General features: G+C 41.7%; 48 protein-coding genes, 1 tRNA gene and 3 pseudogenes. 30 read left to right on the top strand and 22 right to left on the bottom strand.

Going from position 1 to position 50,174, the window contains the following annotated elements:
* Positions 1-602: 602 nt before the first annotated feature.
* Both FQ083_RS09490 and FQ083_RS09485 read right to left on the bottom strand, forming a co-directional pair.
* On the bottom strand, positions 603-1,955 hold the full coding sequence (locus FQ083_RS09490; protein WP_149409669.1) for an 8-oxoguanine deaminase: 1,353 nt from the start codon (positions 1,953-1,955) through the stop codon (positions 603-605).
* Positions 1,956-2,260: 305 nt separating this feature from the next.
* Positions 2,261-3,031 carry an IclR family transcriptional regulator gene (locus FQ083_RS09485; protein ID WP_149409668.1) on the bottom strand — a complete coding sequence of 257 codons (771 nt, stop codon included), beginning with the start codon at positions 3,029-3,031 and terminating at the stop codon, positions 2,261-2,263.
* Positions 3,032-3,288: 257 nt separating this feature from the next.
* Between FQ083_RS09485 and FQ083_RS09480 the strand changes: the two genes are divergently transcribed.
* The 11 genes from FQ083_RS09480 (at position 3,289) to ampC (ending at position 16,655) form a co-directional block, all read left to right on the top strand.
* On the top strand, positions 3,289-4,275 hold the full coding sequence (locus tag FQ083_RS09480) for a YhdH/YhfP family quinone oxidoreductase (protein WP_316623603.1): 987 nt from the start codon (positions 3,289-3,291) through the stop codon (positions 4,273-4,275).
* Between the two features lie 178 nt (positions 4,276-4,453).
* Complete coding sequence (gene benE, locus FQ083_RS09475) at positions 4,454-5,650, top strand: benzoate/H(+) symporter BenE (protein WP_149409666.1); 1,197 nt, start codon at positions 4,454-4,456, stop codon at positions 5,648-5,650.
* A 248-nt stretch (positions 5,651-5,898) separates the two neighbouring features.
* Positions 5,899-6,513: a YceI family protein gene (locus FQ083_RS09470; protein WP_149409665.1), complete on the top strand. Its 615-nt coding sequence runs from the start codon at positions 5,899-5,901 to the stop codon at positions 6,511-6,513.
* Positions 6,514-6,602: 89 nt separating this feature from the next.
* Positions 6,603-7,958, top strand: a complete 1,356-nt coding sequence (locus tag FQ083_RS09465; protein WP_149409664.1) for a cytochrome c — start codon at positions 6,603-6,605, stop codon at positions 7,956-7,958.
* Positions 7,959-8,047: 89 nt separating this feature from the next.
* A complete protein-coding gene (locus FQ083_RS09460) occupies positions 8,048-9,661 on the top strand; it encodes a flavin monoamine oxidase family protein (protein WP_149409663.1) in 1,614 nt (537 codons plus the stop codon).
* A gap of 49 nt (positions 9,662-9,710) precedes the next feature.
* Complete coding sequence (locus tag FQ083_RS09455; RefSeq protein ID WP_149409662.1) at positions 9,711-10,355, top strand: c-type cytochrome; 645 nt, start codon at positions 9,711-9,713, stop codon at positions 10,353-10,355.
* Positions 10,356-10,791: 436 nt separating this feature from the next.
* Positions 10,792-11,541 carry an MBL fold metallo-hydrolase gene (locus tag FQ083_RS09450; protein ID WP_149409661.1) on the top strand — a complete coding sequence of 250 codons (750 nt, stop codon included), beginning with the start codon at positions 10,792-10,794 and terminating at the stop codon, positions 11,539-11,541.
* A gap of 152 nt (positions 11,542-11,693) precedes the next feature.
* Positions 11,694-11,852: a hypothetical protein gene (locus FQ083_RS12690; protein WP_188004096.1), complete on the top strand. Its 159-nt coding sequence runs from the start codon at positions 11,694-11,696 to the stop codon at positions 11,850-11,852.
* A 348-nt stretch (positions 11,853-12,200) separates the two neighbouring features.
* On the top strand, positions 12,201-14,870 hold the full coding sequence (locus tag FQ083_RS09445) for a copper-transporting P-type ATPase (RefSeq protein WP_223145228.1): 2,670 nt from the start codon (positions 12,201-12,203) through the stop codon (positions 14,868-14,870).
* 79 nt (positions 14,871-14,949) lie between these two features.
* Positions 14,950-15,234 carry a Sec-independent protein translocase subunit TatA gene (gene tatA / locus FQ083_RS09440; protein ID WP_133104392.1) on the top strand — a complete coding sequence of 95 codons (285 nt, stop codon included), beginning with the start codon at positions 14,950-14,952 and terminating at the stop codon, positions 15,232-15,234.
* Positions 15,235-15,479: 245 nt separating this feature from the next.
* Positions 15,480-16,655 (top strand): class C beta-lactamase, encoded by a 1,176-nt coding sequence (ampC, locus tag FQ083_RS09435; protein WP_133104393.1) that lies wholly within the window; start codon positions 15,480-15,482, stop codon positions 16,653-16,655.
* Between the two features lie 84 nt (positions 16,656-16,739).
* Here ampC and FQ083_RS09430 read toward each other — a convergent pair whose 3' ends face one another.
* A complete protein-coding gene (locus FQ083_RS09430) occupies positions 16,740-17,621 on the bottom strand; it encodes a hypothetical protein (RefSeq protein WP_149409660.1) in 882 nt (293 codons plus the stop codon).
* Between the two features lie 560 nt (positions 17,622-18,181).
* Here FQ083_RS09430 and FQ083_RS09425 point away from each other — a divergent pair.
* The gene (locus FQ083_RS09425; protein ID WP_410477365.1) at positions 18,182-18,760 is read left to right on the top strand and encodes a Fic family protein; all 579 of its coding nucleotides are present in this window, start codon (positions 18,182-18,184) and stop codon (positions 18,758-18,760) included.
* Between the two features lie 279 nt (positions 18,761-19,039).
* A complete protein-coding gene (locus FQ083_RS09420; RefSeq protein WP_020443911.1) occupies positions 19,040-19,429 on the top strand; it encodes a DUF6122 family protein in 390 nt (129 codons plus the stop codon).
* Between the two features lie 218 nt (positions 19,430-19,647).
* On the opposite strand, the gene FQ083_RS09415 is transcribed toward FQ083_RS09420, so the two are convergent.
* Both FQ083_RS09415 and FQ083_RS09410 read right to left on the bottom strand, forming a co-directional pair.
* Positions 19,648-20,181 (bottom strand): transmembrane anchor protein, encoded by a 534-nt coding sequence (locus FQ083_RS09415; RefSeq protein ID WP_262881095.1) that lies wholly within the window; start codon positions 20,179-20,181, stop codon positions 19,648-19,650.
* A 121-nt stretch (positions 20,182-20,302) separates the two neighbouring features.
* The gene (locus FQ083_RS09410; RefSeq protein ID WP_133104397.1) at positions 20,303-21,043 is read right to left on the bottom strand and encodes a HupE/UreJ family protein; all 741 of its coding nucleotides are present in this window, start codon (positions 21,041-21,043) and stop codon (positions 20,303-20,305) included.
* 272 nt (positions 21,044-21,315) lie between these two features.
* On the opposite strand from FQ083_RS09410, the gene FQ083_RS09405 reads away from it, so the two are divergent.
* The 5 genes and pseudogenes from FQ083_RS09405 to FQ083_RS09385 all read left to right on the top strand — a co-directional run bounded on the left by FQ083_RS09405 (position 21,316) and on the right by FQ083_RS09385 (position 27,160).
* On the top strand, positions 21,316-21,594 hold the full coding sequence (locus tag FQ083_RS09405) for a metal-sensing transcriptional repressor (RefSeq protein WP_011514090.1): 279 nt from the start codon (positions 21,316-21,318) through the stop codon (positions 21,592-21,594).
* Between the two features lie 29 nt (positions 21,595-21,623).
* Complete coding sequence (locus tag FQ083_RS09400; RefSeq protein ID WP_149409659.1) at positions 21,624-22,946, top strand: MFS transporter; 1,323 nt, start codon at positions 21,624-21,626, stop codon at positions 22,944-22,946.
* A gap of 333 nt (positions 22,947-23,279) precedes the next feature.
* Positions 23,280-23,402: pseudogene (locus tag FQ083_RS12955) on the top strand (transposase); the annotation flags it as partial.
* 437 nt (positions 23,403-23,839) lie between these two features.
* The gene (locus FQ083_RS09390) at positions 23,840-26,197 is read left to right on the top strand and encodes an ATP-binding protein (protein ID WP_149409658.1); all 2,358 of its coding nucleotides are present in this window, start codon (positions 23,840-23,842) and stop codon (positions 26,195-26,197) included.
* A gap of 33 nt (positions 26,198-26,230) precedes the next feature.
* Entirely contained in the window at positions 26,231-27,160 is a 930-nt protein-coding gene (locus tag FQ083_RS09385) for a response regulator (RefSeq protein ID WP_149409657.1), read from the top strand.
* A gap of 82 nt (positions 27,161-27,242) precedes the next feature.
* On the opposite strand, the gene FQ083_RS09380 is transcribed toward FQ083_RS09385, so the two are convergent.
* On the bottom strand, positions 27,243-27,422 hold the full coding sequence (locus FQ083_RS09380; RefSeq protein ID WP_149409656.1) for a DDE-type integrase/transposase/recombinase: 180 nt from the start codon (positions 27,420-27,422) through the stop codon (positions 27,243-27,245).
* Positions 27,423-27,594: 172 nt separating this feature from the next.
* Here FQ083_RS09380 and FQ083_RS09375 point away from each other — a divergent pair, with 172 nt between their 5' ends.
* Entirely contained in the window at positions 27,595-27,927 is a 333-nt protein-coding gene (locus tag FQ083_RS09375; protein WP_020443904.1) for a hypothetical protein, read from the top strand.
* Positions 27,928-28,312: 385 nt separating this feature from the next.
* Here the strand turns inward: FQ083_RS09375 and FQ083_RS12740 are convergent.
* Positions 28,313-28,580 (bottom strand): annotated as a pseudogene (locus FQ083_RS12740) (transposase); the annotation flags it as partial.
* Between the two features lie 146 nt (positions 28,581-28,726).
* On the opposite strand from FQ083_RS12740, the gene FQ083_RS09365 reads away from it, so the two are divergent.
* Complete coding sequence (locus FQ083_RS09365) at positions 28,727-29,311, top strand: O-methyltransferase (protein WP_149409654.1); 585 nt, start codon at positions 28,727-28,729, stop codon at positions 29,309-29,311.
* A 192-nt stretch (positions 29,312-29,503) separates the two neighbouring features.
* Here FQ083_RS09365 and FQ083_RS09360 read toward each other — a convergent pair whose 3' ends face one another.
* Entirely contained in the window at positions 29,504-30,022 is a 519-nt protein-coding gene (locus tag FQ083_RS09360; protein ID WP_149409653.1) for an HPP family protein, read from the bottom strand.
* Between the two features lie 137 nt (positions 30,023-30,159).
* Here FQ083_RS09360 and FQ083_RS09355 point away from each other — a divergent pair, with 137 nt between their 5' ends.
* From FQ083_RS09355 to FQ083_RS09335, 5 genes are all read left to right on the top strand, one after another.
* On the top strand, positions 30,160-30,696 hold the full coding sequence (locus FQ083_RS09355; RefSeq protein ID WP_149409652.1) for a TetR/AcrR family transcriptional regulator: 537 nt from the start codon (positions 30,160-30,162) through the stop codon (positions 30,694-30,696).
* Positions 30,697-31,707: an AbrB family transcriptional regulator gene (locus FQ083_RS09350; protein ID WP_149409651.1), complete on the top strand. Its 1,011-nt coding sequence runs from the start codon at positions 30,697-30,699 to the stop codon at positions 31,705-31,707. It abuts the gene before it with no gap.
* 51 nt (positions 31,708-31,758) lie between these two features.
* Positions 31,759-31,959: a hypothetical protein gene (locus FQ083_RS09345; protein ID WP_020443890.1), complete on the top strand. Its 201-nt coding sequence runs from the start codon at positions 31,759-31,761 to the stop codon at positions 31,957-31,959.
* A 379-nt stretch (positions 31,960-32,338) separates the two neighbouring features.
* On the top strand, positions 32,339-32,632 hold the full coding sequence (locus FQ083_RS09340) for a hypothetical protein (RefSeq protein WP_149409650.1): 294 nt from the start codon (positions 32,339-32,341) through the stop codon (positions 32,630-32,632).
* Positions 32,633-32,899: 267 nt separating this feature from the next.
* The gene (locus tag FQ083_RS09335) at positions 32,900-33,136 is read left to right on the top strand and encodes a hypothetical protein (protein WP_149409649.1); all 237 of its coding nucleotides are present in this window, start codon (positions 32,900-32,902) and stop codon (positions 33,134-33,136) included.
* Between the two features lie 60 nt (positions 33,137-33,196).
* Here the strand turns inward: FQ083_RS09335 and FQ083_RS09330 are convergent, their stop codons facing one another.
* Positions 33,197-33,829 (bottom strand): recombinase family protein, encoded by a 633-nt coding sequence (locus tag FQ083_RS09330; protein ID WP_149409648.1) that lies wholly within the window; start codon positions 33,827-33,829, stop codon positions 33,197-33,199.
* Positions 33,830-33,969: 140 nt separating this feature from the next.
* Between FQ083_RS09330 and FQ083_RS09325 the strand changes: the two genes are divergently transcribed.
* A complete protein-coding gene (locus FQ083_RS09325) occupies positions 33,970-34,266 on the top strand; it encodes an IS630 transposase-related protein (protein WP_316623584.1) in 297 nt (98 codons plus the stop codon).
* The gene (locus FQ083_RS09320; RefSeq protein WP_149409646.1) at positions 34,196-34,666 is read left to right on the top strand and encodes an IS630 family transposase; all 471 of its coding nucleotides are present in this window, start codon (positions 34,196-34,198) and stop codon (positions 34,664-34,666) included. Before FQ083_RS09325 ends, FQ083_RS09320 begins: the two co-directional genes overlap by 71 nt.
* A gap of 250 nt (positions 34,667-34,916) precedes the next feature.
* Here FQ083_RS09320 and FQ083_RS09315 read toward each other — a convergent pair whose 3' ends face one another.
* The 3 genes from FQ083_RS09315 to FQ083_RS12855 all read right to left on the bottom strand — a co-directional run bounded on the left by FQ083_RS09315 (position 34,917) and on the right by FQ083_RS12855 (position 36,670).
* The gene (locus FQ083_RS09315) at positions 34,917-35,846 is read right to left on the bottom strand and encodes a hypothetical protein (protein WP_149409645.1); all 930 of its coding nucleotides are present in this window, start codon (positions 35,844-35,846) and stop codon (positions 34,917-34,919) included.
* Positions 35,847-36,117: 271 nt separating this feature from the next.
* A complete protein-coding gene (locus FQ083_RS12860) occupies positions 36,118-36,372 on the bottom strand; it encodes a hypothetical protein (protein ID WP_262881094.1) in 255 nt (84 codons plus the stop codon).
* 7 nt (positions 36,373-36,379) lie between these two features.
* Positions 36,380-36,670, bottom strand: coding sequence for an HpaA family protein (locus FQ083_RS12855; protein WP_262881093.1), 291 nt, complete (start codon positions 36,668-36,670; stop codon positions 36,380-36,382).
* 172 nt (positions 36,671-36,842) lie between these two features.
* On the opposite strand from FQ083_RS12855, the gene FQ083_RS12950 reads away from it, so the two are divergent.
* The gene (locus FQ083_RS12950; RefSeq protein WP_410477363.1) at positions 36,843-37,100 is read left to right on the top strand and encodes a hypothetical protein; all 258 of its coding nucleotides are present in this window, start codon (positions 36,843-36,845) and stop codon (positions 37,098-37,100) included.
* Between the two features lie 78 nt (positions 37,101-37,178).
* Here FQ083_RS12950 and FQ083_RS12735 read toward each other — a convergent pair.
* From FQ083_RS12735 to FQ083_RS09290, 4 genes and pseudogenes are all read right to left on the bottom strand, one after another.
* Positions 37,179-37,298, bottom strand: a pseudogene (locus tag FQ083_RS12735) (subtype I-F CRISPR-associated endonuclease Cas1); the annotation flags it as partial.
* Between the two features lie 174 nt (positions 37,299-37,472).
* Positions 37,473-37,799 (bottom strand): hypothetical protein, encoded by a 327-nt coding sequence (locus FQ083_RS09300; protein ID WP_149409644.1) that lies wholly within the window; start codon positions 37,797-37,799, stop codon positions 37,473-37,475.
* A 41-nt stretch (positions 37,800-37,840) separates the two neighbouring features.
* A complete protein-coding gene (locus FQ083_RS09295) occupies positions 37,841-38,131 on the bottom strand; it encodes an Arm DNA-binding domain-containing protein (RefSeq protein ID WP_262881092.1) in 291 nt (96 codons plus the stop codon).
* A gap of 8 nt (positions 38,132-38,139) precedes the next feature.
* On the bottom strand, positions 38,140-38,355 hold the full coding sequence (locus tag FQ083_RS09290) for a hypothetical protein (protein ID WP_045447035.1): 216 nt from the start codon (positions 38,353-38,355) through the stop codon (positions 38,140-38,142).
* Between the two features lie 117 nt (positions 38,356-38,472).
* Here FQ083_RS09290 and FQ083_RS09285 point away from each other — a divergent pair, with 117 nt between their 5' ends.
* Complete coding sequence (locus FQ083_RS09285) at positions 38,473-38,700, top strand: helix-turn-helix domain-containing protein (protein WP_149409643.1); 228 nt, start codon at positions 38,473-38,475, stop codon at positions 38,698-38,700.
* Positions 38,701-38,918: 218 nt separating this feature from the next.
* On the opposite strand, the gene FQ083_RS09280 is transcribed toward FQ083_RS09285, so the two are convergent.
* A tRNA-Val gene (locus FQ083_RS09280) sits at positions 38,919-38,995 on the bottom strand.
* 296 nt (positions 38,996-39,291) lie between these two features.
* Here FQ083_RS09280 and FQ083_RS09275 point away from each other — a divergent pair.
* A complete protein-coding gene (locus FQ083_RS09275) occupies positions 39,292-40,284 on the top strand; it encodes a glutathione S-transferase family protein (protein WP_020443848.1) in 993 nt (330 codons plus the stop codon).
* Positions 40,285-40,525: 241 nt separating this feature from the next.
* Here the strand turns inward: FQ083_RS09275 and hemB are convergent, their stop codons facing one another.
* The 5 genes from hemB to FQ083_RS09250 form a co-directional block, all read right to left on the bottom strand.
* Positions 40,526-41,533 carry a porphobilinogen synthase gene (gene hemB / locus FQ083_RS09270; RefSeq protein ID WP_133104399.1) on the bottom strand — a complete coding sequence of 336 codons (1,008 nt, stop codon included), beginning with the start codon at positions 41,531-41,533 and terminating at the stop codon, positions 40,526-40,528.
* Between the two features lie 255 nt (positions 41,534-41,788).
* Positions 41,789-43,576, bottom strand: coding sequence for an efflux transporter outer membrane subunit (locus tag FQ083_RS09265; RefSeq protein WP_149409642.1), 1,788 nt, complete (start codon positions 43,574-43,576; stop codon positions 41,789-41,791).
* A complete protein-coding gene (locus FQ083_RS09260; protein WP_149409641.1) occupies positions 43,573-46,875 on the bottom strand; it encodes an efflux RND transporter permease subunit in 3,303 nt (1,100 codons plus the stop codon). The genes FQ083_RS09265 and FQ083_RS09260 overlap by 4 nt, the downstream gene beginning before the upstream one ends.
* Positions 46,876-46,910: 35 nt before the next feature.
* Positions 46,911-48,257, bottom strand: coding sequence for an efflux RND transporter periplasmic adaptor subunit (locus FQ083_RS09255; RefSeq protein ID WP_149409640.1), 1,347 nt, complete (start codon positions 48,255-48,257; stop codon positions 46,911-46,913).
* 544 nt (positions 48,258-48,801) lie between these two features.
* The gene (locus FQ083_RS09250; protein ID WP_223145235.1) at positions 48,802-49,731 is read right to left on the bottom strand and encodes a polyprenyl synthetase family protein; all 930 of its coding nucleotides are present in this window, start codon (positions 49,729-49,731) and stop codon (positions 48,802-48,804) included.
* Positions 49,732-50,174: the final 443 nt, after the last annotated feature.

Raw genomic sequence — 50,174 nt, 5'->3', positions numbered from 1 at the left:
TCAATGCGATAGCTGTGAAGATGAAGTCTAAATAAAAATGTCTCATGACACATCCTGTCTGGTTGCGTAAAGCTAAGGTTGTCTATTATAGACGCAGCATAAAAAAAGTGGCTATCGCTAGCCACTTTTTTCCATGTGTGATTTTTAATGAAATACAAAGTATTCTTAAAGAATCTTCTATATAAAATTGTGAACGTGTTTGTTATATATAACATTTTATGGTTTGGCGTCAAAAAATATCTTGTACGTTATCTAAAATTATTATGCCAATAAAAGATGACTTCATTAGAAAAGCACTAAAATTTGATCATCTCAAGGGCTTGAAATACTTCTATAGTCAGTCTTAAATAAAATAAGTACAAATATTATAACGTGCTACTGGGATAAATTTTTCTTGCTTACTGTGCCTGCGCAGACAGAGGCGGCGCAAAACTTATCCCAGTAGCACTTTGTTCGATTTATAGTGGATTGACTATAGTAATATTAGGTTCTCTATATTTTAGTGAATCTAATATTATTATCTATAGCGCATACCCGAATGTTTGAATCATAATTAGGGAGCCACTATCATTTCCATCAATATAGTTTACATTCACATATTTTTAAGTACGGGCTAAATTCGCTGCTAGCGTAATTTGTTTCGCCATCAATTGATTCATATCGATACCGACTATTTGACCCTCTAATACACGCCATTTACCGGCAACCATTACCTTATCGGCTTTGGTTGCACCACAAAGTAGTATTGCTGCAACAGGAGAACCTGCGCCCGCAAAGCGTATTTCATCAAGTTTAAATAGGGCTATATCAGCTTGTTTACCGACCGCTATTTCGCCAATATCATCACGACCTAAACATCCTGCTGAGCCTATAGTTGCCCATTTAAACGCTTTTTGATGGGTTATTTCTTCAGCACCATAGCGCAAGCGTTGTAGTAATAATGCTTGGCGTACTTCGCCAATCATGTTCGAGCCGTCATTTGAGGCTGAGCCATCAACACCAAGACCGACAGGGCAACCCGCCTCTTGTAGAGCAATGGTAGGGCACTGCCCTGACGCTAATAACATATTTGATGAAGGGCAGTGGGCAATACCCACAGTTGCTTTACCCAATCGTGCTATTTCTTCATCGTTAAAGTGAATACCGTGTGCAAGCCACGTACGATGATTTAACCAACCAACGCGCTCAAGATAGTCAACGGGACGCACGCCAAACATTTTTATACAAAAGTCTGTTTCATCATGGGTTTCGGCCAAATGGGTATGTAATCTGACATCAAGCTCTTGGGCTAAATCAGCCGTTGCTCGCATTAATTCTTCACTAACAGAAAATGGGGAGCATGGGGCTAGTGCTATGCGGGTCATCGCGCCATCTTCATATTGGTGATAGGCTTTAATCAATCGCTGGCTATCATCTAAGATTTCGCGATCTGTTTGAATGGTGGTTCGAGGAGGCAGGCCGCCCTGATCTTCACCTAAGCTCATTGAGCCACGGGTAAGATGCACGCGGATACCCAGTTTGGTTGCCTGCTCTACTTGAATATCAATAGCATGCTCTAAACCATTAGGAAATAAATAATGATGATCACTGGCTGTAGTACAACCAGAGAGTAGTAATTCGCAAAGCGCTATTTGGGTAGATGTTGCTATCATTTCAGGGGTTAGTCTGGCCCAAACGGGATAAAGACTTTGTAACCAAGGGAAGAGATTTTTGTTTAACGCGGCAGGAAAAGCACGGGTCAATGTCTGATAAAAGTGATGGTGGCTATTGATTAAGCCGGGTATAAGAACGTGTTCATGAGCATCTACTACCTCATCAACCGCTTGCAAGGGTTGTTCAGCAGCCCTTATTAATTCGACAATAAGATCATTTTGAATAACGATACCGCCAGCATAAGCGGGGTCTAAACAGTCGAGGGGATTTTTGATCCAAATTCTTTGAGAGTTAACCTGCATAGTGACTCCTATTAGTCATCAGGTTTAGGAAAGATTAAGAAAAATCTTAATCGCTTAAACCCGGATGTAGGAGCTACTAACACACAAACCGGAAAGGTATGAATAGTAGTTGATTTAAAATCACGGCTATTTAATGATCGCCTCCAAATCATTGTTCATAAATATCTTGGCAAAAAACAACCGTGTTGTCAATTATTAAGTAACCTGTGTTCTGCTTGACCTATGTGACTTATGATCTATACCCTATTAATCAAGAAGAAAAAAACGGCTATGGTGTTTTGCTAGTGACCCAATTGGACAAATGACTATAGAGAGTCTTGATTAAAAACAACAGACAGCTCATTTGCAGCTTCCTGTAAAAGAGGTACATGGCTTAATAACGTTTCTAAAGACTTTTTGACAGTGGGACCATGAGTAAATACGGTAGCAAATGCTTGTTGGTCACCATTTGGAATGAGTACCGCACAGGCGACCATACCTGGAATAAACTCTTCGTTATCTATCCCTATCTGAGTATCACGCGTTTTAGCGATTGTCTTCAGTAGCTGGTTTTTATCGGTCTGTGTATTGGTGGTCAAGGCATGTATCGACATTTTATCAATAATACGTTCGCACTTATCTGTAGGTAGCTGTGCTAGAAGTAGCTTACCACTGGCACTTGCCCAAACTGGAACATGAGAACCCGCAGGTAAGTATATTTGCAGTGGCCAATCAGACAATACACGATCGACGTAAACCACATCTAAATCTTGCATAATCGCAATGCCTACCGTTTCGCCTATTTGTGCCGAAAGCTGTTGCAAGATTGCCAGCCTTTCAGTTTTGAAATGATTGTTTTGCCATAAATCTATGGCTAGCTGATAAGTTCGTTTTCCGCATGTTACTTTTCCAGGTAGATCTAATTGGATGAATCCCAGATTCTGTAGCTGTTCTAGCAATCGATACATACTTGGTATCGGTATGTCTAACGCTTCTGCTAGGTCACTGACACTCATAGGTCTTTGAGACTTGGCTAACATTTCAACTATCCGCAACACACGCTCAACGCTTGAGCCTTTTTTTTTAGCATTATTCATAGCTTAATTCATATCCTTAGCGACACAACGCCGCATAGCTACGTCCATTATAACGAGAAGGCTTGAGCGTTTACATCTTGTTATGATAAATCAATTATGTTATTTTACATAACGATAATTTATCTATCGATATATGAAAACTAATACAGCATAAAAAATATATTGGTGACATGCTAACTTCTAATTTAAGTGATTAAAGGCGAACAATCCTCTCGTTACAAATATTGAGGTTTTGTAGTCCTAAGAATATATAAGGAATGAATATGAAAGCCTTTGTAGTAGAGAAAGTAGCGGACAGAGCGTTTTCTTGCGCAATACAAGAAGTTCCTGTACCAGAATGTAATAAAGATGAAGTGGTCATAAAGACAACTTATTCATCATTAAATTATAAGGATGCTTTAAGTTCCGTAGGCAATCCTGGAGTGACTAGAAAGTTCCCGCATATTACCGGTATCGATGTGGCCGGAGTGGTACACCAAACGACATCTGATGCCTTTGCAGTCGGAGAAAAAGTATTGGTGACTGGCTACGACTTGGGTATGAATACTGATGGTGGCCATGCAGAGTTTGTTAAAGTCCCAGCGTCATGGGTCGCCCGTATTCCTGACACAATAACTGATAAAGAAATCATGACTTTCGGTACGGCAGGATTAACGGCAGCTTTGAGTGTTAATGAATTACTAGATAACGGTGTCAAGCCAGAAGATGGTGAGGTTTTAGTCACTGGTGCTACTGGTGGCGTGGGTTCTTTAGCGGTTTCTATCCTGAATAAAATTGGCTTTACTGTCGTTGCCGTATCAGGAAAAGAGGAACAAATTGATTATCTCAAACAAATTGGCGCGTCAGAAGTCATCCTTAGAGATACTTTCAATGAGGATGCTAAAAAACCTATTATGGCTGAAAGATATGCAGGGGTTGTCGATACGGTTGGCGGTAATATTTTGGCCAATGCCCTAAAATATATAAAATACGATGGGGTTGCTACTTGTTGTGGGTTAACAGCATCACATGAACTCAATACCAATGTATTCCCATTTATTTTAAGGGGCGTCAGACTAATAGGTATCGACTCGGTTGAATGTAAGCTTGAGAAGAAGCAAGCAGCATGGGACAAATTGGCTGGTGAGTTTAAAATAGCTACTCTAGATAGTATCACTAATGAGATTGGCCTAGAAGATATCAAAGACACCTATACATTGATGCTAGAGGGAAAATCAGTGGGCAGGTATGTCGTAAAAATATAAAGGACATCTATTTTCTTGTCGATATGATATGTACTAAGAAACTCTTAATTTTTTAAAATTAAGAGTTTCTTAGTTTCTATAGATAAAGTTTTATCGAATAGTAATGACTCGTATAAGAGGTCATATTTATCCTAAAGATGATCAATTGATAAAATTATAGAGTTTTTAGGAACGTAAGATGGTAACTGTAATACAAGATTTAAAACAAGACTGGTCATTTTCAGCGTCTGTTGCTGGATTTTTAGCGGTACTCATTGCTTATGCAGGGCCCCTGGTTATTTTCTTTCAAGCGGCACAAGCAGCACAAGTGTCAGAGGCCATGATGGCGTCTTGGATTTGGGGTATATCGATAGGCACTGCGATACCTGGTATTTATCTTTCTATCAAATATAAAGCGCCGATAGTGACTGCTTGGTCTGCTCCAGGAACCGTGCTGCTCGTAACATTATTTCCACAGATGAGTATTAATGAGGCCGTTGCGGCTTACATTATCTCAGCCATTGTCATTTTTATGGTCGGTGCGACTGGCTATTTTGATAAGGTTTTACAGTGGATTCCTAATAGTATCGCCGCCGGTATGATGGCAGGTATCCTATTTCAGTTTGGCTTAGCGTTATTCGTCGCCACTGACACCATGCCATTTATTATTTTTAGTATGTTGGGCTGTTATTTATTGGCCAAGCGCTTGTCACCGCGCTATACAATGATTTGGGTATTATTATGTGGCGTCATCTTAAGTTTGCTACTTGGCAAGATGAACCCTGTTGATATCAATTTTACGATGACCATACCCGTCCTCATCTGGCCAGAATGGTCCTGGCACGCAACGTTTAACCTTGCAATTCCTCTTATTCTCGTGAGCTTAAGCGGACAGTTTTTACCCGGCATGGCTATCTTGAATTTAAGTGGCTATGACACGCCGGCGAAACCTATTGTCATGGCCACTAGCATTGCTTCATTAGCGGTTGCTTGTGTAGGAGGTATCACCATTACATTAGCAGCAATTACTGCCGCCTTATGTACGGGAAAAGATGCGCACGAGCTCAAAGAAAAGCGTTATATCGCCGGTGTCGCTAATGGTATTTTTTACTTATTGGGGGGATTGTTTGCTAGTAGTATTGTGCTGGTATTTAGCTTATTACCTAAAGAGCTGATCGCCGCTCTAGCTGGTCTGGCGCTAATAGGGGCTATCTCAGCCAATATTACTGTTGCTATGAAAGATGATAGTCAAAGAGAATCGGCATTGATTACTTTTTTAGCCACGGCATCCGGCATGCAGTTTTTGGGATTGAGTTCGGTGTTTTGGGGTATTTGTATCGGTATGATTGCTCACTACGTATTGACTAAAAAAAGCAGCAAGCTGGTTGAGGTATAACTGGTTGGTATAAGGTGATTGATTGAAAGATATTCTTAGTGACTATGGTTGGGAATTATGAGTCCAACACTCTGCTACAATTCATTTAACCGCTTGGTTATCATATTCTGATAGTTTTCGATCAATATAGTAAGGCAGTTCAATAATAAACACAGCACTAATCTTAAAAACTCATCCAAATAAAACAATACTAGTAAACGCTTAGAAATCGTGTCATAAGTAAGATCACACAACAAAGGAATGTTGTCATGAGCCAGCTTGTATTTGACAAAGTACTATTGCATTACTCCAAGCCATTAGGGACGTTATTATTGCTAGCAGGTTGTACGGTTAGTAGCTTTGCCGCCACTTATAAAATTGAGCCTGACACCTCTAACGTACGTTTCGCTATTGACCACCTCAAAACCTCTGCCACCACTGGCGGCTTCTATAATGTGACGGGAATACTCCAGTATGATCCGAGCGCAAAAACTGGCGACATCTCTCTTATTATCCCCATAAAATCCTTAAACACAGGCAACAAAAGCGTCACTCTCAAACTGATGGGCTCTGATTTTTTTAATATGGAACAGTTTCCATTGGCTCATTTTGAATCTACCAAATGGCATTTTACCTCTGACACAGAAAATCCAAAGGTCACACAAGTGGATGGTAAGCTAACCTTAAACGGTCAGACCCATCCTATTAGCTTATTGGCGACCAAATTTAATTGCTATCTGACCGCTCTAGCTAAGAAGAATATCTGCGGAGGCAATTTTACCGCCACTATTGACCGTACTCAGTGGAATATCAAAAAATATGTCTTGTTCGGTATGACCAAGAATCTGACCTTAAATATCAAAGTTGAAGCGGCTAAACAATAATCTTTTTAGCATCGATAAATAATAAACGTATCATAAAGTCATGGCTAAAATGATTAAAAATGAGTTTTTGCCAGCCTAGTGAGGATAGTATGAAACCAAGTTATATGCTGTTATCAGCACTTGCATTTAGTATGGCTTCCAGCGCTGTCATGGCTGATAGTGCAGGCTTATCTAATACGACGAGCCTATTCAATATCAGTCCCGCTACCAGCTTACCCAATGTCAGTCCTGCCAATAGTGATTTGGTTAATCGCGGCGCCTACATTGCCCGTACTGCTGATTGTATGGCGTGTCATCGCGAGGACTATAGCGGCGGCGTCGCGATTGAAACCCCTATTGGTAATATTTACTCGACCAATATCACGCCCTCCACACGTTATGGTATCGGTAACTATATTGAGACTGACTTTAAAAAAGCCCTGAAAAAAGGTCGTGCGCCTACGCATCAGCTATATCCTGCGATGCCATATCCTTCTTATCATGGTATGGCTGATGCGGATATCAGTGCATTATTTGCTTACTTTCAAACCGTACTTCCAGTAGAGGAGCCACCTGAAAATATCACTAAGCTACCATTCCCGTTAAATATCCGAACATTAATGTTGGCTTGGAATATGATTAACGTACCTTCTACCGAAAATCGTGCAGGGCTTACCCAAACCCAGCAGCGTGGTGAATACCTGGTTAATAACTTGGAACATTGCGGTACTTGTCACACACCGCGCAACCTCACGCAAGGTCTTGATAAAGACAAGTATTTATCCGGTGCGCCGCTTGGTAAGTGGTATGCGCCTAATATCACTCCAGATAATGACAGCGGCATTGGGCGCTGGAGCGAGAGTGATATCGTCACTTATCTACGTACTGGCATGCTCGACAAACGGGCTTATGCAGGTGGACCAATGGCTGAAGCCGTCGCCCACAGTACACGCTATCTAAGCGATAGCGACTTAATTGCAATGGCTGCTTATCTAAAAGTCGTCCCTATCATTAAGACAGACGATTACGTGATACCCGTGGACACGTCACGGCTACCCAGTCCAATTAGTCACTCTATTACCTATGATTTAATTGAGCAAAAAGACTATCTGGCGCAGGCAAAATCCACTACTAATGCTGGTTCTAATACTAATAACTCACCAAAAGCACTATATCTTGCTGCTTGTGCTAGCTGTCACGGAGTAGATGGTTACGCGCAGCCTGATGCTCGTTACGCCTCTATCGTAGGACTGAGTAGTATTCGTCGCGTTAAGCCAGATGCGCTCATCAATGTCATTGCTTATGGCGCGAAAGGCGCACTAAACACTGCACCCAAAATGCCCGGCTTCTCTAAAGATTTAAGTCATGCACAGATTGCCAGTATTACCAATTACGTGCGGGTAACTTTCGGTGGTCTACAAAATAGTGATGTCAGTGCTGCTGACGTCAAACGCATCTTAAAGTAAGTGCCATTAATCCCACTATCGATACAGCTATAAAAATACTTAATGCAACCTGATGACATGGATGACGGTTCAATAATAAGGATAATAAAATGAATGATATGCTTCAATCGCCCACACGTCGGCAACTGCTATCAATGATCGGTAAGACCGCAGGGGCGACAGCAATGTATCAGGCGATGACTACGTTAGGGTTTGCTTCTGAATCTAGCTTTAAACAAGAGATGAATTTAAAGGGTGCGCCTGCTGGTGCGAGCATTGTGATCCTTGGCGCAGGATTGGGCGGACTTACTGCCGCTTATGAGCTACGTAAAGCCGGCTATAAAGTCACTGTTCTTGAGTTTCAAAATCGCGGTGGTGGTCGCAGTTGGACACTAAACGCAGGTGATAAATATACCGAGCTTGGTGGCGGAGAGGTGACTTGTGACTTTAAAAAAGGCAATTACTTTAATGGTGGACCATGGCGATTGCCCGTTCATCATTATGCGGTATTCCATTATTGTAAAAAATTCGGTGTGGCACTGCAGCCTTTTATCCAAACCAATGACCGCGCCTATTTGCACCGTACCACTCATTTTAATGGTGCACCGCAGCGATTGGGTGAAGTACAAAGTGACATACGTGGCTATGTCTCAGAGCTATTATCCAAAGCAGTCAATACCGGTAGCCTTGATAAGACAGTTAACAAAGAGGATAAAGAGAAGTTATTAGAAGGATTAAAAGGTTGGGGCGTCCTTGATAATAATTATCGCTATGTCAAGAGCCATGAAACCAGCAAGCATCGTGGCTATAGCGTTTATCCAGGTGGCGGGCTCATGCCTGATGCCAAACCCTCGACACCGATACCGATGGACAAGCTCTTAAATTCAGGGATGTGGTCAGATATTTATAGCAACTATACGACATATGATCATCAACCAGCGATGTTTCAGCCTGTCGGTGGTATGGGAAAAATCGGTGATGCATTCACTCGCGAATGTCGAGACATAATTACATTCAACGCTAAAGTCACTAAGATTCATCAAGATGAGACTGGCGTCACTGTCGATTATGTCGATAGCAATAGCATCAGTAACAATCTAGATGGCGAAACTAAAACTGTACGTGCTGACTGGTGTATCTGCAACATTCCACTATCAGTATTGACCCAGATTGACATTAACGTCTCAGCGCCGATGAAGCAAGCGATGGCAGCGGTACCTTATGACACCTCTTATAAAGTAGGTTTAGAGTTCAAACGCCGCTTTTGGGAAGAAGACGAATGGATTTACGGCGGTATCACCTATACCGATATGCCTATCTCACAGATATCCTATCCTTCACACGATATGTTTACCACAGGCTCAGGGGTGCTACTCGGCGCGTATGGATTTGGAGAAGCCTCTTATCGATTTAATACGCTGAATCCAAAAGAGCGTATTGATGCGGCACTACAGTATGGTAAGTATATTCATCCGCAATACACCAAAGAGTTCCGCTCTGGAACGTCCGTCGCTTGGCACCGTATTCCATGGTCGCTCGGTTGCTATGGCATTTGGAGCGAGTCAAGCCGTGATCAGTACTACGATACGCTATGCGCGATTGACCACCGTATCGTACTAGCAGGTGAGCACTGCTCGCATATCCCAGCATGGCAAGAAGGGGCAATTTTATCTGGCATGGATGCCGCTCAGCGACTACATCAAAAGGCAAAAAAACTTGGTTAGTAGAAGTGATTATTACAGTAAATTAATCATAATAAATTCAGAGGTAATCATGGACATGATCAAACCAAACCTGCTTGCTGTGGTAATGATATTAGGTATCGGAAGCACAGTCGCGCTATCAGGCTGTAGCCAATCTACTAAAGCCAACGCTGTCACTTTCGCCAGCCAGCAACAAACCACGCAAATGGTCTTTGATAATCAAGCCAGTCGCAATAATGGTGCATGGGGTGCAGTGTATATGACTAGAGAAGCGCTTAGATCGCCAACAGCCAATATCGTCGATGTCAGCTCACTACCGAAAATGGCAGAGGATGTTAAGCTGCAAAAGTGGTTAGCAAAATTCGAAGGGAGTGCGGACGGTAAAAAGGGGTTTATTACTACCAATGGTAAAAAGCTCTATAATGATTCTTGTGCTGGCTGTCATATGCAAGATGGTAAGGGTGCAAAGGGGGCAGGTTACTATCCGCCGCTTGCTGATAACAGTAAGATACAATCAAAGTATTACATCATTAGTGTTGTGATGAATGGCTTACGCGGTATGCCATCCTTTCAAAGTATGATGAATGATGAACAAATAGCAGCGGTCACTCAATATGTGCATAGTGACCTTAATAAATTTACCGATACAGTCACTGCTGCCAACGTTGCTCAGCTCCGTCACGAATTTCCACCGGGTTCTGATCCGAGTGAATAATTTTATTTTATGATATCAAATCTTTAGCCACTAACTTGGGAGAGTTTAATCAGTCATCTCGATGATAATGAACCTTGCTGTCGATGTCATGGTCATTAAATTCATATACTGAAGATATGATGTTTAGTATTACGGAAGATTATATAAAGAAAGAAGATTATGAAATGGCGTGTAATAACCTAAGAACCAATCTTAATACTATTTTATTTAATACAGCAATTCATTGATGATACCGCCTCACTCGATTGTCGTATTGACCAGCTCAAGAGCAAATATCGAAGACCCACGAGTCCAACAGCTTTGGTCTGCTAATGTCACATAAAAACCATACAGAGTAATGCTTTATGAATACACTATATTAGAACATAATATATAAAAAATAGGTGCAATAACCAGTGTGTTGGGCATCATCCCTTACCTTATACAAGGAATAATCATGATATTTCGTCAATTGTACGAACCCCTTTCGAGCACTTATACCTATCTGTTAGGGGATGAGGATACAGGTCAGGCTATCCTGATTGATCCGGTCATCGCGACCATGGATCGTGACTTGGCTGAAATCCATAGATTGGGACTGGATTTGGTCTACACAGTTGACACGCATATCCACGCAGATCACATTACTGCAGCATTAGAAATGAAGCGAGCTGTCGGTAGCAAGATTGCAGCGCCTGCCTTTGACCGTCTGCCGTGTGTGGATGTCGGGCTGGAGGAAGGAACACCTTTGCAGGTTGCTGGTATTACCTTGTACCCATTGCATACGCCGGGACACACTGATGGTCATTTTGCGTATCTCTTTAATGAGCGGGTATTCACTGGTGATGCTTTACTTATCGATGGGTGTGGCCGGACCGACTTCCAGAATGGCGATGCCGATGCGCTGTATAAATCTGTGCGGCAGAAACTCTTTTCTTTACCAGACGACACGCTGGTCTATCCTGCGCACGACTACAAAGAGCGCTTTGTCTCTTCAATCGCTCAGGAAAAAAAGCGCAATCCACGGCTTGGCGGGGACATAACCCTCGAAGAATTCAAGGTCATCATGAGCAACCTAAATCTATCGTATCCGAAATTCATTGATTATGCTGTTCCTGGCAACCAGCAGTGTGGCGTCTGCCCAGAGGATTTACCAGAAAATTTAGCCACTTACTGTCGCCAGATGATGCAGAGCCCTCAAGGATAATGTTACTGATTTTAAGATAGTCGACATTTAACGATGATTAATTTATCGGCTCTGATATTGAAGAGATGTAATTAATGAGCATTTGATATTCCCATGCTTAGCGCGCACACTACTATTAATGCCAATACTATAATCTACGGAGAAATACTATTATGAACGGCATAATGAATGGAGAAATGATGCAGGGAACGATGATGCAAGGGATGGGCTGGAGCTGGATGATTCTCTGTCTACTGTTTGCGCTACTTCTTTTTGCTGTACTTGTGTTTATATTGATGGCAATTCTGAAATATCTGCGTAAACCAGATTAAAGCTTGTAATAAAGAACTGCGTGTAGTCGTCGAGAAATGGCGTTTGAGTAGCGATCTTGTAGAGTCTGAATCTATATTTTATATAAAACTATCCAATAGAGAGTTATTGCTTTTTAAGGTTAGGTGAAAATATATTATTGGATGACTGAGACCTTCGCTATACGCCTTTCTTCAGTAGCCTAACAATAGCCCAATTTTAAGAGCTATTGGTACATATTACCTTTCCTCTAGCATCCGTCTCTAACATCAAAATTAAGATTTTATCAAATAGTAATCATGATAACGGGCATCTCTTAACCATTGAGTTAGAGCGCAATCTTTACTCAATATAAGTGAAGGAGTTATCTGATGAATCCTAATAATAGCGATAAAAATAATGGCCTTAGTGGCCAAGATTCAAAGAATACTAACCAAGCCCATACTACCTTCAAAGAGTATAACCAAGTGCCAGCTGATTATAATGGCACCGTTTATACTTGTCCGATGCATCCAGAGGTAAGAGACGTTACAGATAGCGGCTGCCCAATATGCAACATGTCTCTTAAACCTGAAGACATTATTGCCGAAGATAATGTTGCCGAGATGGCAGCAATGAAAGATGACCATACCAACTGCCACAGCGCGTCGAATACCGATACTCATCCTACTAAAGATAGTAAGTACGACAAAGTACCAGAGTACTATAGCGGTACGGTCTATATTTGCCCGATGCATCCCGAAGTGCGAAATGTTGAAAAAAGCGATTGCCCAATATGCAACATGTCTCTTAAACCTGAAGACGAGGTTACTGATGAAGACAGTCATTCACATTGTCATGGCAAAGATACTGACCGTACTAAGGTAAAATCTGTCAAAGGCGGCAAATACGACAAAGTCCCAGCTGATTATAAGGGTGCCGTTTATATTTGTCCTATGCACCCAGAAGTAAGAGATGTGAAGAATAGTGGCTGTCCAATATGCGGAATGGCACTTGAACCAGAGACGGCTACCATTGGTGAGGAGGACACCTCAGAGCTCGACGATATGACACGCCGTTTCTGGATTTGTACGGTGTTGACCATACCGCTATTTCTGTATGCTATGAGTGACATGGTAGGTCTAAGCTTAGACAACCTTGGACAAGGTGATATCTCTGGACAGATCGCTCAGTGGATTCAGCTAGCGCTTGCAACACCAGTGGTGTTATGGGGAGGCGCACCGTTCTTCGTCCGTGGCTGGCAATCAATAAAAAGCCGAAACCTGAACATGTTCACTTTGATTGCAGTTGGCGTAGGCGCAGCTTTTGGTTTCAGTCTGGTAGCAAATTTTCTTCCGGATGTTTTTCCAGATAGCTTCAGGGACGCCACTGGCCAAGTAGGGGTGTACTACGAAGCGGCAGCGGTCATTGTGACCTTAGTGCTATTGGGTCAAGTGTTAGAGCTCAAAGCCAGAAGTCAGACCTCAGGAGCAATCCGTGCGTTACTAGAGCTAGCACCACCAACGGCAAGACGTGTGGATGAGAACGATGTCGAAACCGAAGTGTCACTTGATGAAGTGATCAGCGGCGACAGATTGCGAGTGAAGCCAGGAGAGAAGCTTCCTGTAGACGGTACGGTACTTGATGGTAGTAGTAGCATTGATGAATCGATGGTGACTGGTGAACCCATCCCAGTGTTAAAGGCACAAGGGGATACGGTCACCGGCGGCACAGTCAACGGTACTGGGACACTACTGATCAAAGCGGTCGATGTTGGCGATGATACCGTATTGTCCAAGATCGTCAAGATGGTTGCTGAAGCCCAGCGCAGTCGCGCGCCAATACAGAAACTGGTTGATAAGGTAGCTGGATGGTTCGTGCCCATCGTACTTATTTGCTCTGTCATTACCTTTATTGTCTGGGCGATATTTGGGCCTACGCCTGCAATGGCTTTTGCGCTGGTCAATGCTATCGCTGTATTAATCATTGCCTGCCCTTGTGCGTTAGGGCTCGCCACACCGATGTCGATTATGGTGGGTACTGGTAAAGGAGCACAAAATGGCGTGCTTATCAAGAATGCTGAAGCGTTAGAAAGTATGGAAAAAGTCGACACCATCGTTGTCGATAAAACCGGAACGCTGACAGCAGGCAAACCAGAGCTTACCGCTATCGAAGCGCTTGGCGGCTTAGACGAGGATGAGATGCTTATACTTGTCGCAGCGGTAGAGACTGCCAGCGAACATCCTCTGGCAGAAGCTATTGTCAAGGCTGCAAAGGCAAAATCTCTCGATATGGTTAAGGCAAGCGATTTTAGTTCAACTACCGGTGAAGGCGCGCAGGCGCTGGTCAATGGCAAGCAAGTCGCCGTAGGCAACTCAAAATTCATGCAACGCCTCAATAGTTTTGACAGTACGCTTTCAGAACGCGCCGACAAACGCAGGAAGGACGGTGAAACTGTTATGTTTGTCGCAGTAGATGGGCAAGCTGCTGGTCTCATATCGGTCGCTGATCCGATCAAGCCGAGTACCAGTGAGGCAATATCGCTATTACACAAAGCTGGACTGCGGGTAGTCATGCTGACAGGTGATAATGAGATAACGGCTAAAGCGGTTGCTAGTAAGTTAAAGATTGATGAGGTACATGCTGACGTCTCTCCAGAAGACAAAAACCGTATCATCAAAGAGTTGCAAAGTAGTGGCAAGGTTGTGGCTATGGCGGGTGACGGTATTAACGATGCTCCCGCTCTTGCCCAAGCAGATGTCGGCATCGCTATGGGCACAGGAACAGATGTGGCCATGGAGAGTGCTGGCATTACGCTAGTGAAGGGTGATCTGATGGGGATTGTAAGAGCCCATAAACTGAGCCATTCTACGATGCGCAATATCAGACAAAACCTGTTCTTTGCATTTATATACAACGCCCTTGGTGTACCGATTGCGGCAGGTGTGCTGTATCCGTTCTTCGGGATTTTACTCAGTCCAATGATAGCGGCGGCGGCTATGAGTCTCTCGTCAGTATCTGTTATTGGTAACGCGCTGCGATTGCGCCGTTTGAAGCTGTAATTTTGGTACGGTGAAGAGGGTTTTAAAGCACACTTACAAATACTGGTCTTATCAAGGCCTAAGATATAAGGATACCGTTATGGGCAGTTTTTCTATTACACATTGGCTGATTTTATTGGTGGTAGTGGTTGTCGTATTTGGCACTGCTAAGCTTAAAAATGCTGGCAAGGATTTAGGCGGTGCGGTAAAGGGTTTTAAAGAAGCGGTCAAAGATGAAGAAGCTGAGCATGCTCGCAAGAATCGTATGCTTAGCCATGAAAATAGTACGCCTGCTGCAAGTAATGATTTAAATACGCAGGTAGATACTCAGGTTGATGATATGGAAATCCGCCCTATTACCACTGATGATCAGCACAAAGTATGAAGCGCGCCTCTTGTTCCAATGAGAAATATTATGAAAGCTGGCTTTAGATAGAAGAAGCCAGCTTTCAATGATCCCTTTAAGGTACATCCTAAAAGATCCATTCTATGATACTAAATCGCCAAGATTGTCGGGGATTCAGCATTCTGAGATAATGTAAAACGGCATACCCGAACTGAAAGCAAAGCGCTATTTGCATGCTCACTAAATTATCAGTACATCTATCAGAATAAATGAGAAGCCCTATAATGAAAAAATCCGTTCAAACCATTTTAAGTGGAGTGGGACTTACCGCTTTAGTGACAGCATCATTACTATCTGGAATCGTACAAGCAGCAGATAACAATGACCATCTAAAGAGCACCGTTGATCAACAAGCCAAATTACTAATGAATGAGCACGATATTTCAGGGATGTCTTTTGGCGTCATCATCGATGGCAAATCACATTTTTATCATTATGGTTTGGCTGATAAGAAAGCCAAAATATCTGTCTCAGAAAACACTATTTTTGAGCTAGGCTCAATCAGTAAGACATTTGCTGCTACCTTAGCGAGTTATTCAGAATTAAATGGCACACTTAAATTAGAAGATACCACTGATAAATATATTCCCTACCTAAAAAACAGCACCATTGGCAACACCAAGCTTATAAACCTAGCCACCTATTCAGCTGGTGGTCTACCACTACAAGTCCCTGATGACGTTAAAAACAATAAAGAGTTGCTTCGTTATTATAAATCTTGGCAGCCTGTATTCTCTATCAACTCAAAGCGTCTGTACTCCAACGCCAGTATCGGTCTGTTTGGTTATATATCTGCATTGAGCATGGACGCTGATTACACACAGTTGATGGAAGAAAAAATACTGCCGTCACTCAATATGCCCAATACCTTTATCAATGTACCTAGTGACAAGATGGCTGATTATGCATTTGGTTATAACGCTGCTGGCGATGCTATCCGAGTCAATCCTGGCATGTTAGACGCCGAAGCCTATGGTATTAAATCCACCATCACAGATATGACGCATTTTATGGCGGCGAATATGGGGCTAGTACCGCTGGATAAAAATATTCAGCAAGCGTTAGACAATAATAGAAAAGGTTACTATCAGGCGAGCACTTTTACCCAAGGGTTAGGATGGGAGATGTACCCTTATGCTACTCAGCTAGATACCTTGCTTGAAGGCAACTCGATGGACGTGGTACTAAAGCCTCAAGCCATTAAAACGGACAATCATCCAACGGCTGTTTTAAATAACGTCTGGGTGAATAAGACAGGTGCTACTAATGGGTTTGGTGGCTATATCGCTTATATTCCTGCCAAAAAATCAGGCATTGTCATTTTGGCAAATAAAAACTATCCAAATGCAGATAGGGTCAAAGCAGCCTATACGATTTTAGAGAGTGCGATGACTCGTTAATTAATCTTGAGTCACAAAGCAACCTTATAGAAAATAGCCTTTCATAAAAAACCCAGCTAGATGCTGGGTTATTATATTCAACTTTTAAGAGCAGCCTTCCACCAAATAAATCGCTTCTGGTATACCAATATCGATGCTTTCTACCTCCCCTTTTAATAGGTTTTTATTGTCTGCTGTCCACTCAGTCGCCTTAATCATAGAATCACTCAGCTTTTGACCACCCTTGATATGATATTCAATTTGTAGCGGCAGATTATCCTGTTTATTATTAAGCTCAATATTGTCGTCTTTTAAGAATTCTCCAAGTGGGCTTTCTTTTATCACCTTAAAATTGACGTTAGCAATCAGGCTATAGTAGTCACCATCAACCGCATATTTATCAACCTCGTAGTCAAGCTCGTCATTATGTGCTTTCATAACCGCTGTGGCTGAATCACCAACGTTGATGTCTTTATAAAACGGGATGCTTGGATCCCGAATACTGATCAGAACAACTTTACTATCTATGATTTGATATAAAACAGAAGCGCGTTCACCGTACTCTTTATCGATATAACTCAGTGCTGGATTACTGACGTAATAGCACTGTTCGTTATCGCTCTTTGCTTTGGTCATTCCTAGGCTACTTAGCAGCTCAGGGGTAATAACCTGACCGAAGCTTAAATTTTGATACCCTGACGGGCTGACGGTTTGCTCATTAGCTATATCTGCTGCTTCGTTAGTTTGTGCTTTATCCATAGCACTCGTATCTGTAGGCGGTGGATTGACAGACATCTCATCATTCTTAGCCATGTCTTTATCTACAGTATTCGTTTGTGCAGTATTCGTTTGTGCAATGCCATCGTTATTCAAAGATGAGGGCTGTGAGTCACAGCCTGTCATCAGTTGCACAGTACCGATTAATAAAGTAGAAATCACTGCCGTCTTAATTATCGGCAATGATGATTTTGAATGAAAAGTTAACATGGCTTAATTCCCGAATTCGAGTCATTGATATTAATATATACCTTAATGAACCTTGTATAAACTGTCTTTTTTATGCTCGATTTCATTGATGCTAAAGTTTGATTGATACGTACACAGCGCACCGATCACGAATAGTATATGTATGGCATGTATATCGAGAAATACACCGTAGCTATTTCAAAGAATAAAAACATTGATACCATTAAGGTAGAGGTCAAAAATGCTATTTTGAAAGATATAGTCAGTCCTAAATAAAATAAGTACAAATATTATAAAGCGCTACTGGGATAAATTTTTCTTGCTTACTGTGCCTGCGCAGACAGAGGCGGCGCAAAACTTATCCCAGTAGCACTGTGGTTGATTTATAGTGGATTGACTATAGTTAAAATTGATAGAAGACACAACTTAGGCCCAATTTGGGCACATAGATTTTTTGATGTAGTTTGGCTATGGCTATAATTGGGCAAGTTTTGCTCAAGCCTAGCTTTATATTTCCGCTACAGCGCATATTGTCATAGCGAACGTTGCCGACAAGTGACCAGTCGCCAATATGATAGACAATTTTATCCTGGTTTAACACGTTACCAAATGAGCAAGAGAACATAGATCTGGTGATTAAAGCAGGTATCGCTCATTTATGGTTTGTGACGATCCATCCCTTTGATGATGGCAATGGGCGATTGACCTGTGCCATTACTGAGAGAGTACTGGCACAAAGCGAGGATAGCGCCCAACGTTTTTATAGTATGTCAGCGCAGATTCTTAAACAGCGCAATGACTACTATAAAATATTGGAACGAACACAAAAAGGCGATACTGATATCACTGATTGGCTGTGCTGGTTTCTACAAACACTAGAACAAGCACTCATTGCTGCTCAAATGACCACAGATAAAATCATTGATAAAGCGAGTTTTTGGCAGAACCATCGACAGCATGCATTGAACACCAGACAAGTCACTATGCTAAATAATTTACTCACAGACTTTTATGGCAACTTGACTACTAAAAAATGGTCAGTGATGACCAAGTGTTCTGTAGACATAGCACTGCGTGATATCAATGATCTGATAGAGAGGGGGATGCTGAAAAAATCCGAGGCTTCGGGGCGTAGTACGAGTTACGAGGTGGCTTTGTAATAAAGAACATGTGGTTCTATGATGCGTAACGCAATAGACGAGCTAGTTCAGCATTGTGATAGCAGTCTATTTTAAGTGGTCTATTAATAGGTATGAAGGGTGAAATAGCTGGTTCCACTTGGGTATGCCCTATATTAACTATTAATTTTTTGGACAGATACAATGATAAGAGAGTGAGTGTATGATGCATATATTTCACATGCACTTTAAAGAAAAAATATCTTATGTTTTATATGAAATTGATTTTCCACTACAAACTATCTTAAATCGGAAAAAGCGATGATTCAAACCGTTATCCATTATTTTCTACATTTTGGTATGCCATTGGTCATCGCCTATATATTTTTTCGTGACGACTATAAACGAGTATATTTGATTCTTTTAGCAACCATGCTAGTTGATTTAGATCATCTGCTAGCGACACCTATCTTTTCGCCCGATCGTTGCAGTATTAACTTTCATCCGCTGCATACTTACTATGCAATGGCGGCATATGCGGCTATGCTATTTCTACCAAGGCCCTATAAAATAATTGGTTTAGGGTTACTTCTACATATGCTAACCGATTTGAATGACTGCGTGATGACTTATATTAATTGTCCTCAGTGTTTGAGTCAGGCTCCTGCCCGTGAGTTGGCAGCGTGGTTAGGCAGAGCCACTAAGTTTTGATACGGCTGTGACTACATTTTTTTGTGCCTCTCTCATAGATCATATCTTCAATAACTCCTAGAAGTAGATATATCGCTATCCAATCCTAAATAAGTCCTCGCATTAGACCGCTTGTGTTCCAATTCGAGGATTGAGTTTGTCTAGCTTGTTACTCTAAGCTTAGTGAGACAGCTCTGTTTCTAATCAGGTAGTAGCGGCAAAAACTAACTGCTACTTTTTTACATCGTTTTAATAGTGCTGTAATCGCCACGGGTACGCAAAACAACTTGAACATCCGATTGTCCTCGGTTGCGCCAGAACCAGCCGTGATTACCTGTAAATGCGGCTTCTAGAACACCTTCATCAGCGGCAATTCCGCGACCTTTTTCATAGCTAATCGCTTGGCCTGGTGCGTCACCATGGGTGTCGAAGTTAACATCACCGCCTGTCACGATCCAAGAGTATTCAGACTTGCCACCTGCAGCCATTTTCATCTTAATCTCTAACCCTTCCCCTGGTGTCAAAGTAAAGGGAATTTCATCGCGCCACTGTCCGTTAGCGACAGCAGTATCAGAAAGTGTGGCACTCACTGCTTGTTCGGCCACATTATCAATATCTGGTGTTTCAGACGCCAGTGTATCAGTTGCTAATAAACCAGCAGCATCGGCGGCGGCTTCTTCTGCTAATTGCTGCTTAACCTGTCCCATTTCCGTCAAACGAAGCAGTTTACCAACCCCAGTTGGGTCAATACCATATTCAGCTGGGAGAACCACCGTAAATAAAAGAACGATTGCTGCAATTACAGCCAGAACAGTAGATTTCATAAGCTGCTTTGAAGAGGGAAGTTCAGCCTGCAAGGGGGTATCACTGTTATACATATTAGAAATCCTTAGATTATTGAGACATTAAATAGCCAGTGAGCTGCATGCCCACTAAAATAAATCCTGCGCTCATCATGGCAACGTTGGCGGTATAGGCGTTACGGATGAAACTTGACGTGCGTCGCCAGTAGCTCATACCAATCAATATGATCGCTAGAGCCAGTAGTTGCCCAATTTCCACACCCACGTTAAATGCGAGCAGGTTAGGAAGTAGACCGTCAGGTGACATCTCATATTCAAGAATTTTAGTTGATAACCCAAAGCCATGGAAAAGGCCAAATATAAGCACTGCTATTTTGGTGTTTGGTTGATACCCGAACCATGTTTGATACGCACCAATGTTATCTAAAGCTTTGTAAACAACAGAGAGGCCAATAATGGCATCAATCAGATAACTGTTCATACCGATGTTGAAGTACACGCCTAAAATCATCGTAGTGGAGTGACCTAATGCAAATAGGCTCACATAGATACCAATGTGCTTCATAAGGTAGAGAAAAAAGATGACCCCGAAGAGAAACAGTATGTGGTCATACCCCGTTATCATATGCTTAGCGCCCAAGTACATAAAGGGCAAAATATTGACCCCTGAAATCTCCTGAATATACCCTTTATCCCCTGCGGTTACAGCATGAGCAAGCGCTTCATTACTGCCAGTAAGAAGACAAATAAGAAGTACTGAGAACACTAACAGACGGGTCTGCCAAGTCGCCCATGGCGAGCTTGAAAGCCTATTTAAAACATGGCTATACATTAAGAATCCTGTGGTCTGAAAATAATGAATGCGTTGCGTTGTGTTGCGTGATGCAATGCGATAAGAACAGTTAATCCTAACCAATGGAGTAAGTATGATTTGTGTTACTAAGCATTTTTTTATGGACTAGTAAGTAAAATCGTGAATTTTTCGAACGCAAACTAAGCTATTAAGGAGTAAGATACTATCCCCTAGGGGGGGATAATGTCAACCGTAAAAACTCAAGTCTTATAGGGTATAATTGCGCTCTCTAGAGGAAGGATACTGTCATTATGAAAAAACCGCACATACACGCTTCTCATCCAGCCGTTATCACACGCCTTAAAAAAGCGAATGGTCATCTAAGCAGTACGATAGAGATGTTGGTTGAGGGTCGAACCTGCCTTGATGTAGCCCAACAGTTACAAGCGGTAGAGAATGCGATTCACCAAGCCAAGAAAATTTTAATCCAAGACCATTTAGATCATTGCCTTGAAGATTTGTTAGGTTCTGTTGATAAAGATCAGCAGAATTCTATCGAGGAGTTTAAGGAGATAACCCGTTACCTATAAGATCAATCGACTGATCTAAAGAGCCTCCCATGCTTAGTATCTTTGCAAATCAAACTTATCGTCATTTATTTGCCGCGCAAGTCATTGCCCTGATTGGTACTGGTCTGGCTACCGTGGCGCTTGGGCTTCTAGCTTTTGATTTGGCTGGCAATGATGCTGGGGTTGTTATGGGAACGGCATTGGCTATCAAAATGATTGCCTATGTTGGTATTGCACCCATTGCAGCGGCCTTTGCCGAACGGTTGCCCAAACGCACGATGTTGGTAACGCTGGATGTGATACGAGCAGGTGTAGCTCTGCTTTTGCCGTTTGTTTCCCAGATTTGGGAGGTTTACGTGCTGATCTTTGTCTTGCAATCTGCCTCAGCAGCCTTCACGCCTACTTTTCAAGCCACTATTCCTGATGTTCTACCTGATGAAGCGGATTACACCAAAGCCTTATCACTCTCACGCCTTGCGTACGATATAGAGAGTCTGGTCAGTCCTATGTTAGCGGCGGCATTGCTGACAGTAATGAGCTTTCATAATCTGTTTACGGGAACGGTGTTGGGATTTTTAGTCTCTGCCTTATTGGTCGTATCGGTCACGCTACCAGCGCATGCTATGCCAGAGCGTCGTAGCATTTATGATAGAACCACGCGCGGTATTCGAATCTACTTAGCCACACCTCGATTGCGCGGATTGCTCGCAGTCAATGTTGCTGTCTCTGCCGCTGCGTCTATGGTCTTTGTGAATACAGTGGTAATCATTCAGGGTGGCATGGGACTAAATCAGAGTGCAGTCGCATTAGCATTGGCAAGCTTTGGCGCAGGCTCTATGATTGCTGCATTGGCTTTGCCAAGCCTACTAAGTAAGCTGACAGACCGTAGGGTCATGTTAAGCGGTGTAGGGTTGTTAGTGGTGGGTATGTTTGCTGGTACATTGATGATGGGACAAAACTCGCTTATGGCCTTATGGTTCGTGCTAGGTTTGGGTTATTCTGCTGCCCAAACTCCCTCTGGACGCTTGCTATGGCGTTCTTCACATCAGGAAGATCGTCCTGCATTGTTTGCCGCTCAGTTTGCCTTATCTCATGTCAGTTGGTTGGTGTTTTATCCTTTGGCCGGTTGGTTAGGTGCTCGCTACAGTATGACCGTAGCTTTTGCGGTATTAGGCTGTGCGGCTGCGCTAGCGGTATGGGCGGCTTTTAGAGTGTGGCCGTCTATTGATTTAAAAGAGATTGAACACGAACATGCCAATCTACCAGAGGGTCATGCCCATGCCACTGGATCTCTTACACCCAATGGGGTACGCCATACACATCCATTCGTAGTTGATGACTATCATCCGCGTTGGCCAAGTTCTGGTCGTTGATGTTGAGACTGTACATGGGGGTTCGCTGTTTTACAATGAAAAGTACACTGCTATGTACACTGAGCTACTATAAATAACTTTGACTACTGATATAGATAGCCTACAGCTTAAGGTTCAAGTCCTCACTAGGGTACCGAAATCACTGAATAACATAATACTTGTTAAGGTGCTTTAATTGGGTTCAATTCCCTATATGGGAATCGAACTTCTAGTGTTGGATGTGAATTTAATGGCTATGAGGTCGATAGCATGGGTCATCATTATTAAGCTTTATTATTAAAATTTCCTAAGTTAGTTTCTACAGTATTGTCAGCATAGGTCAATAACGCAAGCTTTCATAAACGCGTGCAAAAGCTAATTAATAGGCACGGCGATCGCCTGTTATTTTTACCACCATATAGCCCTGATCTAAATCCTATCCAGAAGAAGTGGGCACAAGCTAAATTTCTACGCTAAGGATGGATAGAGAATAATCTACCTAAACTATTTCATGATATGGGCTGTATCGATTTTATATTAAACTGACTATAGTCGCTTCTCTTCTCCATGGTCCAATTAGAGTGGGCTTTCCCATAATAAGGACTGTCTCTTTAGCTATACTTTTTTCCTTATCTAAAGCAATAATGGCATTGCCAAGCCTGACGTAGGCTCGCAATAAGCGGAATGTCGTTTATGCTAAAAAAGTCGCAAAAATAAATAATGAAGAAATCATATAGCTGCTGCGTATAGACAGATAATAGCTACCATACGGTAAAACACGATTATTGTCATCGTATTGTCATAACGGCATCGTATTCTTGAGCTCACTATAAATAGCGGTTGCGTATCACTCATATCTTTAGTCATTCACTGATTTGTTGATAACAGTTAGCGCATAGATATCAGGTGTGTTTATGAAGGTTGTTGATCGGTTTGGTAGTATCTCCACCCGTATACTGATTATTTTAACATTGGCTTTTTTACTCATTATTTTGCTGGTGTACTGGGTCATCGAAACCCAAGCTAAGCCGCGCATACTGGAGATGACCTCAGAGACAGTGGTTGAAACAGGTAATGAAGCCATCAATAGCATCATGGCGAGTATCAATCATGTCGACGGATTGGCCAAAGCCACCAGTACAATGGCTGGTGGCTTACCAAAACAAGACATCCTTTATAAAGAAACCTTTGGTAATCTCATGCAACAAATGGATCAACGCATTGTAGGCGGTGGCGTATGGTTTGATCCAAATATGTACACTGAGGGTAGAGAGCGGCAGTCATTTGTGTGGGCGCGCGATAGCTCAGGCAATATGCAGCCATTAGCGCGCTATAATCAAGCGCGCCAAACTCCGAATCCCTATTATCGTGATTGGTGGTACATTCCTGCAATGTACGCGCGTCATGACCACTGTGTTTGGAGCCGTGCCTATGTCGATCCGGTGAGTAATCAGCCGATGATGACCTGTGCCAAGGCTTTATACGACAGTCGCAATCAGGCTTTTGATGGAGTGGTGAGTTTTAATCTGCTCTTGGATAACCTCGATGAGGCCATGAAAAAGTGGCAAGATAAGCTGGGTGGTTATGTCTTTTTGGTAGACTTGGACAATCGATTTTTGACCTTCCCCGATCAGTCGATGGTCATGCACGCGACTAAAGATAGCGGTCAGGGCGAGGTCGTAACGGCACGGCAGTTAGCTGAGAGCAACCCTAGCTTTGCCCCTATTGCGGACAGTCTAGATAGTATTAATCAGACACTGATAGATGAGGCAGTAGCCAAAGATGAAAGCCGCTATACGCTCGCTGCTCGTAGTATTCTAAGTACGACCAATCTGAATAAAATCAGCGAGCAAGAGTCCAAATTACTCTCAGCATTATTGCTGTTAAATATCGATCAAACGTTTAATTTGGTAGACAGTCATTTGGTCGATACCATCGCTGTGCCCAATGATTTTGTGTTGCAGCAGCCCGCCACCGCCTTCGTGTTTCGCATGCCGTTTACGTATTGGAAGATGGTCATCGTCAAGCCTGATAATGACCTGATGAGCGTGGCAAATGCGCTGTCCAATAAACTGATTCAAGCCATGCTGCTGGGTTTCATTCCTATCTTATTATTGACCGCTTGGGTGTTTCGTCGCTACTTTACGCGGCCGCTAAAGCACATGGCACAGTCAGTGGCTGATATGGGGTTGTTGATTGAACAAAAAAAATATCAACAATTAAGCGCGCATAAACTGCCTTATTCAAATGTCAGCGAGATTCAAATTATTAGTGAGCAGACTAATCAGCTGATTGATCGCGTCGTCGAGAATGAAGGCGCACTGGCTGAAATCAATGTTCATCTAGAAAAACAAGTCGCTGCCCGCACGCAAGACTTACAGCAAGCCATGGATGAATTAAAAGCCTCGCAAGTGCATCTGGTGCGTTCTGAAAAAATGGCTACCCTTGGCCAAATGGTGGCAGGTGTGGCGCATGAGGTCAACACGCCGCTAGGCTACGTGCGTAGTAACATGGAATTGGTTGGCGACAACCTTATGCGTTTTGATGAGTTGCTACAACATACTGATCAATTACTGCAGGCCTTAAAAGCGCCAACCATCAATCAACAACAAGTCGAGCAACTGATAGAGCAAACCTTACAATGCTGTGAGGAAATTAAAGAAGATGAGGTCAGTGAAGATTTGGCCGATTTGATTAAAGATGGACTTTACGGCGTCGATCAGATTGCCGAGCTGGTCGTGAGTTTGCGCGATTTTTCTCGAATTGACGAATCTAAGGTAAAAGATATCGATATCAATGAGTGTATCAATACCTCATTGATTATGGCTCGCAATAACTTAAAAACTCTAGACGTCAAAACCAACTTAGCCGAGCTGCCGCTGATTCAATGTAATCCTTCACAAATCAACCAAGTACTATTAAACCTATTTAATAATGCCGCCCAAGCCATACCGAGTGATCATAAAGGGACATTACAAGTCACGTCGTCTGTGGATAAGGCGCAGAAGTCTGTTGTGGTACGCATTATAGACAATGGATCTGGTATCAAAGAAGATGTTTTAAATCATATCTTTGAGCCGTTTTTTACCACCAAAAAAGCAGGCGATGGCACAGGGTTAGGATTGGCCATTACGGCACAAATTATGGAGCAACATGATGGACGCATTGAGGTTAGCTCAATAGTTGGGGAGGGCACGACATTTACCCTCATGCTACCGATACAGCCTATCGCTCATGAAAAGAAACCTTCGCAAGCCTTATTTGAAAGTTAAGAGACTTCCAGCCACTTATTTAAAGAGAGCGTCATGCAAAAACCAAAAATCGCTTTTATTGATGACGAGCCACGTATCTTGCGCAGCTTAAAAATGCATTTTCGCCAGTCACATGACGTATTTATTACTACCGATGCTACTGAGCTGATGGAATATGTCAGCCAGAATGAGGTACAAGTGGTCATCAGCGACCAACGTATGCCAGATAAGCAAGGTACGGAAGTATTGAGTGACATTAAAGCGGCTTCGCCAAATACTATTCGTATCTTGCTAACCGGTTATGCGGATCTAAATGCCGTGATGGATTCTGTGAATGAGGGCGAAATTTATCGCTATATCACTAAACCATGGCAAAATGATGAACTTAAAAAAATCGTTAATAAAGCCACAGAAATTGCTCAGCAAACTCAAGAAATCACCCAAAACACTATGCAAGGTAATGATACTCAACAAGTTAGTGGTGGTAGCAATCGTAATATATTGGTATTAGATGACGACGAGAGCGTCTATCAGCAAATAAAAAGTCACTTTAAGAGTGCTTATACCGTGAGTTGGGCCAGTAACCTTGAACAGGCAGCAAAGTTATTACAAAAAAAACGCTTTGGCGTCACTATTACGGATTCGACACTCAATAAAGAAAATATTACCCCCATTGTTTATGCTTTAAAAAACATCCAGCCAGATTTGATGGTTCTGATGCTGACTGAATTCAAAGACGCCCATATGGTCATTGATTTAATCAATAAAGGTCAAGTATATCGCTGTCTACCACGGCCGACCAACTTCTCTATCATGAGTATCAGTCTGGATCGCGCTTTTGATCATCACGAAAGATTGGTGCAGCAGCCGATACTGGCAGCGCGCCATCATGTCGAAGAAGTGACAGAATCGGAGGCTTTGAATTTTTCTGAAAGACTTAAGGGTTTCTTTGCTAAGTTCAGAGGTTGGCGCATTATTAGATAGAATATAGCCTCAGATATAATCAATAATGGCACTCCTAGCTTCAGCGAATGTCTGACTGGTGTGATATGCCATTTGTAGCGTCTTAGCGGTCAGCACACTGTCTGTCAGGGGAGTCTGAGACTGAGATGGTAAAGCCCACCATATGCTGGGCATATAAATCTAAAACAACGGCTAGATAGCACCAGCCGCTTTTAATACGAATATAAGTCACGTCGCCCGTCCAAATTTGATTGAGCGTAGTTGGGCTAAAATTACGGTTCAATAGGTTCTCATGGGCTTTATACGCGTTCCTGTTGAGTGTCCAGCAATACCGGGACGGTTCAGTTGAAAGCTGTAATTAATTACAATAATTGTGATGATGTCATTAGTTTGTCACATCAGAAATCTAGTATAGCGAGTTATAAATTCTTAAGTACAAGACAGCGGGAAAGATAATGTTCGCCACAAAAAAGCAAAGTGATATACAAGTTAGTCAGCAAAGTTTTGACGCCATTATGATGTTAGCAATCACTACGGTCTCAGATGATATTGGTAGTGCACCTACCGCTGATACGCCCTTGTTTGATGAGGCGCATGAAGCTTATTGTGCCCAGCTTTTGCAGAGTATCATTGGGTGGCAAGAAGAGAACAATCAAGACCGATTAGTTGATGCCAATGCTACCCAAAGTTACGATTATGCTAAGCGTGAGGCATTGATAAAAGTTGCAGAGACGAAGCTCTACAACGCACTGCATAAGGATGATTGTATTAATAAGGAGATGATGTAGTGGTATGTTAACCAAGTTAATAAACTATAAAAAATAAAGCAAGGAAGAGCGTGTTTGTCTAGGTGTTATGATATAGCTTAAGCCACGCCGCACTGTAGTGTTATATTTTCTATACTGTATGAGTTTCACTAAGTATAGCTAAGCAAGTCCTAAACGAAAGATACCTCTCTGGTTCTTTCGTTTTTTTTATGTTGAGGCGATAATGACCCCTGCCGTCAAATCCGTACAGTTAAAATTGGGAGATTTTAGTTACGCAGCTTGACGATAAAAGTCAAACCACATCTGTCTTGGCGATCGATAGCCTAAACCCTTTTGACTCCTGATTTCACTGCGAGCACAGCTCTCATCTTGCGTCGGGGCGAAGCAGTGCTTCGCTTTATCCCTCCTCATTTAGGATCTTTCGTTCCTCTTCAACTACTTTGAGCTGTCGTTTAAGACGCTTGTTTTCTTCGATCACCGCTATGAGTTCAGGGTCATATTGAGCTGTTCCGGCAAGTTTGCCTTGATGGGCTTTATTGTGCCAATTAGATAAGGTCTGCATAGGCGATACCAAGCTGCTTTATGGTCGTTGAAATATTCCCATCGTTGTCTGCTATCTTCTTGACGGCTTCTGCTTTGAATTCTGTGCTATAAGTTCTGATTTTCTTGGTCATGGTAAACTCCTATGAATACGCTTAGTTTACCAAGTTTAGCTGTACGGTTTCTTCAGCATAGCTCAGACTTAGTAAAGATGCTTGGTGGTAAGGTCGAGACTAAAAAGGATTCAAAGTCGTTTTAATAATTGAGGAGTTTTACTTAAATGAAAGACATAGATATTGAAATTTTTTTGAATGAACTATATATGAAAGGTCAGATTAATGACTCAAAATCTACCAATAAAATTGACAAGTACCTCAATATAACGCCTGATACAGGTCAGTTCTTAGGTTTTCTGGCTCAATTCACGTCAGCAGAAAAAATATTAGAAGTAGGTACTTCAAATGGTTATTCTGCTGCTTGGCTAGCATTATGGACTGATGAAGCCGCTCAGATCACCACAATAGAGAATGATCCTAAGAAGATCAGCGCTGCAAGAGAGAATTTTTTAAGTACAGGTCTAGTGGATAAGATTAAAATTATTGAGGGTGATGCACCCATGATTTTATCAAAAATGACGGAAAGCTTTGACTTAGTTTTTGTTGATATGGATCGAAAATTGTATTTAGATATCTTGGAGGATGTAATACGGTTAACTAGGACAAAAGGTATCATTGTGTTTGATAACGCAGTCTCTCATAAGGATGAAATGACAGACGTTTTTAATTATTTCAATGGTAATCCACAGTTTCACACCTATTTAGCTCCTATTGGAAAAGGTGAGTTCGTGGCGCTAAAAAAATGGTAGGTCGTTTCTGATTGATATTAATCGCACTTACTTAGTGCAAGCCATCAGTAAAGCGAGTCAAGGTACAGGCTCATAGGGGTTATAAAGTGTACTAAATAGATACGGTGGCTTGAACCTTGAACCTTGAACCTTTGACTATAGGCTAACTCTCAGAATGTTAAGTCCCAGACAGTCTGAGGTGGTTCAGATAGTTCACCACCAATAAGTCGGATACTGTTTACCTTTACCCAAATTGTTATAAATCAGCGCTACCATGACCAAAACGATTGAACCGAGTAGGGTAGGTGTTATCAAAAAACTCCAATTTACTGAGCCTAGCATAACTATTAAAGGGTTAGACCCAGCAGGTGGATGAGGCATTCTAAATATCAGCATTAGTGCAATGGCAGTACCAACAGCAGTTGCCATACTCCACCAGTGAATACCAAATAACGTCATGAACACTAGTCCTGTAAAAGTCGCAATAACATGTCCACCTATAACATTTCTCGGCTGGGCAAAAGGACTGGTAGGATAGGCAAATATTAGTAAACAACTTGCGCCAAACGATCCTAAAATCATAATAAGTTCTATTGAGCTTCCTAACATAGCAAGCGTTGCAGTTGCAATGGTGCCGCCTAGCCAAGCCACTACTATCATCGATAAAGGCAATCTCTTTGGGCATTGGTTCACTTGACCGCTTAACTTATGCCAGTTAAAGAATGAATGCATACTTACTCCTCTCATAAATAAAAAGGTATCACTACGAGTATACTGATTGGTATACATACTAAGTATACCGAACGGTATCCGATAATGCTATTATTGTGATTCATTGAATAACAATAACAATAACAGGAGCAAAACCAATGGAATTACGAGATGTCATTCTACAAAAAAGTTATGAGCTCTTTTATAAGAAAGGCTTTCATGACAGTGGAGTGGAGCTGTTAGCAAAGCAAGCAGGGACTACCAAGCGGACTTTGTATGCCCATTTTGGTAATAAAGAAGGATTGATTGAGGAGGCACTTAGGTATCGTCATCAGATGTTTATGATTCAACTAAAAGCTGACTTTGATGATTTTGAGATTGAGCAAGTAGCAGATGTTGCCACTTGCTACTTAAATTTTCTCAAGAACTGGACGTTATCAGAGGACTTTTATGGTTGTATGTTTATCAATGCTTGCGCAGAGTATTCAGATAAGCAGTCTTCACCGCATCTAATAGCTAAGCAGCATAAAACCGAGGTTAGGCAATGGCTACTTGATAAGTTTGAACAGGTAAGTGCGGAAAATGCAAAGCAGAAATCTGACACTTTGTTTGTATTTGGTGAAGGTATTATCGTTGCGGCGCAAACAGGTCAGGAGTCATTAGAATTAAATGCTGAGTTTTTCAGGGCTTATTGAATGTATTTGTTTATCTGTATAGTGACAACTACTCTACTCGGGTTTTTTCTTAATCTCATTGGCGTAAAATATGGTTTTCTATTATCGGGAATATTAGTTTCACTTTTTTTTGTGACTTATACTAATAGGGAAGTCACACATGCATTTTATTTGCCGTATATTCAAATAGTTCTTGGTATCTCAACAGGATTATACTTTAAAGACTGGTCTATGGAGGTGCTGTATATAACTGCGGGAAGCATTGTTGTCATGACATTCTGTCTTATCCTTCAATCCTTCCTATCTTTTATTTGGCTTCACAAAAAAGCAAAATGGTCCAAATTGGATTCAATTCTTGCAGTATATCCTGGCTCTCTAGCGGTGGTTATTGATATGTTCAATATCACTAAAGTTAGTCCAAAGGTAATGATTACTCATATAGTGAGATTGTTCTTATTGACTATAATTTTGACTCTATTTGGACCAGTGCAGTACGCTGCTGTAGATACAGCGAGCCATACTTTTACTATAGAAACGTCAATAGTATTGATGATGTTATTAATCTCATGTGCATTCTTGGGTAGATTATTAGTAAGTTACCGAATACCTGCTCCATACTTATTGGTTTCAATGTTGATGACGATAGTTCTAGTCAAGTTTGGATTGTTGGCTGGTTTTACAGTTCCTTCTTTAATGATTGATAGTGCCACTATCGTATTAGGTATCCTGATAGGGTCTTTATTCGCTGGTATCTCATTTCAAGAGTTTAAAACTAGCATCAAAGACAGTGTCGTTGTTTTTTGTGTAGGTATGATCTGTACTGTAAGCTTCTCTATTTTAGCGTCAAAAATTTTAGATATAGCGTTCTCACAACTTTTCCTTTCATACGCTCCCGGTGGAGTTGAGACAGTCACGGTAATCTCAGTGGCTTCAGGACTAAATGTTATGTTTATTCTTTCACATCATTTGATAAGAATACTTATTCTACAGTTGGCGCCAGTGTTGTTTGCCTCCAAATTGCGCAAGCTGTGAAATGAGGTTTATAGCTGACTATTATTAAATAAAACATATAAAGAGAGTGAGATGCCAAGTTTTATAGTTGTAGACAATGAAATTATTAACCTATCGGAAATAAGACGGATAACTGCGGATAAAAAGCGACTTACAATTACATTTCATTTAGGATTTTGGAATGGTAACGCATTCAAAAGATGTACTGATAGCCAGCATTTTGAAGAAGTTTTTAAGGACATAGTAACTAAGTTAGAAGCCGAGCGTATTTGATTATACCTATGGCGAACCAATCAAGTACTTTCATTGGTTCGGTTTCCTAGTGAGGACTTGAATCTTTGGCTATAAGCTAATGATACCAACGGGTTTTCTCCCTGAGATAGTTCCAGTATACTTCATGGTGTACTTGTCATATATATTCTGTTCGTGATCGGTGCGCTATACAGGCTTCGAACAGCAGATTTTAGATATAATCTTAATGCCTATGAGGTCATTGATTAAAAGCTAGTAAGTTAGCTTCTGCAATCTCTCTATCGTAGCTTATGTTTAGGGTGTTTTAAGCTATATTATAGATATATTTGGATATTTGTTTTCTGGAACTTAAGTAGAGGTATAAGTGAATATCTGTAGAATCAGTACACAAATTAGGGAAATGTCTGAAGCAAAAGTAGATGCAGATGTGGAGACATGGAGAGATGTTTTTAGTAAATTTGATAAAGCAATAGAAGAATGCTTCGATGTTGATATGTTAGTTAAGTGCTTATTAGAAGATGACTTATGGTATATACCTTTTGATTCTAGAATGAAGCTTATGGAAAAAGCAAAATCTTTAGGCGGATGCTCATTGGAGTTTTTGGCAGATTACTATTCATTTAAAACAGCATTTCTGGATCCAGGCAAAGAATATGATGATGCTGTCGTAAAATTAGATGAATTATTTCAATAGGTTCTGTTAGGGTATACCCCAAGGGAACCAGTTATTTCATACTTCAAACCTATTAATAGACTACTTAAAGCAGACTTTTGATTATAGGGCTGGTTGCTGTGCTTTTTTCCTATCATTAGCCTATATCAAAAACATAAAACTTCTAAACGACAACCTATCTATCATTAGACTTGTTTCTGTTATTAAACGATAGGGTGGTGTTCTAATCAGCATACTTTTTGATACACCATCAACTATATTTACGATGGGCAATTTTAAGGTGAGAATATGAATGAACTTATAAAAGCTGAGTTGTTGGAATTGAGAAGACATGTATTGACCGACTACCAACCTACTAAGGTATCAATACAAGCTATGAAATTTTTGCTTGATTATTCTAACGAGATACCTTATGAACTTCAGAGTGATCTGCACAGCTTGATAGCAATGGATATGGATGAATTCATATTACCTCAAGAGGAATGTATTGAAATTATTGATAGACTAATCGCTTGGCGTTCATGATAAAAAGGCTCATTAATCAATTAATAGACTACTCATAGTAGACCGCTGTAGTGGAACCACTTAATGATCAGTGATCGGTTTAGGTCTTTCCTTGGTCACATCAGCGATCAGATGCCGTGAGCACTTGGCCATTTTTTGAATATCAGAATAGCTATGACCTGATTTGAGTAGACTTGCGATGATCTTACGCTTTTCCATATCTTTCCTACGTCCTAAATATTTGCCCTCTGCCTTAGCACGAGCAATACCTTGCTGCTGACGGTTACGCCGATCTTCATAATCTTTTCGAGCAATGGCTGCGAGCATATCCAACATCATCGAGTTAATGGCCTGCAATACACTGCTCATAAATTCAGTGCTGCTTTCAGGTTGAAGTGCCATATAGGAGGTCGGCAGCTCTTTTGATACGATAGATAGCTTTTTTTCTGATAGCATTCTTTTGAGCGTATCCCAATCAGCTTGGTTCAAACGTGCCAAGCGATCAATCTGCTCAACTAAGATCACATCGCCTTTATGAGCATCTTCAATCAGCTGCATAAGCTTGGGTCGTACCAAGATAGCTCCTGATTCGTTTTCGACATAGAAGGCAGCAATTTTGTGGCCATGATCGTTGGCAAATGCTATGAGTTCGCTTTTGGCACGCTTAGCGTCTTGTTCTTTGGTTGACGCTCGTAGATAAGCTCTGATAAACATAAACACCTAAAATAGTCTGTTATAGTCAGTCCAAAATAGAAAAGATACAATACTTTTAAACCAAGCAAAGTGAAATATAAAAGATGACCTACTCAGCAGATTTTCGAGCACAAGTTATCAAAAACATTAAGCAAAAAGATATGAGCATCCGTCAGGCCTGTACTTTTTACAATATCAGCAAGAGTACCCTACAGCGCTGGCTTATAGACCCAAGCATCCAAACGACTAGAGTCAAAACGCCAAGCAGTATACCCAATGAAGCCCTTCTAAAAGACGTTAATCAATACCCAGATGACTATTTGTATGAGCGAGCTCGTCGTTTAAACTGTAGTAAATCAGGTATTGGCTATGCCTTAAAAAGATTAAATTTTAGCCAAAAAAAAGACCTTAGCACATCCAAAAGCGTGTCCAATAAAAAGGGCGATATATCAGAATAAGCTTGATCATTTTAAGCAACAAGGCTATCCCATTGTCTATATGGATGAGAGTGGCTTTGAAGCTGAAACTATTCGTCCTTATGGCTATGCACCGACAGGTAAACCTTGTATTGATAGCTACAATTGGCAAGCTAAAAAACGTACCAATGTCATCGGTGCTCTGTATGAAAAAATGCTATTTGCACTTGATTACTTTGAGAAAAACATCAATGGAGATGTATTCTATGACTGGTGCAAATACACACTTATTCCAAGTCTTAAAACCAAATGCGTGATCGTCATGGATAATGCTAGCTTTCACAAACGTGTGAAGAGGCTGCTAAATAGGCATGGTCATCGACTATTATTTTTACCACCCTATAGTCCTGACTTAAATCCTATTGAAAAGAAATGGGCATAAGCTAAGTTTCTACGCCAAGGTTGGATGGAGAATAATTTACCTAAACTATTTCATGATATGGGCTGTACTTCTTTTATCTTGGATTGACTATAAGGCAAGAATACTCATGGATACTGTATTTAACTGCTAAGTTTACTTGTATAAAAAACAGCGCCCACATTAGGCGCTGTTTTTCATTCTCATGAAAAGGATAATAAATACTGACTAATAAAAGCTACCAAACATCAAAGTTAGATCTTAGCTGTATTGGTTAATTTTGATAAACAGCTTTAATCTGTGTTTCTAAAAACTTGGTAGCAACGTTATTGTATTGGTTACAGTAGACCTCTGCGATACTAGGGTTGGTATCTTCTTTCTCTTGAACGCCTTTTTGGTAATAGTAAGCGTCATAAATTAAGCCTTTGTATATCACAGCAGCATTAATATCGCCATCTCCATCGGTATATCTTACCGCTTGTAATTCATTTTTGCTTCCGACATTTTCTTTGACCACGTTGTTGACAGTATTACGTTTTTTCTCATTAGCAAGCCACTGATCTATCGACATACTGCCTTCGTCTTCACCGTCGGAAAAAGTATAGTAGTCTTGATCAGGGGTTTCTAAAAATATGTAACACTGAGAGCCACTAGGATAAGTAGCGTTAAAGCCTTCGGGGAAATACTCTAAATCTGTATCTATCCCAGTCTGAGCATTTTTTGGTTGCTTGCCTACGCCAGTGAGGTCAAGAGTAATAATGTCATAAGTCGAATTGATGATACCGCTGCCTGACTGAATGTTTAACTTGAACGTATCGCTATCTACGAAGCTGATTCTATAGAACTTACTATTGAACTCTTCAGTAACAGCGGCAAATAAATTGTTACCAACATAATACTCTAATCTATCACCGCTTCTGCTGTCTTGATAGGCAGTAGGTGAGCTGCCCACGACGGTAGAAATACTACGAATCAAGCCATTATTATTGAGCTTGAAAGCAAGCTTACCCCATCCCGTTTTGTATTGTCCATTGATCACGTCGCTGAAAGGATCGAATGCAGTGTAGTTCAGCTCATTCTTAACAATAGGGCCACCATTGTTATCGCCGCCTGATACATATTCACCATCATCATCGCCGCCACACCCTGTAAGCGCCAAAGCACTCGTCAATGCAATACTTGCATATAGCTTATTGATTTTCATGTTGTTACCTATCGTTAGTATCCTATAAGAAGCTCAATAGTAGTCAAAGCTATTTTTAATTGCAAAACAAAGTTTTAGTTTTAACATTGTTGCTACAGTATTACTCTATTTCTACTAGTAGCGGTCGAATACAAATTGATAAAAAAGGCGCACATGCTAACCGCAGATAGTTTTTTTGGATTGGAGAGGCTGTAGCGATTTGGTTGCCCATATAGTTGGCATCTATTCAATACCTCATAAGTGTGACTAGGCTTAATTAAGTGACTTATAACTACATACTGTTAAAAAAAATCGTCTTAGTGTTATTCATAGTCACATTGTTATATAAGACATCACCCTGGGCATTTATCTTGTAGCGTTCCGTCGAAGTGCCGTCAGGGTCGTAGCTGAGTAATAAGTTTTCTGAGCTTTCTATATACAGCCATGCGGTATTATTACTCTCTCGTTTGAATAACCATATCTGCCTATAGGTTTTTATCTTGTTACGTTTACTGCTATCGCTATAAACCTCTTCAGTCAGATACATACTTGAATCATGTATGTTGGCTATTTTCGGTATAGGTTTGGGTTGCAATTGAATACTCACCTACGTCGATGGTAAAGCTATGAAACACCAGTGGCTCCAAAGTGAAATAGTTGATACCTACTGATTTATCCACCACTTGATCACTATACGCTCGAGTATAGACATTGAGCATGGCAGTCTCAACGGGGTAATAGGTGACGATTTTATTAGGCGTATTCATTACTACGCTATTATTCACGCCCGTTGTACAAGCATTTAAGCTGAGTGTGCCTAAGATACACAATCCTAGTATTTTCATCGCTTAATCCCTTAGCTTATTTAATCTGCTTATACCTTTGTTTACTATAATCGAATTTTTAAGCAATGATATCTGCCAAGTATTTTAGACCCTGCTATCATTAGCTCACTTCTGTGATGAGCAATCACTAATAAAATGATTAACGACTTTACAAAGTGTTTAGGAACCATAAATGCCAACCAGCATTGCTAATAAAATGACCAATAAGATTAATCAAGACGATATTAATAAAGCTGTATGGAATGGCTGTGATGACTTTCTAAATCACCTGAGCGGTGATGAAGGTACTTTGCAGAGCTTGCACGTAAGTGAGTTTTTTCTAAGTCACCTGAGCGGTGATGAAGGCGGAAACTTGAAGCAGGTTCAGTCATTGATATTTCTAAGTCACCTCAGCGGTGATGAAGCCTTGCTTTGTTTATCGTCAGCCTGACCCAGTTTTCTAAGTCACCTGAGCGGTGATGAAGAGCTAAAGACTACCACGCTGACCACGCATAAGTTTCTAAGTCACTTTTTGCATTACCCTACAATGAGAAAGGTAGTAGATATTGGCACGTTTAGAATGCAAAATAGTCTTTAGATCAGAGGACGCGAAACTATTGTCAGTATAGGCGTTGCTAGGTTTTGCCATAGTAGTTCCGTCCATTGGAATTATTGTAGAGTTTAATACAAATTTACTTTAACGGAACTATGTCGGTAAAACAACGTATAAAGAAGCCTTTACGACAACAGATGTCGTCAGTTAATTAGAGACAATAAAAAGCCAAACAACCTACGTTGTTTGGCTTTAAATATTTAAAACAATTTATCGGTTGTTATGCTCACGCCACACAGCATGCTCGCATACTTCACAACACCAACTCTGTTTTGCACGCATATAAGGAATGTCTGCTGGTATTTCTAAAGGACAAATATAGCCACAGTATTCGCATAGCACATCATCTAAATAAGCAAAACATTGACCTATTGTTTCAAACAAAACGTGTAAGCTGATCTCATATTGGCAACAAAGCGCATTTACATGTTCAATATAGCCATCATATCCGTCATTGTTTGAATATGCCCAATAATCTGCACAAACTCTTAGATCTCGAGCATTTTGAGTCATACTTGGCTGAAGCTTAACACTCATAGCATTATCCTCAGTAACCATAGCCAGTTTGTGGCAGCAATCTATAAAGCTCGCCCTCCAGTTGATGGCTCAAAAGAAGGAACGTTAGTATTAATACATTCCTTACGATCGTTTAATGCAACCATCTCTGATGCTTTATCACTTTTAGGAAAGTACTCAGCATAATTAAAAATATCCAATCTGATTTTTGCTTCCATATTCAAAATAATATCTTCGAGCTTCTTACGATTTGCTGGGGTATCTATCAGGTTTGTCGTCTCCCGACAGCGTTTTCCCATGTAGTAAAAATCGACTACAAGTCTGCCATATCTAGTTCTAATGCTAGCCATCATACTTCTCCTTATTGTAGTGCCATGGCGTTGATGCTACCGGCAATGCCAGTGCGCATATCTTTTTCAATTTCTTCCCAGATGTATAAAATCTTACGCCCTCCAAAAGGACGTATATAATGAATCCCTTCAATCAGGACGCTATCCTTAAGCTCGTTACGGATAGTACGAGGGTTGTATTTGATAAGCTCAGAAAGCTCTTGGGTAGTCAGGTAGGTATGTGACATAATATGTTCCTTATATAAAGTTTAATCATAATGGTACTTTTAGATACCATAGTTGTAATTTACCATATATTTATAACTATGCAAGTACTTTTTATAACTATAATTGGAGTTTGCAAGATGATAGTTAATCACCTTCCTACTTTGTTAGCTGAAAGAAGGCTAAAAGTAGCGGATGCCGTACGAGCGACAGGAGTGAGTAAAACGACATTACATAAGATTTATAATGACCAATCGTCAAGAATTGATTTCGATACTATAGACAAGCTTTGCGAGTATTTAGAAGTAGGAGTAGGAGATCTTTTTGAATATGTAGCAGAGATTGAGCCAGAGGATATAAAAAAATAGACGTTAATCTAAAATTCAGAGTAGAGGTCAAAAAGAGGGTTTTTAGTTTAGATATTTTTGAAGGCTGGTCACGTTTTGGTCACCGTCGCTTTTTTGAGCAATTTTATAGAGCTTAAATACTTGTGATTATAGAGCGATACCAATAAGGATTTCCCCCTACAGCCCATATTTTACAGGCAAAAAAAAGCCCCAGTCGTTAAACTGGGGCTTTCTAAATTTGGTAGGCATAAGCAGACTCGAACTGCTGACCTCTACCATGTCAAGGTAGCGCTCTAACCAACTGAGCTATACGCCTATTTAGGTTGAGTATTCTATCAAGTTCCCACTATTTTGCAAGCCTTTTTTCTAATAAAACTGCCTTATTATTGTGATCTTGCGATTTAGCTTTGTATCGACAGTCAAATAAGGATTTTTATGTAGTTTTAATTGCTATAATAGAATTATCATTTAGTTTTTATTGTCAATAGCGATAAGTCTCTTGGTACTGGGCAGTCTAGTAACACTATTGCAGATAATAGAAAAACATCTTTGATAATAATCAAATAGTATCTAATAAAGTTAAGTTAACAGTGAAAGGGTTAGGAGCACCGTATGGGCTTATTGGTCGATGGGCACTGGCAGGATAAATGGTATGATACAGCATCTAGCGGTGGACGCTTTGAGCGAGAAGATGCAGGCTTTAGAAATTGGGTAACGTCAGATGGTAGTGTTGGTCCATCGGGTCAAGGTGGCTTTCAAGCCGAAGCCAACCGTTATCATTTATATGTCTCTTTGGCATGTCCATGGGCAAATCGCACCACGATTTACCACAGACTCAAAGGTCTAGAAGATATTATTTCGATGTCTGTGGTTCATCCCTTTATGGGCGATAAAGGTTGGACGTTTGCAGAGGATGTAGGTGTTGTCACTGACCCTATTATCAATGCAAGTTATTTATATGAAGTTTATCTCGCGGCAAAGCCAAATTATACGGGACGGGTGACAGTACCGGTATTATGGGATAAAAAGACCAATACCATCGTCAGCAATGAATCTGCTGAGATCATTCGTATGTTTAACTCAGCTTTTGATGACGTTGGGGCAGTAGCTGGCGATTTTTTACCATCCGATGCAATAATAGAAATTGATGAGATAAATACGTTTGTTTATGATGCTATCAATAATGGCGTCTATAAAGCTGGTTTTGCGAGCACGCAAGCTGCTTATACAGAAGCGGTCGTTGCGCTATTCGCTGCGCTAGATACGTTAGAGGTGCGTTTGGCAGATCAACGTTACTTAATAGGTAACACAATAACTGAGGCGGATTGGCGCTTATTCACGACCTTAGTGCGTTTTGATGCCGTTTATGTTGGACATTTTAAATGTAATATTCGGCGCATCGTTGATTATCCCAATCTTTGGGGCTATCTGCGTGATTTGTATCAAGTATCGGGTATTAAAGACACCGTGAATATGGAACATATCAAAGCACATTATTACACCAGTCATGCAACGATTAATCCAACTGGAGTGATACCGGCTGGTCCTATTATTGACTTTGATAAGCCGCATGGGCGGGCACATTTATCGAGTGCTATTTTATAAAATGCTGTTTGAGTTTTTGGGATAAAGAAATAAAAAACCGTACCCGCTGCTATAAAGTCGCGGGTACGGTTTTTTTAGTCTAGTCGGTCCTAAATAAAAGAAATATAAATATAATAAGGTACTACTGGGGTTAATTTTTCTTGCTTGCTGTGCCTACGCAGACAGAGGCTGCGAATAATTAGCCCCAGTAGTTCTGTACCCTTTTAAAAGTGGATTAACTATATATAAAAATATGCTGAAATTAAGCGTTATTCAGCTGTCTTGCCGCTTCTAATGCAAAATAGGTCAAGATACCATCGGCACCTGCACGGCGGAAGCCAATGAGTGATTCTAAAATCACCGCATCAGTCAGCCAACCGTTTTGAATCGCTGCCATATGCATGGCATATTCACCAGAGACTTGGTAGGCAAACGTTGGTACACCAAAGGTGTTTTTGACTTCACGGATTAAATCTAAGTATGGCTGACCCGGTTTAATCATCACCATATCCGCGCCTTCATTGATGTCCATGGCAACTTCGTGTAGCGCTTCAGCGCGATTACCAAAGTCCATCTGATACTGCTTCTTATGCCCACCTTTTAAGTTGCCAGCACTACCGACCGCATCACGGAATGGACCGTAATAAGCAGAAGCGTATTTTGCTGAATACGCCATGATAGCGGTATTCACAAAACCTTCAGCTTCAAAGGCATCACGCATGGCTTTGATACGACCATCCATCATGTCACTGGGTGAGATGATATCAGCGCCAGCACGTGCATGGACGAGCGCTTGCTTGACCAACACTTCAACCGTTGCATCGTTTACGACATAACCTGAGTCATCGAGTAGTCCATCTTGACCGTGTGAAGTATAAGGGTCCAATGCCACATCGGTCATGACGACCATCTCTGGCACAGCATCTTTAACCGCTTTTACCGCACGCGCAGTGAGAGCGTTTTCATCATAAGCAGACCTACCATCAGGGGTTTTTAGTGAATTATCAATCACTGGGAAGATATCGATAGTTGTGACGCCTTCGCTCAACAAGTCTTTGGCGTGCTTAATGAGCAGGTCTATCGACAAGCGCTCAACCCCCGGCATACTAGCGATTTGTTGGCGCTCGTTAGTACCTTCTAATACAAAAACGGGGGCGATAAAGTGCTTGGGATGCAACTCAACTTCGCGAATCATTGCCCGTATATTGTCGTTATAACGCAAACGACGTAGGCGAGTTTCAGGGAATTGGCGGTTAAAAGTATAAGTCATATTGTTTCCTTATCTGAATGGCAATCACGGTTATTTTTTTAATTACTGAAATTTTTAATGAGGTTACTACTAAGGTTTTTAAAAAGGTACGTCACACAATGTCGATACTATACCCAATACCAGCTATGAAAAGCAAAAGCACTATAAAAAGCAAAAAGCCCTATCGACTTACTATAATGAGTCGGTAGGGCTGATTGTAGTTATCGACTATCAACGCGATAAAAGTACGTTACACGCTTAGGGCTTTATAAAGATTTATGGCTCAATAATCTGCGTGACTGGTACTTGCTCGACATTGCTTTCAGGAACAGTGGTTTCTTCAACAATCACCCCGAGAGCAGCATCAGTCTTGCCATCATTATTGATATCGACCACAGCCGTTGGCTTAAAGGTCGATTTTTCTACTGGCTGTGCCTGTTTAATGGCGAGGGCTTCTTGAGCAGAAACCACACGCGCAGAACTTGCCGCATCGATAGCATCAGTAGCTTTTGCCTTGTTACTATTGGCAGCTGCATTGACTACTTGTACCAGATTTCTATGTTGCGGTACAGGAATCACGGTAGGTACATCTAGATTGGCACCGCCACCCAATACTTGATAAAGCTCGATTTGGCTGATGATTTTCTGCAGCTCTAAATCCAAAATGCCTTGCTGTGTTGAAAATAACGAACGCTGAGCATCAAGAACGTCTAAATAGTTTGAGATACCTGCTTTAAATCGCGCATCAGCAATCTGATACGTTTGCTCAAAGTTGTCTTGCAAACGATACTGCGCCTCTAACTGCTCGCCCAAAGTTGCACGGGTGGCTAAGACATCAGACACTTCACGGAAAGCTGTTTGAATTGAGCGCTCATAGCCTGCAAGGGTCTGCTTACGCTCGATTTGTGCCACATCATAATTGGCATCTAAACGACCAGCATCAAAGATAGGAACACTAATACTTGGACCGAATGACCAGCCGACAGAACCACTTTTAAACAAGTCATTTAAACTGCCGCTGCTTAAACCAACATTACTGGCTAAGCTGATAGAAGGGTAGTAAGACGCACGCGCCACTTCGATATTCGCACCAGCTGATTTCAGATTATATTCTGCTTGCAACACATCAGGACGATAGCGTAGCAGCTCACTTGGCAAGCCAGCACTAAATACCTGCTGACTTGTGATATTACTGACCGCAGGCGTTGGAATCAGATTGGTTGGAATCGGTCCACCAACTAAAAACTGCAATGCATTACGTGATTTTAAAATACTGCTTTGGGCACGTAAAACGGCAAGTCGGGCATTCTCAAGTGAGGCACTAGATTGTAAAGAGGGCAGCTTAGGATCAATACCGGCTTCAAAGCGTTTGCTAGCAATAAATAGCGATTTCTCACGGCTCTCTACAGTCGCCTCTGCCAGTTGTAGCTGCGCCAAGCTATAGCTCAAATTGGCATAGCTTTGAGCAATGTTACTAATCAGACTGATCTGGGTCGCGTCTTTTGCCGCTGTCGTTGATAAAAAGTTCTGCAATGCTTGATCTTTTAAACTGGCAATTTTACCCCAAAAGTCGAGCTCATAATTGGCAAGACCAAGGTTCACGTTATAGTTATCGCCTGTTTGTCCGCGTTGACGCGCGCGTGAATAGCCAGCATTACCATCAATGCGAGGTAGATTATTGATATCAGTAATTTGATATTGTGCACGGGCTTTTTCAATCGCTAAACGAGCACTTTCAAAGTCTTTATTGTTCTCTAAACCTAGAGCAATCAGACCCTTTAAACGCTCATCGCTGTAAAAGTTCTGCCAGCGTTGACTAGCAAGACTGGCTTGCTCAGCGCTACTAACGGTCTCTTTATCAAACGCGCCATAGGTTTGTTCGATCGGAATATTAGGCACCGCCAATATAGGACGTGTATCAGCCTTTGGAATGGTATTACAAGCCGCCATGCTGAATGCCAAAGCCGTTAAGCCAAGCAAACGACCGCTATTTTGGCGAACGCGGGCAGTCAAAGAGACTGCCTTAGTTGCTGAGTTGGGGGTAACAAAATAACTTAAACTCATTGTGTATTATCTCCAAAGCTTGCAGGCTGAGCTCTCTTAGAGAGCGTCATGTTTTGCATATCGTCGTCAACGTGTATGATCGGTGGCTCATTATACTCTGTTGGTCCAACTGGACTGTCTGGATTGTTCGGATTAGAGCCGCCAGGCGTACTCCCACCATTATTTGGCTTATTGTTGTCATACTTGTGAGGGAACACACTGCGTATCCAGATGTAGAACATCGGGATAAAGAAGATGCCTAAGAGGGTCGCCGTTACGACGCCGCCAACCACACTGGTACCAATGGCATTTTGACTGCCTGAACCTGGACCGCTCGCCAAGAATAATGGCACAACACCTAGACCAAAGGCAAGCGAGGTCATGATAATGGGGCGCAGACGTTGGCGTGCTGCTGTCATGACTGCCTCTTTTAGACTATAGCCTTCCTCTTGATGCTCTTTAGCAAACTCGATAATCAAGATGGCGTTTTTGGCCGATAGACCAACCACCGTCAATAGACCTACTTGCAGGTAAATATCGTTGGCGAAACCTCGTAACCACGTAAATATGACTGCCCCTAATACCCCAAGTGGAATGACCAGTAGGACAGAGAAGGGGATAGACCAGCTTTCATACAAAGCGGCCAAACATAAGAATACCACTAAGATTGAAAGCGCGTAGAGCATCGGTGCTTGCGCGCCTGACTTTTGCTCTTCTAGTGACATACCCGTCCACTCGTAACCGACACCCTCAGGTAGCTTTTCGATCATCGCTTCCATCGAGCTCATCGCTTCACCAGTACTTAGACCGGGCGCAGCACTACCTTGGATGTTCATAGACGGTAAGCTGTTGTAGCGAGTCAAACGTGGTGAGCCTGATTGCCATTCACTGGTCGAAAAAGCATTAAATGAGATCATATCGCCCATTTCATTTCGTACGTACCATTTACCAATATCATCCGGATTGGTGCGGCTACTCGCTTCACCTTGAACAAAGACGCGTTTAATACGGCCACGATCAATGAAGTCATTCACGTAGCTTGAGCCCCAAGCGGTGGAGATAACGCTATTGATATTACCTAGTGACAAGCCATAAGCGGCGGCTTGCTCTTGGTTGATATTCACCTTAAGCTGCGGTGAATCTTCCTGACCGTTAGGGCGTACACCAGCGACTTGATCGTTTTGCGCTGCCATGCCTAGCAGCATGTTTCGTGCTTCAAGTAGCCCGTCGTGACCAAGGTTACCATTATCTTGAATCATTAAATCAAAACCACTGGCGTTACCAAGTTCGGTAATGGCTGGCGGTACAATCGCAAAAACTTGCGCTTCATTTAATTGAGTAAAGAAGTAACCCATTGCTCGACCAGCAACAGCCTGAGCGGTGTTCTCATCACCGGAACGCGATTCCCAATCTGACAAGCGAACGAATGCCAGTCCCATATTTTGCCCTTGACCTGCAAAGCTGAAGCCTGCAATGGTAAAGACGGAGGCGATATTATCAGCTTCTTGTGTGGTGTAGTAGTTACTCACTTTATCGAGCACTTCTTGTGTTTCATCTAACGTCGAACCGGCAGGAAGCTGAACCAAGGTAAACATAATACCTTGATCTTCTTCTGGTAAAAATGAGCCGGGAATACGTAAGAATACCACCACCATGACGCCAATAATGGCCGCATAACCAATCAAATATAACCATTTGAAGCGAAAGCTTTTACCGACAAAGCCTTCGTATGAATGACTAAGCTTAAAGAATGAGCGGTTAAACCAGCCAAAGAAGCCTTTTTGCTTTTCTTCGTTGCCTTTTTCATGGCTCTTGCCACGTTTTAATAAGGTCACGCATAGCGCAGGGGTGAAAACAAGGGCGACAATGGCTGATAACACCATAGCAGTAATCAAAGTAATGGAGAACTGACGGTAAATTACGCCCGTTGAACCCCCGAAGAAGGCCATCGGTACAAATACTGCTGATAGAATCAAAGCAATACCGATAACAATCTTACTAATCTCACCCATCGATTGAATGGTCGCATCTTTAATAGAAATATGAGGATCTTCTTCTAAGATACGTTCAACGTTCTCTACCACAACGATCGCATCATCGACCAATAGACCGATGGATAGTACCATCGCAAACATGGTCAGCACGTTGATACTAAAGCCCGCTACATAAAGCACTGCAAACGTGCCCAGTAAAACGACAGGTACGGCAAGCGTTGGAATAATAGTTGCACGCCAGTTCTGTAAAAAAATGAACATGACGATAAATACCAACACAATCGCCTCAATGAGGGTCATGACGACTTGTTCGATAGACAAGCGTACGAATGGCGTGGTGTCATAAGGAACGACTGAGGCTAGACCAATTGGGAAGTTTTTTTCTAGCTCCGCCATACGTGCGCCAACGGCTTCACGAGTCTCAAGCGCGTTAGCACCACCTGCGAGTGAAATACCCAAAGCGGCAGCTTCTTGACCGTTATATAGCGATACTACACTATAGTCTGCACTACCGATTTCGACATCTGCCACATCGCCTAAGCGTACTTGGGCGCCTGAGGTATCTGTTTTTAACAGAATATTTTGGAATTCTTCAGGTGTTTGTAGATAGCTTTGCACTGTAACGGTGGCATTGATAACCTGTTGATCGGTATCAGCAGGTGCTTGACCTAGCTGACCAGCAGATACTTGCGCGTTCTGCGCTCGTATTGCATTGACGACATCAGACGGTACCATGTTATAGCTGCGTAGGCGTGAAGGGTCAAGCCATACACGCATCGCATAGGTAGAACCGAAGACTTGAACTTCACCCACACCTTCTACACGACTGATCGAATCGACGACATTGGAGTTAATATAATCGGCAATATCCGCTCGATCCATAGTGCCATCTTCAGAAATAAATGCTTGCACCATCAAAAAACTGCTAGACGATTTATTGACGTTGACGCCCTGACGCTGAACAGACTCAGGCAAGGAGCTCATCGCTGCTTGCAGTTTATTCTGTACTTGTACTTGTGCGGTATCAGAATCAGTACCATTCTCAAAGGTAAGCGTCACTGAGGCGCTACCATTTGACGAGCTCGATGACGACATATACATCAGACCATCAAGACCCTTCATACGTTGTTCAATGATCTGTATGACTGAGTTCTCGACAGTTTGTGCGTTAGCACCAGGATAGCTGGCACTGACTGAGATGGTCGGTGGTGCAATACGTGGATACTGCTCGATTGGTAGGTTAATAACCGATATTATCCCGATAAGCATGACTAAAATAGCCATCACCCATGCAAAAATAGGGCGATCAATAAAAAAACGTGACATAGTAAATCCCTAAGTCTTCCTAGCTTTGAATGGAATTATTTGGCGGCTGATTGTGCAGCTTGCTGCGGTGTTTTGGCAGCAGCCTCTTTTGCAGCAGGCGCAGGGTTTGGATTTTCTAATGGCTTCGCAATAACCTCTTGTTCAGGCTTCACTTTTGCGCCGCCGATAATCACGACTTTGTCGCCAGCTTGAAGACCGTCAGTGACTACCCATTGTCCTTGATAAGTACCATTAATCGTGACCGGACGAACTTGGATTTTGTTGTTTTCATCGACGATATAGACTTGCGTTTCACTCTTAGGTGTACGTGTGACTGCGCTTTGCGGAATTAATGCCGCATTGGTAATGACGCTTTGGGTTAAGCGCGCAGTGACATACATACCGGGTAATAAGATATTGCTGTTATTTGGGAAGATGGCACGTAAGGTCACTGCCCCTGTTGATTCATCGACTTTCGCCTCTGACAATGCCAACTCGCCACGTACAAGATAGGTTGAACCATCCTCTAACACCAATTCAACTGAGTTCATGCCAGTTTTTGCTTTGCCTGCAGAGATCTGCTGACGCAATTTAAGCAGCTCAGAGGATGATTGACTGATATCGACATAGATAGGATCTAGGCGTGAGATAGTCACTAAAGGAGTAGGTTGACCTGAGCTAACCAATGTACCGGCAGTAACGCTAGAGCGATCTGTACGACCTGAGATAGGTGCACGTACGATGGTACGATTGAGATCTAAAGTGCTCGCTTGCAAGCCAGCCTTCGCCGTTTGGATACCTGCTTTTGCGCTTTCAATACCGGCTTGTGATTGACCAATAGCAGCATTGGCGCTTTGGACAGCTGCTTGTGCAGTACGCACAGCGGTTTGTGCTTGATCGTATTGCTGCTTTGAGATGGCATCAATAGCCACCAAACCTTGCAGACGTTGCAAATCATTTTGTGCTTGTGATAATGACGCTTGACGGCTGGCCAAATCCGCTTTTGCATTGGCATTATTAGCCAATGCCGTCTGATAGTTGGCTTCTGCTTGGGCTATTGCCGCCTGACCACTGGTAATAGACGTCGCATAGTTATCCGTATTGATGCGATATAAAGGTTGACCTTTTTTGACGTTGCTGCCCTCACGGAACAACACTTCGTCGATAATGCCGTTTACCTGTGGGCGGACGTCAGCGGTTTGATAAGCCGCTGTACGTCCAGCAAAAGTCTGTACTTGTGGTACGGTATCAAAAGTAACAGTCTGAACGTTGACGACGGAGGGCGGCATTTGTTGCTGTGCCGCCGCCGCGTCGCCAGCGGCATCCTCTTTTTTGTCACAGCCAACCAGTACAGCTCCAGATAGTACAGTTGCTATTACAAGCGCAAGATAAGAGTGCTTCATCAATGTCCTCGGGAATATAAATATCATATAATAAATAGTGACAGTATAAAAAGTTTATGGATACATCTTAACGTAGAAAATATAAAAAACTATTAGGCATTTATCGTTATCACAGTACATTGAATGCTCAATAACCGGATAAGTAAATTTAATAAGAGATTATAAACTATAGGGTATACCCCACAGTCAAGGCGAAAAAAACCGTTTCTGGCGGCTATAATTGCCGTTTATAGTAATAAAAGATTAGAACCTATTGAAAACACAAGCATTACGCTAAAAATGAAGGGCAAAATTTACATTGGCTAGTCAGTGATAACATTGTTAAATTTTGTTTATTTAAAAAATATAGAAGTGCATTATTAATAAAGGGAGACACATAAGAAACAACATTTAGTCTGTTCAGAAAAACATTGCTATAGCAATAATTAAGTAAAAATTTAGCAATAAAAACATTTAACTGCTTATATCAATATAAGCAGTATCGATTTGAGTCTTATCAATGTAGTAGCAATATAAATAATAACTAAGCGTTGTTATTTGATAATTATAATAAGCGAGCACTGGCAAGTTCAGTCAACTGGTATAGGCCCTGACGATAGCGATTATCCGGCAAACTGCTGAGTGCTTGTTGGGCAAGCTTTGTTTCTTCTAAAGCCCGCTGTTTACAGTAATCTAGTGAGCCTGAATGGCGTACTAAGGCGATTAACTGTTCTGCATTGGGGGTTTTGCCCGTTTGGACGGCGATACGCAGCTGCTCATAGCCTTCTTTGTTGCTGTCTTTGAGTAGTTCGAGTGCTTTAATAGTAGGTAGAGTAGGTTTGCCTTCAGCTAGATCATCGCCGAGATTTTTACCCATCAGCGCACTATCGCCACTGTAATCAAGCACGTCATCGACAATTTGAAAAGCATTGCCAAAGTGCTGACCAAAATCAGCCAATGCTTGCAAATGCTGCGTTTGACCTTGCAAAATCGCAGCGCCTTGAGTTGCCATCATAAATAACCGTGAAGTCTTACCATCGATGATATTGAGGTAATCTTGCTCAGTTGCTTCGGGATTATGCTGATGCTGCAGTTGTAATACTTCACCTTCAGCAATATCACAAGTACCGTCTGAAAACACTTGCAATAGTGGCAAGCTTTGAAAGCCTACCAACAAATTAAAAGCACGAGCAATTAGATAGTCACCGACTAATACCGCTGTCGCATTATCCCAAGTGGCATTGGCAGTAGGCTTACCACGGCGCTGTCCTGACTCATCTATCACATCATCATGTACCAAGGTTGCCGTATGCAGCATCTCAGTAATTGCTGCCAAATGCATGGCTTGCTTCGATGGCTCATCATTAAGCATTCGCGCGCATAACAAGGTAATTAATGGGCGCATACGTTTGCCGCCTGCATTAATCACGTGCTGTGAGACATTCATCACCAGCTTAACTTTGGAATTAAGGCTGCCAAACACTTGTTTGTCCATAATATCGAAATCATCAGCCACAATGCTCTGGATATCAGCATAGGTTGGTGTAGACGATAGATTGACTGATGGCGCGGTAGACAATGGCGCAGCGGTTTTAGATAAAGGAGTACAAGTCATAATAGATAATCATACCAATAAAAATAAAGAATATTTTAATAGCGATACTTTTAATAGTGATACTTAGCAAAGCCAGCGTTTTATGCATGATAGCATAGCTGTCTAGTGATATTGTTGATTTAAGTATAGCAAAATGCGATACGGCGCTTGAGGTTCAGGCGAATATTACAGCGTTTATTATGGTGAAAATCAGCAAATCACTGGTAAGTAGCTATTAGCAGCTAAGTGATCTAAACAACGATGACTAATGAATAGATACTTATTACATGTCTATTTACAAAAAACTGTAAGTATCTGATTAGATAAGCTATAATAGCCGCTGT

It is taken from the genome of Psychrobacter sp. ANT_H59 (assembly GCF_008369225.1).
Taxonomy (GTDB): Bacteria; Pseudomonadota; Gammaproteobacteria; order Pseudomonadales; family Moraxellaceae; genus Psychrobacter; species Psychrobacter cryohalolentis.
The sequence above is the reverse complement of the archived record's forward strand: the minus strand, read 5'-3'. Positions and strand labels throughout refer to the sequence as shown.

Coding starts and splice junctions, on each gene's coding strand:
- FQ083_RS09490 (WP_149409669.1), bottom strand. CDS start 1,955: ATGCAGGTTAACTCTCAAAGAATTTGGATCAAAAATCCCCTCGACTGT.
- FQ083_RS09485 (WP_149409668.1), bottom strand. CDS start 3,031: ATGAATAATGCTAAAAAAAAAGGCTCAAGCGTTGAGCGTGTGTTGCGG.
- FQ083_RS09480 (WP_316623603.1), top strand. CDS start 3,289: ATGAATATGAAAGCCTTTGTAGTAGAGAAAGTAGCGGACAGAGCGTTT.
- benE (WP_149409666.1), top strand. CDS start 4,454: ATGGTAACTGTAATACAAGATTTAAAACAAGACTGGTCATTTTCAGCG.
- FQ083_RS09470 (WP_149409665.1), top strand. CDS start 5,899: ATGAGCCAGCTTGTATTTGACAAAGTACTATTGCATTACTCCAAGCCA.
- FQ083_RS09465 (WP_149409664.1), top strand. CDS start 6,603: ATGAAACCAAGTTATATGCTGTTATCAGCACTTGCATTTAGTATGGCT.
- FQ083_RS09460 (WP_149409663.1), top strand. CDS start 8,048: ATGAATGATATGCTTCAATCGCCCACACGTCGGCAACTGCTATCAATG.
- FQ083_RS09455 (WP_149409662.1), top strand. CDS start 9,711: ATGGACATGATCAAACCAAACCTGCTTGCTGTGGTAATGATATTAGGT.
- FQ083_RS09450 (WP_149409661.1), top strand. CDS start 10,792: ATGATATTTCGTCAATTGTACGAACCCCTTTCGAGCACTTATACCTAT.
- FQ083_RS12690 (WP_188004096.1), top strand. CDS start 11,694: ATGAACGGCATAATGAATGGAGAAATGATGCAGGGAACGATGATGCAA.
- FQ083_RS09445 (WP_223145228.1), top strand. CDS start 12,201: ATGAATCCTAATAATAGCGATAAAAATAATGGCCTTAGTGGCCAAGAT.
- tatA (WP_133104392.1), top strand. CDS start 14,950: ATGGGCAGTTTTTCTATTACACATTGGCTGATTTTATTGGTGGTAGTG.
- ampC (WP_133104393.1), top strand. CDS start 15,480: ATGAAAAAATCCGTTCAAACCATTTTAAGTGGAGTGGGACTTACCGCT.
- FQ083_RS09430 (WP_149409660.1), bottom strand. CDS start 17,621: ATGTTAACTTTTCATTCAAAATCATCATTGCCGATAATTAAGACGGCA.
- FQ083_RS09420 (WP_020443911.1), top strand. CDS start 19,040: ATGATTCAAACCGTTATCCATTATTTTCTACATTTTGGTATGCCATTG.
- FQ083_RS09410 (WP_133104397.1), bottom strand. CDS start 21,043: ATGTATAGCCATGTTTTAAATAGGCTTTCAAGCTCGCCATGGGCGACT.
- FQ083_RS09405 (WP_011514090.1), top strand. CDS start 21,316: ATGAAAAAACCGCACATACACGCTTCTCATCCAGCCGTTATCACACGC.
- FQ083_RS09400 (WP_149409659.1), top strand. CDS start 21,624: ATGCTTAGTATCTTTGCAAATCAAACTTATCGTCATTTATTTGCCGCG.
- FQ083_RS09390 (WP_149409658.1), top strand. CDS start 23,840: ATGAAGGTTGTTGATCGGTTTGGTAGTATCTCCACCCGTATACTGATT.
- FQ083_RS09385 (WP_149409657.1), top strand. CDS start 26,231: ATGCAAAAACCAAAAATCGCTTTTATTGATGACGAGCCACGTATCTTG.
- FQ083_RS09375 (WP_020443904.1), top strand. CDS start 27,595: ATGTTCGCCACAAAAAAGCAAAGTGATATACAAGTTAGTCAGCAAAGT.
- FQ083_RS09365 (WP_149409654.1), top strand. CDS start 28,727: ATGAAAGACATAGATATTGAAATTTTTTTGAATGAACTATATATGAAA.
- FQ083_RS09360 (WP_149409653.1), bottom strand. CDS start 30,022: ATGCATTCATTCTTTAACTGGCATAAGTTAAGCGGTCAAGTGAACCAA.
- FQ083_RS09355 (WP_149409652.1), top strand. CDS start 30,160: ATGGAATTACGAGATGTCATTCTACAAAAAAGTTATGAGCTCTTTTAT.
- FQ083_RS09350 (WP_149409651.1), top strand. CDS start 30,697: ATGTATTTGTTTATCTGTATAGTGACAACTACTCTACTCGGGTTTTTT.
- FQ083_RS09345 (WP_020443890.1), top strand. CDS start 31,759: ATGCCAAGTTTTATAGTTGTAGACAATGAAATTATTAACCTATCGGAA.
- FQ083_RS09340 (WP_149409650.1), top strand. CDS start 32,339: ATGTCTGAAGCAAAAGTAGATGCAGATGTGGAGACATGGAGAGATGTT.
- FQ083_RS09335 (WP_149409649.1), top strand. CDS start 32,900: ATGAATGAACTTATAAAAGCTGAGTTGTTGGAATTGAGAAGACATGTA.
- FQ083_RS09330 (WP_149409648.1), bottom strand. CDS start 33,829: ATGTTTATCAGAGCTTATCTACGAGCGTCAACCAAAGAACAAGACGCT.
- FQ083_RS09325 (WP_316623584.1), top strand. CDS start 33,970: ATGAGCATCCGTCAGGCCTGTACTTTTTACAATATCAGCAAGAGTACC.
- FQ083_RS09315 (WP_149409645.1), bottom strand. CDS start 35,846: ATGAAAATCAATAAGCTATATGCAAGTATTGCATTGACGAGTGCTTTG.
- FQ083_RS12860 (WP_262881094.1), bottom strand. CDS start 36,372: ATGTATCTGACTGAAGAGGTTTATAGCGATAGCAGTAAACGTAACAAG.
- FQ083_RS12855 (WP_262881093.1), bottom strand. CDS start 36,670: ATGAAAATACTAGGATTGTGTATCTTAGGCACACTCAGCTTAAATGCT.
- FQ083_RS12950 (WP_410477363.1), top strand. CDS start 36,843: ATGCCAACCAGCATTGCTAATAAAATGACCAATAAGATTAATCAAGAC.
- FQ083_RS09300 (WP_149409644.1), bottom strand. CDS start 37,799: ATGAGTGTTAAGCTTCAGCCAAGTATGACTCAAAATGCTCGAGATCTA.
- FQ083_RS09295 (WP_262881092.1), bottom strand. CDS start 38,131: ATGATGGCTAGCATTAGAACTAGATATGGCAGACTTGTAGTCGATTTT.
- FQ083_RS09290 (WP_045447035.1), bottom strand. CDS start 38,355: ATGTCACATACCTACCTGACTACCCAAGAGCTTTCTGAGCTTATCAAA.
- FQ083_RS09285 (WP_149409643.1), top strand. CDS start 38,473: ATGATAGTTAATCACCTTCCTACTTTGTTAGCTGAAAGAAGGCTAAAA.
- FQ083_RS09275 (WP_020443848.1), top strand. CDS start 39,292: ATGGGCTTATTGGTCGATGGGCACTGGCAGGATAAATGGTATGATACA.
- hemB (WP_133104399.1), bottom strand. CDS start 41,533: ATGACTTATACTTTTAACCGCCAATTCCCTGAAACTCGCCTACGTCGT.
- FQ083_RS09265 (WP_149409642.1), bottom strand. CDS start 43,576: ATGAGTTTAAGTTATTTTGTTACCCCCAACTCAGCAACTAAGGCAGTC.
- FQ083_RS09260 (WP_149409641.1), bottom strand. CDS start 46,875: ATGTCACGTTTTTTTATTGATCGCCCTATTTTTGCATGGGTGATGGCT.
- FQ083_RS09255 (WP_149409640.1), bottom strand. CDS start 48,257: ATGAAGCACTCTTATCTTGCGCTTGTAATAGCAACTGTACTATCTGGA.
- FQ083_RS09250 (WP_223145235.1), bottom strand. CDS start 49,731: ATGGACAAACAAGTGTTTGGCAGCCTTAATTCCAAAGTTAAGCTGGTG.